The organism is Dysgonomonas hofstadii (assembly GCF_014196915.1).
In the GTDB taxonomy this organism is placed as follows: Bacteria; Bacteroidota; Bacteroidia; order Bacteroidales; family Dysgonomonadaceae; genus Dysgonomonas; species Dysgonomonas hofstadii.
On the sequence record NZ_JACIEP010000002.1, the window covers coordinates 57,672 to 115,342 of the forward strand.

General features: G+C 39.1%; 52 protein-coding genes (2 of these 52 cut by a window edge). 7 read left to right on the forward strand and 45 right to left on the reverse strand.

Features of this window, described 5'->3' with window-relative positions; all coding sequences use genetic code 11:
* The 7 genes from coaD to GGR21_RS02240 all read right to left on the reverse strand — a co-directional run.
* On the reverse strand, window positions 1-372 hold the 5' portion of the coding sequence (gene coaD / locus GGR21_RS02210; protein ID WP_183305547.1) for a pantetheine-phosphate adenylyltransferase. The gene continues 102 nt to the left of window position 1, outside the view; 372 of the gene's 474 nt are visible here — the first part of the coding sequence; the start codon lies at window positions 370-372; its stop codon lies beyond the left edge, outside the window.
* Between the two features lie 3 nt (window positions 373-375).
* Window positions 376-2,571, reverse strand: coding sequence for a DNA helicase RecQ (gene recQ / locus GGR21_RS02215; RefSeq protein WP_183305548.1), 2,196 nt, complete (start codon window positions 2,569-2,571; stop codon window positions 376-378).
* A 94-nt stretch (window positions 2,572-2,665) separates the two neighbouring features.
* Window positions 2,666-3,907 carry an ATP-dependent Clp protease ATP-binding subunit ClpX gene (gene clpX, locus GGR21_RS02220; protein ID WP_183305549.1) on the reverse strand — a complete coding sequence of 414 codons (1,242 nt, stop codon included), beginning with the start codon at window positions 3,905-3,907 and terminating at the stop codon, window positions 2,666-2,668.
* Window positions 3,908-4,030: 123 nt separating this feature from the next.
* Entirely contained in the window at window positions 4,031-4,699 is a 669-nt protein-coding gene (gene clpP / locus GGR21_RS02225; RefSeq protein WP_183305550.1) for an ATP-dependent Clp endopeptidase proteolytic subunit ClpP, read from the reverse strand.
* A 188-nt stretch (window positions 4,700-4,887) separates the two neighbouring features.
* A complete protein-coding gene (gene tig, locus GGR21_RS02230) occupies window positions 4,888-6,282 on the reverse strand; it encodes a trigger factor (protein ID WP_183305551.1) in 1,395 nt (464 codons plus the stop codon).
* A 196-nt stretch (window positions 6,283-6,478) separates the two neighbouring features.
* Entirely contained in the window at window positions 6,479-7,360 is an 882-nt protein-coding gene (locus tag GGR21_RS02235; protein WP_183305552.1) for a carboxypeptidase-like regulatory domain-containing protein, read from the reverse strand.
* 21 nt (window positions 7,361-7,381) lie between these two features.
* Complete coding sequence (locus tag GGR21_RS02240; RefSeq protein WP_183305553.1) at window positions 7,382-9,613, reverse strand: S41 family peptidase; 2,232 nt, start codon at window positions 9,611-9,613, stop codon at window positions 7,382-7,384.
* Window positions 9,614-9,809: 196 nt separating this feature from the next.
* Between GGR21_RS02240 and GGR21_RS02245 the strand changes: the two genes are divergently transcribed.
* Window positions 9,810-10,511 carry a Crp/Fnr family transcriptional regulator gene (locus GGR21_RS02245; protein WP_183305554.1) on the forward strand — a complete coding sequence of 234 codons (702 nt, stop codon included), beginning with the start codon at window positions 9,810-9,812 and terminating at the stop codon, window positions 10,509-10,511.
* A complete protein-coding gene (locus GGR21_RS02250) occupies window positions 10,508-12,019 on the forward strand; it encodes a GH3 auxin-responsive promoter family protein (RefSeq protein ID WP_183305555.1) in 1,512 nt (503 codons plus the stop codon). The genes GGR21_RS02245 and GGR21_RS02250 overlap by 4 nt, the downstream gene beginning before the upstream one ends.
* A gap of 2 nt (window positions 12,020-12,021) precedes the next feature.
* On the opposite strand, the gene GGR21_RS02255 is transcribed toward GGR21_RS02250, so the two are convergent.
* From GGR21_RS02255 to rpsF, 9 genes are all read right to left on the reverse strand, one after another.
* Window positions 12,022-12,939, reverse strand: coding sequence for a hypothetical protein (locus tag GGR21_RS02255; protein WP_183305556.1), 918 nt, complete (start codon window positions 12,937-12,939; stop codon window positions 12,022-12,024).
* Between the two features lie 35 nt (window positions 12,940-12,974).
* Window positions 12,975-14,015 (reverse strand): EFR1 family ferrodoxin, encoded by a 1,041-nt coding sequence (locus tag GGR21_RS02260; RefSeq protein WP_183305557.1) that lies wholly within the window; start codon window positions 14,013-14,015, stop codon window positions 12,975-12,977.
* A 100-nt stretch (window positions 14,016-14,115) separates the two neighbouring features.
* The gene (gene pgl / locus GGR21_RS02265; RefSeq protein ID WP_246347969.1) at window positions 14,116-14,847 is read right to left on the reverse strand and encodes a 6-phosphogluconolactonase; all 732 of its coding nucleotides are present in this window, start codon (window positions 14,845-14,847) and stop codon (window positions 14,116-14,118) included.
* Window positions 14,844-16,379: a glucose-6-phosphate dehydrogenase gene (gene zwf / locus GGR21_RS02270; protein ID WP_246347970.1), complete on the reverse strand. Its 1,536-nt coding sequence runs from the start codon at window positions 16,377-16,379 to the stop codon at window positions 14,844-14,846. The genes pgl and zwf overlap by 4 nt, the downstream gene beginning before the upstream one ends.
* Window positions 16,380-16,469: 90 nt before the next feature.
* Entirely contained in the window at window positions 16,470-17,366 is an 897-nt protein-coding gene (gene gnd / locus GGR21_RS02275) for a phosphogluconate dehydrogenase (NAD(+)-dependent, decarboxylating) (protein ID WP_183305559.1), read from the reverse strand.
* Window positions 17,367-17,666: 300 nt separating this feature from the next.
* Window positions 17,667-18,074: a hypothetical protein gene (locus GGR21_RS02280; protein WP_183305560.1), complete on the reverse strand. Its 408-nt coding sequence runs from the start codon at window positions 18,072-18,074 to the stop codon at window positions 17,667-17,669.
* Window positions 18,075-18,203: 129 nt separating this feature from the next.
* Entirely contained in the window at window positions 18,204-18,647 is a 444-nt protein-coding gene (gene rplI, locus GGR21_RS02285) for a 50S ribosomal protein L9 (protein WP_183305561.1), read from the reverse strand.
* A gap of 20 nt (window positions 18,648-18,667) precedes the next feature.
* Window positions 18,668-18,937, reverse strand: a complete 270-nt coding sequence (gene rpsR, locus GGR21_RS02290; protein ID WP_183305946.1) for a 30S ribosomal protein S18 — start codon at window positions 18,935-18,937, stop codon at window positions 18,668-18,670.
* A complete protein-coding gene (gene rpsF, locus GGR21_RS02295; protein WP_183305562.1) occupies window positions 18,938-19,294 on the reverse strand; it encodes a 30S ribosomal protein S6 in 357 nt (118 codons plus the stop codon).
* A gap of 157 nt (window positions 19,295-19,451) precedes the next feature.
* Here rpsF and GGR21_RS02300 point away from each other — a divergent pair, with 157 nt between their 5' ends.
* Entirely contained in the window at window positions 19,452-19,925 is a 474-nt protein-coding gene (locus tag GGR21_RS02300; protein ID WP_183305563.1) for a MarR family winged helix-turn-helix transcriptional regulator, read from the forward strand.
* A 111-nt stretch (window positions 19,926-20,036) separates the two neighbouring features.
* On the opposite strand, the gene GGR21_RS02305 is transcribed toward GGR21_RS02300, so the two are convergent.
* From GGR21_RS02305 to GGR21_RS02315, 3 genes are read right to left on the reverse strand one after another with little or no spacing between them, the layout of a single operon-like run.
* Window positions 20,037-21,086, reverse strand: a complete 1,050-nt coding sequence (locus GGR21_RS02305; RefSeq protein WP_221232882.1) for an endonuclease/exonuclease/phosphatase family protein — start codon at window positions 21,084-21,086, stop codon at window positions 20,037-20,039.
* A complete protein-coding gene (locus tag GGR21_RS02310; RefSeq protein WP_246347971.1) occupies window positions 21,070-22,464 on the reverse strand; it encodes a choice-of-anchor Q domain-containing protein in 1,395 nt (464 codons plus the stop codon). The genes GGR21_RS02305 and GGR21_RS02310 overlap by 17 nt, the downstream gene beginning before the upstream one ends.
* A 17-nt stretch (window positions 22,465-22,481) precedes the next feature.
* Window positions 22,482-23,198 (reverse strand): DsbA family oxidoreductase, encoded by a 717-nt coding sequence (locus GGR21_RS02315; RefSeq protein ID WP_246347972.1) that lies wholly within the window; start codon window positions 23,196-23,198, stop codon window positions 22,482-22,484.
* A gap of 515 nt (window positions 23,199-23,713) precedes the next feature.
* On the opposite strand from GGR21_RS02315, the gene GGR21_RS02320 reads away from it, so the two are divergent.
* Window positions 23,714-25,102 carry a DUF3329 domain-containing protein gene (locus GGR21_RS02320; RefSeq protein WP_183305565.1) on the forward strand — a complete coding sequence of 463 codons (1,389 nt, stop codon included), beginning with the start codon at window positions 23,714-23,716 and terminating at the stop codon, window positions 25,100-25,102.
* A gap of 5 nt (window positions 25,103-25,107) precedes the next feature.
* On the opposite strand, the gene GGR21_RS02325 is transcribed toward GGR21_RS02320, so the two are convergent.
* The 5 genes from GGR21_RS02325 to GGR21_RS02345 all read right to left on the reverse strand — a co-directional run bounded on the left by GGR21_RS02325 (window position 25,108) and on the right by GGR21_RS02345 (window position 31,426).
* Window positions 25,108-25,755: a LysE family translocator gene (locus GGR21_RS02325; RefSeq protein WP_183305566.1), complete on the reverse strand. Its 648-nt coding sequence runs from the start codon at window positions 25,753-25,755 to the stop codon at window positions 25,108-25,110.
* A gap of 167 nt (window positions 25,756-25,922) precedes the next feature.
* Window positions 25,923-28,211, reverse strand: a complete 2,289-nt coding sequence (locus GGR21_RS02330) for a TonB-dependent receptor (protein WP_183305567.1) — start codon at window positions 28,209-28,211, stop codon at window positions 25,923-25,925.
* Between the two features lie 534 nt (window positions 28,212-28,745).
* On the reverse strand, window positions 28,746-29,126 hold the full coding sequence (locus tag GGR21_RS02335) for a hypothetical protein (RefSeq protein ID WP_183305568.1): 381 nt from the start codon (window positions 29,124-29,126) through the stop codon (window positions 28,746-28,748).
* A gap of 11 nt (window positions 29,127-29,137) precedes the next feature.
* Window positions 29,138-30,523 carry a DUF4270 domain-containing protein gene (locus GGR21_RS02340; protein WP_183305569.1) on the reverse strand — a complete coding sequence of 462 codons (1,386 nt, stop codon included), beginning with the start codon at window positions 30,521-30,523 and terminating at the stop codon, window positions 29,138-29,140.
* Between the two features lie 96 nt (window positions 30,524-30,619).
* Entirely contained in the window at window positions 30,620-31,426 is an 807-nt protein-coding gene (locus GGR21_RS02345; RefSeq protein ID WP_183305570.1) for a glycogen/starch synthase, read from the reverse strand.
* A gap of 230 nt (window positions 31,427-31,656) precedes the next feature.
* Here GGR21_RS02345 and panC point away from each other — a divergent pair, with 230 nt between their 5' ends.
* From panC to GGR21_RS02360, 3 genes are all read left to right on the forward strand, one after another.
* Window positions 31,657-32,508, forward strand: coding sequence for a pantoate--beta-alanine ligase (panC, locus tag GGR21_RS02350; RefSeq protein WP_183305571.1), 852 nt, complete (start codon window positions 31,657-31,659; stop codon window positions 32,506-32,508).
* A gap of 19 nt (window positions 32,509-32,527) precedes the next feature.
* The gene (gene panD, locus GGR21_RS02355) at window positions 32,528-32,881 is read left to right on the forward strand and encodes an aspartate 1-decarboxylase (RefSeq protein WP_183305572.1); all 354 of its coding nucleotides are present in this window, start codon (window positions 32,528-32,530) and stop codon (window positions 32,879-32,881) included.
* 72 nt (window positions 32,882-32,953) lie between these two features.
* A complete protein-coding gene (locus GGR21_RS02360; RefSeq protein ID WP_183305573.1) occupies window positions 32,954-34,285 on the forward strand; it encodes an MATE family efflux transporter in 1,332 nt (443 codons plus the stop codon).
* 62 nt (window positions 34,286-34,347) lie between these two features.
* Here GGR21_RS02360 and asnS read toward each other — a convergent pair whose 3' ends face one another.
* From asnS to GGR21_RS02465, 21 genes are all read right to left on the reverse strand, one after another.
* Entirely contained in the window at window positions 34,348-35,745 is a 1,398-nt protein-coding gene (asnS, locus tag GGR21_RS02365; RefSeq protein WP_183305574.1) for an asparagine--tRNA ligase, read from the reverse strand.
* 203 nt (window positions 35,746-35,948) lie between these two features.
* Window positions 35,949-37,307, reverse strand: coding sequence for a pseudouridine synthase (locus GGR21_RS02370; protein ID WP_183305575.1), 1,359 nt, complete (start codon window positions 37,305-37,307; stop codon window positions 35,949-35,951).
* A gap of 73 nt (window positions 37,308-37,380) precedes the next feature.
* Entirely contained in the window at window positions 37,381-38,724 is a 1,344-nt protein-coding gene (purB, locus tag GGR21_RS02375; protein ID WP_183305576.1) for an adenylosuccinate lyase, read from the reverse strand.
* Between the two features lie 144 nt (window positions 38,725-38,868).
* Window positions 38,869-39,972, reverse strand: a complete 1,104-nt coding sequence (locus GGR21_RS02380; RefSeq protein ID WP_183305577.1) for a DegT/DnrJ/EryC1/StrS family aminotransferase — start codon at window positions 39,970-39,972, stop codon at window positions 38,869-38,871.
* A gap of 4 nt (window positions 39,973-39,976) precedes the next feature.
* Window positions 39,977-40,765 (reverse strand): PhzF family phenazine biosynthesis protein, encoded by a 789-nt coding sequence (locus GGR21_RS02385; protein ID WP_183305578.1) that lies wholly within the window; start codon window positions 40,763-40,765, stop codon window positions 39,977-39,979.
* Window positions 40,766-40,778: 13 nt separating this feature from the next.
* Entirely contained in the window at window positions 40,779-42,440 is a 1,662-nt protein-coding gene (gene recN / locus GGR21_RS02390; protein WP_183305579.1) for a DNA repair protein RecN, read from the reverse strand.
* A gap of 112 nt (window positions 42,441-42,552) precedes the next feature.
* Window positions 42,553-43,749 (reverse strand): metallophosphoesterase, encoded by a 1,197-nt coding sequence (locus GGR21_RS02395; protein ID WP_183305580.1) that lies wholly within the window; start codon window positions 43,747-43,749, stop codon window positions 42,553-42,555.
* A complete protein-coding gene (locus GGR21_RS02400; RefSeq protein ID WP_246347973.1) occupies window positions 43,750-44,880 on the reverse strand; it encodes a metallophosphoesterase in 1,131 nt (376 codons plus the stop codon).
* Window positions 44,881-45,006: 126 nt separating this feature from the next.
* Window positions 45,007-45,690, reverse strand: coding sequence for a zinc metallopeptidase (locus GGR21_RS02405; protein ID WP_183305582.1), 684 nt, complete (start codon window positions 45,688-45,690; stop codon window positions 45,007-45,009).
* 93 nt (window positions 45,691-45,783) lie between these two features.
* Entirely contained in the window at window positions 45,784-47,049 is a 1,266-nt protein-coding gene (locus tag GGR21_RS02410) for an adenylosuccinate synthase (RefSeq protein WP_183305583.1), read from the reverse strand.
* Window positions 47,046-47,555, reverse strand: a complete 510-nt coding sequence (locus GGR21_RS02415) for a Fur family transcriptional regulator (RefSeq protein ID WP_183305584.1) — start codon at window positions 47,553-47,555, stop codon at window positions 47,046-47,048. The genes GGR21_RS02410 and GGR21_RS02415 overlap by 4 nt, the downstream gene beginning before the upstream one ends.
* 139 nt (window positions 47,556-47,694) lie before the next feature.
* The gene (locus GGR21_RS02420; RefSeq protein WP_183305585.1) at window positions 47,695-48,444 is read right to left on the reverse strand and encodes a NigD1/NigD2 family lipoprotein; all 750 of its coding nucleotides are present in this window, start codon (window positions 48,442-48,444) and stop codon (window positions 47,695-47,697) included.
* 130 nt (window positions 48,445-48,574) lie between these two features.
* Window positions 48,575-49,021 carry a nucleoside deaminase gene (locus tag GGR21_RS02425; protein WP_221232884.1) on the reverse strand — a complete coding sequence of 149 codons (447 nt, stop codon included), beginning with the start codon at window positions 49,019-49,021 and terminating at the stop codon, window positions 48,575-48,577.
* A complete protein-coding gene (locus tag GGR21_RS02430; protein ID WP_183305586.1) occupies window positions 49,018-49,233 on the reverse strand; it encodes a hypothetical protein in 216 nt (71 codons plus the stop codon). The genes GGR21_RS02425 and GGR21_RS02430 overlap by 4 nt, the downstream gene beginning before the upstream one ends.
* A gap of 54 nt (window positions 49,234-49,287) precedes the next feature.
* On the reverse strand, window positions 49,288-50,379 hold the full coding sequence (dinB, locus tag GGR21_RS02435; protein WP_183305587.1) for a DNA polymerase IV: 1,092 nt from the start codon (window positions 50,377-50,379) through the stop codon (window positions 49,288-49,290).
* A gap of 123 nt (window positions 50,380-50,502) precedes the next feature.
* Window positions 50,503-51,330 (reverse strand): glutamate racemase, encoded by an 828-nt coding sequence (murI, locus tag GGR21_RS02440; RefSeq protein ID WP_183305588.1) that lies wholly within the window; start codon window positions 51,328-51,330, stop codon window positions 50,503-50,505.
* A 72-nt stretch (window positions 51,331-51,402) separates the two neighbouring features.
* Complete coding sequence (locus GGR21_RS02445) at window positions 51,403-51,924, reverse strand: OmpH family outer membrane protein (RefSeq protein ID WP_183305589.1); 522 nt, start codon at window positions 51,922-51,924, stop codon at window positions 51,403-51,405.
* Between the two features lie 201 nt (window positions 51,925-52,125).
* Window positions 52,126-55,014: a translation initiation factor IF-2 gene (infB, locus tag GGR21_RS02450; RefSeq protein WP_183305590.1), complete on the reverse strand. Its 2,889-nt coding sequence runs from the start codon at window positions 55,012-55,014 to the stop codon at window positions 52,126-52,128.
* Window positions 55,015-55,143: 129 nt separating this feature from the next.
* Window positions 55,144-56,400 carry a transcription termination factor NusA gene (gene nusA, locus GGR21_RS02455; RefSeq protein WP_183305591.1) on the reverse strand — a complete coding sequence of 419 codons (1,257 nt, stop codon included), beginning with the start codon at window positions 56,398-56,400 and terminating at the stop codon, window positions 55,144-55,146.
* A 5-nt stretch (window positions 56,401-56,405) separates the two neighbouring features.
* Window positions 56,406-56,873, reverse strand: a complete 468-nt coding sequence (gene rimP, locus GGR21_RS02460) for a ribosome assembly cofactor RimP (protein WP_183305950.1) — start codon at window positions 56,871-56,873, stop codon at window positions 56,406-56,408.
* Window positions 56,874-57,011: 138 nt separating this feature from the next.
* Window positions 57,012-57,671, reverse strand: the final stretch of a protein-coding gene (locus GGR21_RS02465) for a RelA/SpoT family protein (RefSeq protein WP_183305592.1). It continues 1,581 nt past the right edge of the window; 660 of the gene's 2,241 nt are visible here — the last part of the coding sequence; the start codon falls outside the window, past its right edge; the stop codon is at window positions 57,012-57,014.

A 57,671-nucleotide genomic window follows, 5' to 3' on the forward strand; every position in this document is an offset into this window, starting at 1 on the left:
TGTAAGTTCGGGTTCTGTAAACAGAACAAGCGTCTCTATTCCGGATATCTTGCGATTCATATCCGCAATTGTCTTTTCATATTCGAAATCGTTGACTGAACGTATTCCCCGTATAATAAAGTCTGCATCTACAGATTTTGCAAAATCGACGGTCAGGTTATCGTAAGTACCGACAGAGACACGAGGATCGCCTTCATACAAATCCTTGATCATCCCCACACGGTTTTCGAGCGAAAAGTAACTTTTCTTGGCATCATTCTTACCAATGGCAATAACGATCTCATCCACTAATGCGAGAGATCGTTTTACCAATGAATGATGTCCTATTGTAAAGGGATCGAATGTCCCCGGAAAAATTGCTTTTTTGCTCATTTGTTAGTTCGCCATATCAGAAATAAATTTGATTCTGACTAAGCGTATTTCATTTTCAGTATATTCTCCCAATTCATTAATAGCTTCTTCAAGATCGTCTGATTCTGCTTCTTGGAAATACATAAATATATCGTCTATATGATCCTCATCTATGACTTCCTGAAGGAAGTAGTCAATATTTATTTTTGTTCCTGAGTATACAATAGCTTCCACTTCGGTCAGCAGCTCTTCGAACTCAATACCTTTCGATTCGGCCAGATCGTCCAGAGCTACTTTACGGTCTATCGCCTGTACAATAGCCACTTTTAGCTTCGACTTATTGGCTACTGTCTTTACACGTAGATCTTCAGGACGTTCTATTTCATTCTCTTCTACGTGCTTTTTTATTATTTGCAGGAACTCTGTTCCATATCGTTTTGCTTTTCCTGCCCCTACTCCCGGAATGTTTTGCAGCTCTTCCATCGTAATAGGGTAAATGGTAGCCATAGCCTCTAATGAAGGGTCCTGAAATATAACATATGGCGGCACATTATTGTTTTTTGCCATTTTTTTTCGCAGGTCTTTCATTATAGAGAACAAGACGGGATCGACAGCCGAACCGCCGCCACCGCCTTTTACTACTACATCATCTATATTTTCATCATCAGCCATATCATCTTCATCGGCTGTTGTGATTTTGAACGACACCGGTTTCTTCAGGAAGTCTTTTCCTTTCTTGGTAACTTTCAGTAGTCCGTAGTTTTCTATATCCTTATCAAAATATCCGGCGATCAACGCCTGTCTGATGACTGCATTCCATGTATCTTCATCGGCATCCGATCCTGAACCGAATACTTCGAGGTCCTGATGTTCGTATGTTTCTATCTCAGATGTTTCCTTACCTCTCAATACATTGATGACATAGTCTGATTTGAATTTTTCTTTCAACGCAATTACAGCTTCTATGGCTGTCAGTAATAATTCTTTGGCTTCCACTTGTTTTTTAGGGTTTACACAATTGTCACAGTTTCCACAATTTCTTTCTTTATATTCTTCTCCGAAATAATGGAGAAGCACTTTTTTCCGGCAAAGCGCTGTTTCTGCATATGCAGCCGTTTCCAAGAGGAGTTGTTTTCCTATTTCCTGTTCGGCTACAGGCTTTCCCTGCATAAATTTTTCCAGTTTTTGTAAGTCTTTAAAGGAATAGAAAGCGATACATTTACCTTCACCGCCGTCGCGGCCGGCACGGCCTGTTTCCTGATAGTATCCTTCAAGGCTTTTTGGCATATCGTAATGGATCACATACCTCACATCGGGTTTGTCTATTCCCATTCCGAATGCGATTGTGGCCACAATGACATCAACCTGTTCCATCAGGAAAGCATCCTGATTGGCCGAGCGTGTATTGGCATCCAGTCCCGCATGATATGGCAGGGCATTGATTCCGTTAGCCTGGAGTATTTCGGCGAACTCTTCTACCTTTTTGCGGCTCAGGCAATATATAATACCCGACTTATGCCCATGCGATTTGATATATTTAATAATATCCTTATCTACATTATTCGTCTTCGACCGGACTTCGTAATAAAGATTTTCCCTATTGAAAGACGATTTGAAGACATCGGCATCTATCATACCGAGGTTTTTCTGTATATCGAGCTGTACCTTTGGCGTAGCTGTTGCTGTAAGAGCAATGATAGGATGTTTACCTATTTCGGTCACAATAGGCCGTATACGCCTGTATTCGGGACGGAAATCGTGCCCCCATTCCGATATACAATGAGCTTCGTCTATGGCATAGAACGAAATCTTTATATTACTAAGAAACTCAATATTTTCTTCCTTTGTCAAAGATTCAGGAGCGACATACAGCAATTTTGTTTTGCCCGAAAGTATATCAGTTTTTACCTGTTCTATTGCCGCCTTGTTCAAGGAAGAATTCATAAAATGAGCAACTCCGTCTTCCTCACTGAATGTACGCATTGCATCTACCTGGTTCTTCATCAACGCAATCAACGGGGATATGATGACTGCTGTGCCTTCCATCAAAATAGCAGGCAACTGATAGCAAAGAGATTTACCTCCACCTGTTGGCATCAGGACAAAAGAATCTCTTCCGTCCAAAACGTTTTGGATGATCGCTGCCTGATTGCCTTTGAATTTATCGAATCCAAAGTGTTTCTTCAGGGCCGTGATTAGTATATCTTCTTTGTGTGGCATATTAGAAAAATAAGCTGATCTTCTATACGAAGATAAATTCCATAATTTAAATCTCCAACATAAAATAGCCTATTTTTTATCAAAAAAGCAAACTTTATAGGGAATTTTTTAGTTTAATCATTTGTGAGTTCTCCAGTTGCTCGATAGCATAGTCTTTTGTGATATGCAATTTATCCTGTCGGGCAGAAGGTATATTGAACATCGCGTCCATCATTATATTTTCCACAATAGACCGTAATCCCCTGGCTCCCAGCTTATATTCTATAGCTTTATCTACAATGTATTCATATACATCTTCATCAAATGACAAATCTACATTGTCCATCTTGAACAGTTTCACATACTGCTTTATTATAGAATTCTTCGGTTCGGTCAATATACGGCGCAGGGCACTTCTGTCAAGGCTATCGAGGTACGTCAAAATCGGCAGACGTCCTATAATTTCAGGGATCAATCCGAATGACTTTAAATCCTGCGGTGCTACATATTGCAACAGATTGTCCCTATCTACCTGTGCATTACTTTTGGACGAAGCATATCCGACAACCATTGTATTCAATCGTTGTGCTATTTTCCGTTCTATACCGTCGAACGCCCCTCCGCAGATAAATAATATATTTTTAGTATCCACTGCAATCATCTTTTGCTCGGGATGTTTACGTCCTCCCTGTGGCGGCACGTTTACAATAGAGCCTTCGAGCAACTTCAACAATCCCTGCTGGACACCTTCTCCGCTTACATCACGTGTGATGGACGGATTATCGCTCTTGCGGGCTATTTTGTCTATTTCGTCGATAAAGACAATTCCTCTTTCGGCAGAAGCCACGTCATAGTCAGATGCCTGCAATAGTCGGGTAAGAATACTTTCTATATCTTCTCCCACATATCCGGCTTCGGTCAGTACGGTCGCATCTACTATGGCGAAAGGTACTTTCAGTAATTTTGCTATTGTACGCGCGAGCAAGGTTTTTCCTGTCCCGGTAGGACCAACAAGAATAATATTCGATTTTTCGATCTCTATATCGTCATTCTTTTCCTGCAACAACCGTTTGTAATGATTATAAACAGCTACAGCCAGATAACGCTTTGCAGCATCCTGTCCGATGATATATCCGTCAAGGTATTCTTTTATTTGTTTCGGGTCGGGTAATTGATTTCTATCAATTCCTAAATCCGACTTCTTTTTTGCCTCAAAGCTTTCTTTTACAATCTGGTATGCCTGCTCGGCGCAACTATCACAAATATCGGCCGACAGACCTGATATAAGCATATTTACTTCTTTATCGCTTCTTCCGCAAAAGCTGCATTGATTTATATTTCCTTCTTTTTTCGCCATTTATCCTCCTTAATGAGAAATGTATATGTCTTAAATAATTTTAGCCAAAAATACTTTTGGCTAAAATCATCTGGTAGTGTTATTTTTTAGCCCCTGTTTCAGGGGGCAAATATATATAAATTTTTATTTATTTCTCATCAAAACATCATCTATCATTCCATAATCTTTTGCTTCGGCGGATGTCATCCAGTAATCACGGTCTGAATCTGCCTCCACTTTATCGAAAGGTTGCCCCGAATGATCGGATATGATAGTGTAAAGTTCTTTCTTGATCTTACCTATCTCACGCGCAGTAATCTCGATGTCAGAAGCTTGCCCCTGAGCACCTCCTAATGGCTGGTGAATCATCACGCGAGAATGTTTCAAAGCAAAACGTTTTCCTTTTTCTCCGGCAACAAGCAATACGGCTGCCATAGAGGCTGCTATACCAGTACAGATAGTAGATACATTGCTGTTGATAAACTGCATAGTGTCATAAATTCCGTATCCTGCATATACCGATCCTCCGGGAGAATTGATATAGATAGATATATCTTTGCCTGAATCGGCAGAGTCGAGATACAGCAATTGCGCCTGTATTACATTGGCAGTATAATCATCGACCTGTGTTCCGAGGAAGATAATCCTGTCCATCATCAAACGGGAGAACACGTCCATCTGTGCCACGTTCAGCTGGCGTTCTTCTATAATAGTGGGTGATATATAACTACTGGTGATATCTATATATTTATCTAGTGCCAGGCCGTTCATTCCTAAATGCTTGGTAGCATATTTCTTAAAATCATTATTCATATTGTTTCCTTTTTTAGTTTTAAAACTGTTATTGTCACTCTAAATATATCAACAATTATCGTGCCATACAGCTGACAGGATTAACAAAGTTAAAAATAAAAACAGATACACCATAAAACCAATTACATTTTATAAAAAACGGGCAGGATATTAAAAATATCCTGCCCGCCCTTTATATTAGAAACAAATTATTCGTTTTCTTCTTTTACCTCTTCTTTGGTTTCTTCTGTTTCAAAGAATTTACGGAACTCATCAAGACTGATTTCTTTTTCTGTCAGTCCTAGTTTCGTTTTCAAAGCATCGATGATCTTATTTTCCATTGCCCTGTCGAGTAGGTTGCGAGCGTTATCTTTATTTTTCAGCATATCATTCGCATAGTTCTCCACCATTTCATCAGGCAGATTCATCATGCCATACTGGGCAAACTGTGCTCTGGCAGCCTGCATAGCAATAGTCTTCATATCTTCGTTTTCGATCTTTATTTCATAATCTTTAGCTATTTGCTCTTTTATAAGATGGAATTTCAGATCGGATATAATTTTAGGGAAGTCCTGATCAAGCGATTCGGCAGTTCTTTCTTCGCCTGTAGTCATCAGCCATCTCTTAAGGAAAGCTTCGGGGAACTCAAGATCGCCAACTTTCTTTTCCAGCAACTCTTTTGCATCGAGAAGGAATTTATAGTCGCTGTCAGGGGCAAATTGCTCAGAGATAATATCTTTTACCTTTGCCTTAAATTCTTCGGCATCCTTTACTGTTCCTGCGCCAAACACTTTATCGAATAAGTCCTGATCAAGATCAGCTTCTTTGTAACGGGTAACTTCTGTCACTTCAAAATTGAACTCGGCTGCAATCGCCTCTACTTCATCTTTTTGTATGTGTAATAAAGATGATATTTCAGTCTCATTTCCTTCATAAGCTTTTCCGGGATTGAATTTGATCACATCACCGGTTTTTGCACCTACAAATTTAGCCTGCTCTTCAGCATCTTTCATATATGATGGCATAACAACTCCGGCTTCTACTTTTATACCGCCTTCTTTCACGTTACCATCTTCGAGCTCGCTGATCACACCTCTTATCAGGTCTGTTTCTTTAGCACCTTCTTCTACTTTATCATATTTGCCATAATTGGCTTTGTATGATTCTATTTGTTTGTCGACATGCTCTTCGTCAACAGTTATTTTGTAGTAATTAAGTTTATCTTTCTTTGTTAAAGACAATTTGATCTCCGGAGCAAGTGCTATATCAAAGAAAAATTCATAATCGCCTTCCGTTGCAAAATCTATTGGCTGTTGCTTTTCTTCGTTTGGCAGAGGTTCACCCAATACATTCAGTTTGTTTTCCTGTATATATTTATAAAGGTTTTCTCCGACCAGTTTATTGATCTCTTCGGCCATTATTGATTTTCCATACATTTTTTTCACCATACCTACAGGCACGGTTCCCGGACGGAATCCCGGTATATTTGCTTTTTTGCGGAAAGTTTTAAGTGCATCGTTCAGTTTTTCCTGATAATCATCTTTTGCGACACTGATCTGTAAAATAGCATTTACACTGTCAACATTTGTGAGAGATACGTTCATCTTAACGGATTTATATTAATATTCTATTCTTCAAAGATTTATTCAAAAAAAGAAAAGCACCGAGATGCTTCTCATTTTTGGTGGTGCAAAAATACTCTTATTCTTGTAATATTCAAAGAGAAATGAGAAAAGAATATATGTTTAATTTATTTAAAAGACAGATAGTCCGATCATTCTACGATACTACATAATTAAATTATTTTGATCGTGGAATCGTAAAATTTATCCCTAATGCAAGAAAATCAAATCTATTTATTCTGTCATAGGATAATCTTAAGCCCCACTTATTACTATAAATAAAACTTTGAGCATATACAGAATATATCCAATAGTCGCCATAATATCCGGCTGAAAGGCCTGAATAAAGTTTATTGTAAAGCAAAACTTTTTGAATACCGAAACTTACTCCTAAATTGTCATGTTCGTTTAAGGATTGAAAACCTGCTCTTAAAATAATATCAGAGTTTATAAATCCCAGATATTTCACTCCTGTGATACTTATATTCCGATATTTAAATCGATCTTTCCCGGAATAATGAACCTGATCATATTCCAATGTGATTTTATCAATATGTCTTGTGGGATATAACCAACCGATAGCGCCACCAAAACCATAATCTTTATTGAATCCTGTTCGAAATGACGCTTTATAAATAAACCTGTCGGGAAAATCTTCGAAATGAATCAATGGCTGTTCATCATAACCATTACTGAACCGTACTCCGAATTTTGAGTTAATAAAGTCGTAATCTGCCCCAACGGTTATCCACTTTGAAGTATAGTCATAATAACCTAATCTTACAATTTGCTCTATATCGCTTGTGATCTTAAAAGACTGACATTCAAAGCCAAGCATGGAAATAATCAAGACACATGTGTCTTTTAATGTTACAATTTCAAATTTCCCATCTATATCCGAAAACACATGATTGCCTGTTCCTTCTTCCTGTATTTGTGCTCCTATAATTAACTCTTCATTATTATTCTTATCCACAACTGTCCCTGATATTTTTCTTTGAGAAAAAGCTACAGTTGAGTAAAGAAATAATATAAGTAAAACAAGATGCTTTTCTCTCATTGTTCCCCAATTAATCAGCAATCATTTCATGGCATTTTTTATTATATCCATGGCCTTTTCCAGTACCTCATCTTCCCCTTTTTTAATACCGTTTATTGTAGGTCTTACTACCACATCGGGCACAATACCGACCCGTTGTGTATCTGTGCCATCGGGATAGAAGATTCCTATACCAGAGATCATTGTACGTAAACCTCCCGGTAAAACTATGCCAGAAACATTGCCATCTGCTCCGGCTGTTGTACTGCCTGCAATAGTTGTATTCTTCCCGGCACGGAATGCCATAGTCGTATATTCAGCCTGACTTTGGCTAAATTCATTTACCAATACAACCAGTTTTCCCTGATAAGTTTCTTTGCCTTTTGGTATTTTATTGGGTCCTCTGAAAATAAATTCTCCGGGATTATTTACATTCCCTTGTGTGAATTTTACAAATGGCACAGTATCTGCCACAAAATAAGAACCCAGCGCAAACGGCACGAACGTGGATGGATAATTGCGGATATCTATAATAATCCCTTTTGTATCTTTAAATACTTCTTTAATTTCAGGAATGTCGTTGTTAGTAATAGAAGCTAATGTCACATAACCGATATTACCATCCAGAAGTTTGTAACATTTTTCTTCTTTATTCACCTTATACCAATGATACATTTTTAACTTGTTCCTATCATATAGAGGTAGGTCTTTTTGCTTTTTCAGTCCGGCAGATTCATATTTTATATTTACAGACTCTTTGTTTGAACGTAATATATCACCTGAAATATCCCTGAGCATCGCAGCATCGTTTGAAGCAGGGTAATAAATGCGCAGGCTATCTACTATCGATCCTACAGCTTTTCTTTCTATATGGGTGATTATATCTCCCACCTGCAATCCGGCATCTTCCGAATATTCGGGATTATAATAGTCAGTTACAACGAGCTTATTCTCTATAAACTGAACTCTGAAAGGAGCATATTTATTTCCTCGTAGTTCTGCAATTTTATTTCCCCCACCCCACAAGTTTGCGTGCGTATCCTGTATATCACCGATAAGGCGCAATGCGGCCAACTCATATTCCAATTCGTTTTGCGCCGAAATGAATATTGGAATATATTCTCTGAGAACTTTATTCCAATCCTTATCGGTCAGATATTTAGCAGGAAAAAAATAGTGTATCATATTCCAGTACCGAAATAACGATAACAATCTGAATCCGGCATCAGGATATGGCATATTTGAGTATGAATTTTCATTCTTAAATTCCGGATTACCTACATTAGGAAACATTCCAATATAGAAATGTTCGCCTTGATGACGGTTTTCATATAAATATCTTATTTTATTAATTAAATCAGGACTTATACTTTTACTATCTACCCACGACAAATCGGGTTTTATAAAAGCACTGTCAGGTGTTTGTTTACACTCTGTGCAAGGGGATACTTTCCCATATTTATCTATCCATGAAACAAGTAGTTTATTCCTTTCGGTTACGTTATTAACTTTTAGATATTCAGGTAAAAACCGGAACAATTCGTAATCCCAATTGTAATTTCCTTTTCCTACTTCGGGATGATGATATTTTATAAAACCCCATAGCTTACCTAACAGTTCTAAATTATTAATTAGTTGTTCATTCAGTTCCGGAAATGTTATATTGGAACCATTGTAAAATTCCTCATCTTTCTCCGCAGGCAATAATGGTTTCTGATAAATAGGCGCATCATAAATATCTTTTCCATCAATCGTGACATGCAAATCATCAAGCCACATTTTACCCTTTCCCACCAATAAGCCACCTATGACTATTTGCTTCGTTTTGCGCGGATTCATAGTCAAAGTAACCTCATATCTTGTCCAGTCGGTGGTACCTTCAACTCCCCTGCTGTGCATATTATCAAATGCAACCTCCGGATCTATTCTCATCCATAGTCCGGCATATCCATCAGAAACGTTTTCGGTCTTTATATATCCTGATAGTGTAATCAGCTTCCCTTCATAATTGTGCGGAAGAGCAAAAGACAAAGCTTTATAATCCGTCGCTTTCCCATCCTGATGTTCAATTACGGCAGAATATTTTCCTGCATGCGATGTCGTTGAGTCCGGATATATCAAATAATCCGAACTACCAAAGAAATGCCAATTCGCAGGATATTTACCTTTATATTCTTCAAAACTGAAATTATAATCAGCCTCATCATTTTTTGTTTGTGAGCATGCACATAAAGCTATAGAAGCTATTAAAATGGTAAATATTATTTTTTTCATCTTATATCAGGTATTAAAGGTTTTGCGATATAATCGGGCTGTTATTTCGGAAATAGACGTATCAATGTTCTCTAAAAGTATAGAATATCTTTGACATTTCGTTAAATATATGTTGCAAAACATATTTCTAATAAAAAAATATTAACTTTGTTATGTGATTAACCTAAGAACCTGACTTATATCATTGAGCTTTTTTATGGTGAAAGATAGTAGTAATGTTGTAAGCATATCCGAATGTATCCCTGAAATCTGGAAACTGCTGAGTAGCAAAGAAAGGGATTTAATATCTTCTAGTGCAAGAATCGTCGACTTTAAGAAGAATGAGATAATCTACCGTGAGGAGGAAACCCCTCAGGATTTGATGTGTCTTTGCCGTGGTAAAGTGAAGATATATAAAGACGGTGTTGGCGGCAGAAGCCAGATAATAAGAATGATACGCACTACGCAGTATTTCGGTTACCGCGCCTATTTTGCAAAAGAACCATATGTGACCGCAGCGTCGGCTTTCGAAGCTTCCACCATTTGCTTTATTCCCATGCAAATAATCGAGGATATAGTATTTGCCAACTCTAAACTGGGCATGTTCTTTATAAGGGAACTATCCACTGACCTGGGGATCGCTGACGAACGGGTAGTTAATCTCACACAAAAACATATCAGAGGGCGTCTTGCAGAATCCCTTATTTTCCTAATCGAAAATTACGGACTGGAAGAAGATGGCGCTACCATTAGTATATATCTGTCGAGGGAAGACCTGGCTAATCTATCGAATATGACAACGTCGAATGCGATCCGCACATTATCTACATTTGTCGATGAGCACATCATCGCTTTAGATGGCCGCAAAATTAAGATAATAGACGAAGACAAACTGAGAAAGATAAGCAAAATAGGATGATCACCCGCATTGCTCATAAGTATCTGGATTATAAATACAGGGAAGTTGCCTGTTTTATAGAAAATCCGATCCGGGCGCAAGAAGAAATACTATCCTACCTACTCCGTAACGGAGCACAAACCTATATAGGCCAGCAATTTAAATTTCCGGAAATTAAGAATAAAGATGATTTCAGGTACAATGTACCTGTTTTTCATTACGAAGATTTACGTCCTTATCTGGATAAAATACTGGTCGACAAACGACAGAATGTACTCTGGAACAAGCCTGTAAACTGGTTTGCCATGTCGTCGGGGACTACCGAAGACAAAAGTAAATATATCCCGGTCACAAAAGAATCGCTCACAGGCGGACATTACAAATGTGGGGAACAAATGCTCGCCATATACGGACGGGCAAATCCGGATGCTAAATTCTTTTTTGGAAAGACGCTTGTACTTGGAGGGAGCAAACAGATAAACAGAATAGGAGACGGAGTTTTCACCGGAGATATTTCAGCAATACTCATCAAGAATCTTTACTTCTGGGCGAAACGTAGCCGTACTCCGGAAAGTATTTCATTGCTGCCCGACTGGGAAGTAAAGCTTCAGGCGCTTACAGATTATGCTGTAAAGAATGATGTCAGGGCATTTATGGGTGTTCCGTCGTGGTTGATGGTTCTGCTGAAAAAGATAAAAGCCGACACCGGAAGGGAACTGACCGATATATGGCCCAATCTCGAAGTATTTTTCCATGGCGGTGTTAGTTTCACCCCATTCGAAGAACAATACCGGAAGATCATACAAAAGCCCGATATGTGGTATTGGGAAACATATAATGCTTCGGAAGGATTCTTCGGTGTACAGTTCGAAGCCGGTTCGAAAGAAATGCTTCTGATGTTGGATAGCAATATCTATTACGAATTTATGCCGATGAGCGAATGGGATAAGGAGAATCCTAAAACATTAACTCTCGACGAAGTAAAAACAGGAGAAAATTATGCTATACTGATCTCTACAAACGGCGGGCTTTGGCGCTACATGATAGGAGATACAATCGAGTTCACTTCCACAAATCCATACCTGTTCCATATAACCGGACGTACAAAAAATTTCATCAATGCCTTTGGCGAAGAGATCATAATAGATAATGCAGAAAAAGCACTCTCTGCCGCATGCCTGCTAACAGGTGCACAGATAACTGAATACACGGCTGCTCCGGTTTATTTCGGCGATAATAATACCGGTGCTCACGAATGGCTGATAGAATTTGCCACAGAACCTGATAGCCTTGAAAAATTCACTCTGGCTTTGGATGAGAACCTGAAGAAGGTAAATTCCGATTACGAAGCGAAACGTTCTTACAACCTGTCTTTAGGATTACCAATTGTAAGAAATCTGCCAAAAGGCACTTTTAATGAATGGATGAAATCGATCGGGAAGCTCGGCGGGCAGAATAAAGTACCACGATTGTCGAATAACAGGGATTATATGGACAGGCTTTTGGCTTTCACAAAGAAGAGTCATTAGTTCTAATCGGTCAAACTACATTCTTCAAACACATATCCATTTGTAGCTTTGCTGACTCTACTGATAAACGGATATTTTTTCAAAAGACCGGACACTTCCTCTATATTATTGTTATTGCTTAATAATTGCACATAATAATAGGGAGAGCACGATTCTGCAAATAGATAATCAACGCCCAAAGTATTCACCTGGCTTATAAGAGAGTCCATATTCGTTTTGGCCGGAAAGTAATACAAACGTGATATTTTATTTGTTTTAAAATCTACATACTTTGTTTCATTCGTTGTCGTACGATGAATAAATGAAGTTTCGACAGGCTGAACATAAAATTTAATTTTTTCTTCTATCTCTTTAAACCTTTCTTCCGAGCCATCTAAATTTTCATCATCTGTATAATGTTCGCAATATGTAAGCTTCAATTTAGGGTATTGCTCTTCCTGAAATCCCAGCATAAAAGCATATAAGCCACCTTCTTTCAGGAATTTTATTATCGAATCAGAAGGCATATGGACATCTATCTGCAGATTATAAACGTAATGAGTAGGAGTATCTCTTATCCGTCCGGTCAATCCTCTCATTATAGTTTTAATATCCTCATTATATTTTTCGTATGTATCTGTTTCGGTATTCAGAATCCGGGAATAAAGTAACTCATTCTTTTCATTAAAGAATTGTATCTGGTAGTCATATCCACACTTACACAATTCTTTCAATTCATTGCCGACAAGAAGTTTCTCAAGCCGATCTATTTCTAAAGAATCCGTGATCATTATCGCATTATTATCCGCATCTTCCCAAAAGTAATTATTGGCAAAAACGATATATTGCGTTTTACCTGCCAGAGGTGTATCATTTCCTTTACAGTTTACAAACAACAACAGATTACAGATAACGATTAAAAGAATAATAAACCTTTTCATAATAGCAGATTTTACAATAACTCTCACCCTTTCCTCTACCTCTTCCATTCTTCATCGGGGATTGATCTATATCGTCCCCAGAACTTATAATGAGTCAATGACATCAAAGATATGACTTTTCCTATATATCTATTCTTCAATAATAGATGCTGAATGATATAAAATATCCACAAAAGGATAAAAAAGAACACACTATATAAGATTATCTTAATGAACCCCGGCTCTATAGGAAACGGAAACAGTTTATAAAACAGATAGGAGCCAAAAGTTGAGCAGATAATGCCAATCATCACGAATAACCCATGAGGCGTTTCTACCGCTTTTTTAGGACAATTTGCCATACACCTCATACAGCTCTCACATTTGAACGTCCAGAAAGGACGCTTGTTTACTCCTTTGATAGCCCTCACAGGACATTGTTTTATACACAAACCACAACTGTCGCAATCGACAGAGGCGTAATAAGATTTGGCTAGGTAAAACCGCCCTGCAAAATAATAAACGAATGCTACGGGAGAAATTAATATATCCTGAACAATATCTTTATATGCAGTGAATACCTTTTTCCCTTCAAATATTTCATCAGAGTATCCTTTTGTTCTGGAGTAGTTCTTTCTATGTAAGAACTTAACTGCCTTCTGACTTAGTGCAGGATGGATAGATAACCAGTTGGAAAGCATATCGAAAGGTATCATCCCTACAATATTATAGCCTTTACTTTTCAGTATTGCCGAAGATAGCAGAAAGGCTATACCAGTTAAACCGGGTGTCACAAACTTCCCTATTTTCAGTCCGGCTCTCGTATTCATCAGCATGATACCGTTCCTCCCTTTAGGAAACCGACGTATAAAATCAAGGGTTATTTCCGGATAGTTAAATCCGTGTATGGGAGAGATAATTATGATTAATGTCTGAGGGTTAAGATTAAGATTTTCATTTGTATGGATTTCAGCAATATTTTCCAGTTGACAATCAATATTCTTGTCAGCCGCAAATTCCCGAATCCATAGAGAAACCCTTTTCGCATTTCCCGTTCCTGAAAAATAGAATATTTTTATCCCGTTATATGTAAACATATATACATGAGAGATTGAGAGTTCAAATATACTCAATATACCATAAAAGCAAAAGTCCGCCTGAATAAATCAAACGGACCTTGCCCTATTAAGTATTTTATTAATCAAGTAAACTTGCCGCTTCCTTATCAAGGAACCAGTATATGTATCCTCTTTTCGGATTTACACGTGCAGCCGGATATTTATTCACAAAGTCTTTCCGGTTCTTTACTATATCCCTCACCTTTTCGGCCTTGCTTTTTCCTGTGGCCAGGAATATTACATACTGCGCATTGTTTACTACCCTTCCGGTTATAGTAACACGCTTCATTCCACTTTCAGGGTGTTCACCAACTTCACAGATTTCTTTGCTATCCCATAAATCAATCTGATTGGGAAAAATAGAAACAGTGTGTCCGTCATCACCCAGGCCAAGCATTACAATCTCGAAACATGGAATATCCTGACGTTGCATCAGTTTGTTTCTCAATACCGTTCCATACCATAAGGCCTCTTCTTCAGCCTCGTTCTCGCCATGAATCCGGTAAATGTTATTATTCGGTATTGCGGGAACTTTATCGAAAAGATGGTCTTTTGTCATCCCGAAATTATTCATCACATTTTCGGGTGGCACGCATCTTTCATCACCCCAGAAAAAGAATACCCTTTTCCAGTCGATCTCATCTTTACAATTCTCAGCCCAATAATCAAAGATAACTTTAGGCGTTGTTCCTCCCGACAGTGCGAGATTTACCTGCGGATATACATCCAGCAATTTTTTCAGAAATTCCGTGAAGCCCTTGCTAAGAGCATGCGGGTCATCAAATACTTTTACTTCTTCTTTTATCATCATAATTCACAGTATATGCCGTCATCGGATAAGTTTTTACATGGATAGCGCCATGTGAGGTTTTTCTCTTCTATAAGGTCGTCCGCGTGCTCAGGCCCCCACGATCCGGCCGGATAACCGTGCAAAGGTGCATCGGGATTCTTTTCCCAGAATTCGAGAAGAGGTTGCACAAACTTCCATGTAGCCTCTAAAGCATCGCCCCGTATATACAGGGTAGAGTCACCTATCATGCAATCGAGAAGCAGGCGCTCATATGCCTCAGGGAGGTAGGTATCTTTCAACTGGGAATAATGAAAATCCATATTCACAGTTTTCACCTGATAACCACTTCCTGGAACTTTCATCTTTGTTTTCAATAAGATTCCTTCATCGGGTTGGATGCGAAGAACCAATTGATTTTCATCATCCCTCAAATCAGTGGTTTCCGGGAATAATCTTTGTGGTGCAGGCTTGAAATGAATAACGACTTCCGATACCCGTGTAGGCAGGCGTTTCCCGGTACGCACATAGAAAGGCACATCTCCCCAGCGCCAGTTATCTATAAAAAGCTTCATCGCCACATAGGTCTCAGTCCTCGATTCGGGATCAACACCTTTTTCTTCACGGTAACCTTTTGCATACTTACCTTTTATATTGGCTGCCGTATATTGTCCTCTGATAACATTTTTGAACAGATCGTCGTCGCTCATCGGACGAAGTGCCTGAAAAACTTTAAGTTTCTCGTTGCGGATTGCTTCCGAATCTATCGACATAGGAGGTTCCATAGCAACAAGAGCCACTAGTTGCAACAAGTGATTCTGCACCATATCGCGTAAAGCTCCTGCATTATCGTAGTATCCGCCACGGTTTTCCACACCAATATTTTCGGCGGCGGTTATTTCCACATGATGGATATAATTTCGGTTCCATAGAGGTTCGTAAATACCATTGGCAAAGCGTGTGATCAACAGATTCTGAACAGTTTCTTTTCCCAGATAATGATCGATACGGTATATCTGATCTTCATCGTAATTTTCTTTCAAAGACGCGTTTAGTTCTATCGCGGACTTCAAATCGGTGCCAAAAGGTTTTTCTATAATAATCCGCCTGAAGCCATTATCCTGATTGTTCAATCCCTGTTCTGCAAGAAATTTAGGAACCAAAGGGTATAATGATGGTGGTGTAGAAAGATAGAATATATAGTTCCCTGCTGTATCAGCTTCCTTATCCAGAACTGCTAATCTGTCTTTAAGCTTTGAGTATTCCTTTCCATCATCGGTATTGATAGAAAGATAATGAAGCTTCTGACAGAAAGCATTTAATTCATCCTCGGATGCATCTTTAGCAGTAGCAAACAGCCTGATGCCATCTTTCATTTTTTCACGGAACGTGTCGTCTGTGAAAGAACTGCGCGCAACTCCCAGTACAACAAAATTCTTTGGTAGTGAATCTTGTTTATACAGGTCGAATACCGCAGGTATAAGTTTGCGGTATGTTAAATCACCGGAAGCCCCAAAGATAATCAGGGCCTGGTTCTTTATTTCCTTAGATTTCATAAGCCCCTCCATTCCTCTCCGAGAGGGAGGCTTTTAAATTCATTTTTTTCATTTCTCCAAAATTAAGTCCCCCTTGGGGGATTTAGGGGGCTACCCTTTTTTTATTTCATGACCACCAAACTGATTGCGCATGGCCGCCAGAAGCTTCATTGCATAAGAGGTTTCCTGTCTCGATTCGAAACGGGTGAACAATGATGCTGTAATAACATGGGCAGGCACATCAAAATCCATAGCGGTTTGCACAGTCCAACGACCTTCTCCACTATCGGCTACATAATCCTTTATTCCATCCAGGTTTTCATTGCCTTCAAGTGCATTCCCGATAAGCTCGAGTAACCACGAACGGACAACAGATCCCTGCATCCATACACGGGATACTTTTTCAAGATCTACATTATAGGGAGAATTCTTCATTATTTCGAATCCTTCAGCATAAGCCTGCATCATACCGTATTCGATACCATTGTGTACCATTTTCACCATATGTCCGGCTCCGCTTTCGCCGCAACGCATATACCCGTTTTCGGGCGCAAGGCTCTTAAAGATAGGTTCGGCAAAATCGCAGGCTTCTTTGTCTCCGCCATACATCAGGCAATATCCGTTCTGAAGTCCCCAAACGCCACCGCTGGTTCCACAGTCGAGATAATGTATTCCTTTTTCCTTTATTTTCTTTCCACGTTCTACAGTTTCGCGCCAGTAACTGTTTCCTCCATCTACGATTATATCATCAGGATTTAAAAGGGTAAGAAGTTCGGCAATGTTCTCTTCCACAGGTTTTCCGGCAGGAACCATCAGCCATACCAGCTTCCGGCCTCCCAGTTTACTTACCAGATCTTTAAGATCCGAAGCCGGAACTGCACCTTTTGCTGCGGCTTCGTCCACTTCTTTCTGTGTAAGGTTATATACAACTACTTCATGGCCATGATTCAAAAGGCGTTCTACCATATTACCGCCCATTTTTCCTAATCCTACAAATCCGATTTTCATATTTGTTAATTGTTTATTGATTTCTTCATATAATTAAAACAAGCAAGAGCCTGAAAAGATTTTGATTCCTAGTTATTTAAAACCACACGAAGTTACAATTATTTTACGATTTTAAGTTAAATACGCAATTCGCAATCGTCATTTTCTTTTATATCAATTGTATTTCAGGGAATTAGGCCTATATTATTTTTCATAAATTATATCTATACAAAAACGACACATTATCAAGATTATTTATACAACAAAAAACCGGCTGAATTTCAACCGGTCTTTTGTTATCTCGTAAAGAAGATTATCTTATTATTTATAATCTTCAGGTGTGATTTTGATTTCTCCTAAAAGTTTTTTGTCACTGTCATAATACGCATAAGTATAAGCAACTTCCAGTTCTTTTATTTGTTTAAACTCGGCCAGGCCTTTTAAAGCCTGTATCATTGTAGCCTTGGTTTGATCATTAAACTGAATTGCACCAGCCATTTCTGTTGGAACTGTAAAGTAAGTTTTTAGAATCTTGCTGCCATCTATTTCACATTTATCCATTGTCATTCCATTTCCCATATCCAATGGACATTGTTTGTTGATTTGATCTACCTGAAGCTCCATAAATTTTGTAACGGCCGCATCTTTTGCGTCTTTACATTGAGTGAAAGCTAATGACAAGATTAGCACCATTATGATGCTAAAAGAAGTTTGAGTTAATTTTTTCATAAATTTCGTGTTTTTAATAATTAAGTAGGGCAAAGATAGGATATATTTTAGATGTACCAATACCAAATATAAAAAGAAAAAGAGTTATTCTTGCGAATAACTCTTTTTCCGTTTTATGGTAAAATTTCCTTATTCAGAAACTACTTCGAAAGGAATTTCAACAGATACTTCTTTGTGAAGCTTTGCTGTTGCCTTGTAACTTCCGACTTCTTTTACTGAGTCTTTGATTACAATCACTTTACGGTCTACATTATAGCCTAACTTCTCTAGTGCTTCTGCTATCTGAATATTAGTTACAGAGCCAAAGATAGTACCTGTAGAACTGGTTTTTGCACCAATTGTAAGAGATACTCCGTCAAGTTTAGCTGCAAGGTCCTGAGCATCCTGTTTGATTTTCTCAAGTTTGTGAGCACGTTGTTTCATGTTCTCAGCTAAAACTTTTTTCGCAGATTCCGAAGCGATCACAGCCTTTCCCTGAGGGATAAGGAAGTTACGACCATATCCGTCTTTTACATTAACGATATCGTCTTTATATCCTAAGTTTAGAATGTCTTCTTTTAATATAACTTGCATATCTTTTTTCCTCCTTATTTTTATTTCATTAAGTCTGTTACGTAAGGAAGCAAAGCCAAATGACGAGCTCTTTTAACCGCTTGTGCAACGCGACGTTGGAATTTCAATGATGTACCGGTAATACGACGAGGAAGAATTTTTCCTTGTTCGTTCAGGAACTTTTTCAAAAACTCAGGGTCTTTGTAATCGATATACTTGATACCATTTTTCTTGAAACGGCAGTATTTCTTTTTCTTGACATCAACTGAAGGTGGAGTCAAATATCTGATTTCTGATTGCTGTGCCATAATTTAGTTCTCCTTTACTTCTTCTTTTTTAGATGATTTTAAATTTCTTCTCTTCTGTGCGTATTCGTGAGCAAATTTATCCTGACGGAAAGTCAGGAAACGGATCACTTTTTCGTCGCGACGGAAGTTGATTTCTAATTTTGAGATCACAGACGGATCAGCCTCAAACTCCAGGAATGCATAAAAACCAGTAGATTTTTTCTGGATAGGATACGCAAGCTTGCGAAGCCCCCAGTTTTCTTCATTCACTATTTTTGCACCTTCATTGGTCAAAATAGCCTTGAATTTTTCTACCGCTTCCTTCATCTGAACATCAGACAAAACGGGAGTTAAAATGAAAACGGTTTCGTAATTGTTCATAAATTAATTAGTTATAAATTAAACATTGTCATTTTTACAAATGAGCCGCAAAGATAATGCTTTTTTATCAAAACAACAAATGCTAAACCCTCAAAAAATGTTGGAAAAGCGGTTACGATGTCGTACTTTTGTATATCAAAAATGACACATTGATAAAATGACGCATGAAGATATATTAGATCTTAACCAGGATCAGGACCTGATCTTTCCTATAATAAACGGGAAGGTTTCAATGGCCATTAACCGGATGATGTACCGTAATTTCAGGAAGAAAGGCCTTGATATCACACCCGAGCAATGGACTGTGCTGGCTTTCTTATGGAAAGAGGATGGTGTTACCCAGCAAACATTATGCAATTCTACATTCAAAGATAAACCCAGCATGACACGCCTGATAGATAACCTCACAAAACAAAATCTGGTCTACCGGAACGCTTCGGATAGCGACAGACGCTCAAACCTGGTTTATCTCACCGATGAAGGCAGAGCTATAAAAGACCGTGCAACAATAGCCGTAAACGACACGATGGACGCAGCATTGGCCGGAATTGACGAAAGCGGACTGAGGCAGGTGCGTTTCTTGTTGGCTGCTGTTTTCGGCAATATATCAGATGCATTACAGGATAAATAGAAATATTATAGTAATTAAAGGAATTATCAGTTGCATAGCAACTTAGTAGTCAAGTAGGAAAATAGATTTTTTACGCTTAACTACTCTGACTACTTTAACTACTGATTTGCATTATTCTTTTATAACCATGTCTATGTAAACGGGCAGATGATCGCTGTATCCTCCCAGATATTTCCAGCCCGAATAGGTTCTGAAAGGCTTCATCCCTCCATATTTATCATTATCTTTTTCCAACAGGAAGTCGGATAAATAAACATGAGCTTCTTTATTTTTTATTGAGGTGCGACTTGATGAATCCAAAAGATTTCCACTGACGATAATCTGGTCTATATAATCCCACTTACCTCTGTACTTATATGTTCCGATGGGCTTATTCTTTACAATGGACTTATGGTAGAACATATTATATAAAATACCGGACACAACAGATTCTTCCAGCCCGTTTGCTTCCAATGTTTCTTTCATACTGACATCAGCGGGATAGTCGTTGAAATCACCCATAATAATGATATTCGCATTTCTTCTGATACGGGAAAGGCTATCTGTCTTTTGCCTCAATAACCGGGCACATTCTATCCTGTAAGGTCTTGTCTTGCGAATGCCCTCGCTGCGTGAAGGAAAATGGCATACAAATATATCGAGGACGTCCCCGTTTATAATTTTTCCTGTGACATGCAGAATATCCCTTGTGGTGCGGCCGGGAGCATCTTTAAAATAAGGGGTGTATGATCGTTTGCTTATTATTTTTATCTGATCACGCTGATAAAGCAAGGCTGTATTCGATCCGCGATGATCTTTCGATGTTGTGATTATATATTCATACTTATGCCTGTTCAAGGCAGCCCGTTTAGTCAGATCGAAGAGAACCGAATCATTCTCAACTTCACACAGTCCGATCAAAGCAGGAGGGTAACCTTCCCCCACTGAGATTAACACTTTGCTTATATCATGCAGTTTTTTCCAGTATCTGAAATCAGACCAACGCAGGTTACCTTCGGGTGTAAGGTCATCGTCATTTGTATCGGGGTTATCTTTCGTATCGTAGAGATTTTCTACGTTATAGAATGCAATCCTGAACTTTTCCTGCGCATCCGAAGCTAACGGGAGGAACAGGAAAAGAAAAAGCAGTAAAATATATTTATCTCTACTGCACCCATTCATAGCAGCCTATGTCGGGATAAGTATCGTTCAACCGGGATATACCTTTAATATCGTATGGAAGAGATGCTGAATATATTTTATCAGCTTTATCAATAGCAGATGAACCGTGTGTGAGTTGAAAGTTATAGGAAAATGTCCCGTTGCTTCTCACATCTTTAAACAAGGGATCATTATTCCATACCGTGTTTATATAATGAGCATCTTCCTGATTATTCGATCTTATCACACAATTAACAAAGCTGAAATCAAAAACCTTTCCGGAATTTTCATCAAGCCTTATTTCATTACTCACAGAGCCATAGACAATGGTATTAATAAAATCGCATTTTTCGAGAGTACCATCATACTTATTACTAAGTACCACCGTCTCCTCCGTTCTCGAAGACCATCTGAAATAATTGGCTACCGTACAATGCAGGAATGTATATTTCCCGCCTTGTAAACTGAGTACAGCGCCCCTTGAATTTACAAACAGGCTGTTGGAGGCAGTTATATCGCAATTGGTAGATACGATTCCATATTCCAATGAATTCTGCACAACAGTATTCATCAGAACAGCTTTTTTATATCCTGTTTTCGAAGGGTAGAAAGTCATCCCTCTTGTCGCGTTTTTCACCACCACATTGCTGAGATTATTTTCAAAACTTTCGGGATAGAAATAAATACCGTCCCATTGCCCGGGAACATTATCATACGGGATGTCTCCTTCTATATTATCGAAACGGTCGCCCCTGAATACGACAGATTCTCCCACATCTCCGTCTATATTCAACGATCCGTGTATCCTTACCGAAGCGTTTTCCTTCATAAAGAATTTCACTCCTTTATTTACCGTAAGAGTCGCATTTTCCTTTACAACAAGAGAATCAAATACCAGCAATGGCTTTTCATCTGTTATAATGGAATCCTTCGTTACTATTTCCCCCTCCCAGATATATACATCCTGCCCAACGGCTTCGAGCCGCAGATATTGAATGTTCCCGTTAAAAGTAAACTTTATGGAATCTTTTATCAGAACTGGATTATTTACATTTTGTGGATTAACCGTAACCTCGACAAAACCATACAGACTGTCTTTTTTCAGTATCTCCACATTCGTGAGCCTGGTTCCTTTTTCCCCGTCGATATTCATCCGGAATCCGCTTTCAGAAGGGTTAACCAGTTCTATAGATTCTATCTGTATCGACTTACTGTTACGGTTGTATATTTTAAATTGCTTTGTGGCAGAACCAACAGAAGAAAAAACAGTATCGAAACTTATCTTATCGGACGAAAAACTAAGTTTCAGATTTTGGTCAGTAGAAAAACTGTCATCATTATTGCAGGCAAAAAATGACAACAAACAGAATAACAGGATTAAATTACTCAGTTTCTTCATCTGTAATTATAGTTCCTTTAGCTACAAACCCCGTCGATAGAGCACGATTGTCCGCTTATAATTTCACCCTCTCCGGAAGACACCCCTCCTTTTTCCCATTCAGCGTATGATTCTTCCAGAACTTCCAGGTATTTTTCGATAGCGATAGAACCTTCTACCCGTTGCTTATTATTGAATACATAAAATGGGATATACTCCAGATTCAGTTGATCTTCACTATATGCTATATCTTCTTTTATTTCATCCAGGTATTTATCGCTGTCGAGCATTGTCATTATATTCTCTTTTTTCAGGCCTATACCCTCACCCAACTCAATAAGAGTTTGCTTGTCGCTTATGTTCTTTCCTCTGACAAAATAAGCATCGAAAAGAGTTTCTTCGGCTTCAGTTGCCAAACTATATTCTTTCGCTAATTTTACCAGGCGGAGAGCATCAGAAGTATTTGCGACAATAAGATTATCGAAATCATAATTCAAGCCTACCTCTCTGGCGATTGCAGCAACTTTACCCTGAGTCTCCCGGGCTTCCGCTTCACTCATACCGTACTTTTTAGCAAAGTATGAATAAATGGATATATCCAAAGCTTTCTTAGGCAATGCAGGATCGAGTTCGTAGCTATGCCATACCAGTTCGACATTATCCTTATAAGGAAATTTATCTAAGGCTTTTTCCAGTTTCTTTTTTCCTATATAACAATATGGGCAGGCAATATCCGACCATATCTCTATTTTCATTTTGTCCATGTTTGTATTGTAATTAATATTATACAAAGATACTATTTTCAGTTGAGAATTAACCCGTCAACGGGAATTTGAAAACTTTATCTATGTGTAAATAGTAGTTGGTAGACAGTAGTTGGTAGTGGCAGAAAGCGATCTTTGAAAAATAATGTAAGGTTTGTCAGTTTAAGTTAATAAGCTTATAGCTATTGGCTAACAGCTAAAGGCTAAAAATCTGTCAGGTTTGTCAGGTTTTCAAATAACACCTGATTTATAACATTTATATTATAGAAAAATGGAAATAAAAACTATATGAAAATATATTATCTTTGTTACACTTATGCAGACAAATCCGGTGAATGCTACACTTCTATAACAAGGTGTAAAATCTGTCAGGTTTGTCAGGTTTTAGTTAGTATACTAGAAAAAAGTATACTAGTTTACTAGAAGGAATATTAATAAATGGAACTAGCAAGCTAGTAAACTTAGAACTAGTAAACTAAAAAAAGTGTCAGGTTTTAACAATTTAGATGAATACACATAAAGCAGATATATTCGATAAGGGACTGGCATTATTAAAAAATGCATATCATAAAGCAGACCGGGTGTCAATGTCTATGACTGAAAATAAAGCCAGATATACTATATGTTGGATTATAGTAATCGTGTCAGTTTTTGGAGCCATATTGTTCCTGAACATACTTACACCTCTGATTTCCGACGACTTTGCTTATCTGTTCATCTATGGAGAACAGGTACGCGCACAGACATTAAGCGATATCGTTCAGTCCCAGGTCAATCACTATTATATGTGGGGTGGACGGAGTGTGGTGCATTTTATAGCACAGGTGTTGCTCTTACTTCCCGCCTTCGTTGCCGACCTGCTGAACACTTTGATTTATATGGGATATATTTTTCTTATCTATCTCCATATAAAAGGCCGGGGTAAGCACAGCTTGTCCTTGTTCATACTTATCAATCTGGCAGTATGGTTCTTTCAACCCGTCATCGGTGATACCATCTTCTGGATAACAGGTGCTGCAAATTATTTATGGGGGACTTTCTTTATCCTTCTTTTTCTGTTACCATACCGGATGTATAAAGGTAAAGCGGTTCCACCAGTCACAAATCTTCTGGCTTCGGCCGGTATGCTCATACTTGGAGTACTGGCCGGGTGGACAAACGAAAATACAGCTGGAGCTATGATTCTGATAGCTATCTTATTCATCTTTTACTATCATTCTCAAAAGTGGAAGTTTCCTGTCTGGGCATTGGTAGGCTTAGCAGGAGGGATAGCCGGATTTCTGATAATGATACTTGCTCCGGGAAACTTTGAGAGAGCAGGTGAAGCCGGGCCGATGACTCTATTCCTTTTGGGATATCGTCTATTTAATTCCACTTTTACCTATTTCTATTATTGCGGGCCACTTATCCTGGTTTGCCTTGCAATGATAATATTGTATCGCCACAATCACAGGTCGGCAGTTGAACAAAAGATGGTATTTAGCTATACTCTCATCTATTACATTGCAGCTATTGCCGGAGTGTATGCAATGATATTATCCCCAACCTTTCCACGCAGGGCTTTGTTCGGGGTGGTTACTTTTATGATAACAGGAGCAGGGATTTTATGGTATAATATCAATTACAGTTTATCTTTCGCCAAGCAACTGAGACTGTCAGTTCTATTTATTGGATTATTAGGCTTTGGTTTCACGTTTTATCTGGCCACAAAGCAAATAGATGAATACCGAAAGATTGTGACAGAGAGGGAGGTTGTTATCCGGCAAGCGAAGAATGAAGGTCGTCCTGCCTGTGAATTCACCAGATATGATGGTAGTATATATATTCATGGAGAAGATCCCTTCTCGGCAGTGCTAATGAGCAGATATTACGGAATAAAGATAGAATTTAAATAACAGGATTAAAAGATATCCACTTTCATCAGCGATCCTGTAATAATACCAGCTATACCCAATCCGATAAGCACGAGCCCGATAATCTTGTTGAAAATTTTCAGACCTCTGGGGTTGAATCTGGTACGAAGTTTTCCTACCACATAAGTAACCAGTAGCCACCATAGAAAAGCTCCTATCCCAATAAAAAATATCGTGAGCAGATCATAACCGAAAGGCTTTGTAGCATCGATTACGTTGAAACGGGCAAACAGTGCTATGTAAAGGAATAAAGTAGCGATGTTGGATATAGTAAGTATTAGGGACGAAACGAAGACTTTCCAGTAAGATGCTGCCTTTTCTTTAAGCTTGGTAAGGTTCTTGGCTGGGTTCTTGTTAAAGATTATATAGCCGAATACAATAAGTACGATACTGCCAACTACCTTTATAGGGCCTTCGTGCTGTTGTATAAATGCAGTATTGAAACCCATCCCCAAAGCAGCAACAATGGCCAGCAGTGCGATGAGCATATCCCCGACTACAGCTCCCAATCCTGTTACTAATCCATGACCTTTCCCTTCGTTCAAGGTACGTTGTACACATAACATACCTACCGGTCCCATAGGAGCAGAAGACAAGAAGCCGATAAACAATCCTTTTATAATGATATAAACCATCAACCCATTTTTAAAGGCAGAACATCTAAAGACACACAGTCCAAAGTTTGTGAGATGTACTGCTTCTAATTGCAAAGATACTATCAAATTATCTAAAATCGGCATACTTAATACTAAAAGCAGAAGAGCTGTTAATGATTTTTAATCTAACAGCTCTTCTTTGTTAATTATATAGAGCTGATTTTTAAGCCTATAAAATAAGTTCTCGGCAAAGATGGCCCATAGATATATTCCGAATCCCTGTTAGGCCCTTTATCATAATCCTTTTGTATCTGGTTGAACATATTCTGTACACCCCCGTTAATCTCTATTCTATTCGTCGAGTTTACAGTGAAAGAGTATGACAATTTCAGGGTTGTATCAAAGAAGCTTTTTGTCTTCACTGTTTCATCCCTTGTTACTCCTTCTGCCCCTGCAAAATGCGGAGTAAGCATTGAACCAGTGTATACACCCGACAGCGATATAGAATAGTTACTCTTAGGAGTGGCAGTAGCAGATATAAACCCATAAGTATCAGGAGACCGCAGCATCTTCTTTACGGGTTCAACATATTCCTCTAATGACCATCTCACAGGTTCTGTATACCGGCTCTTCTGCCATGTAAAGCCGCCTTGTACTTCCAGCCAGTTTACAGGCTGGATTGTAGTTTCCAGATTCACTCCATACACATATGCTGCATCACCGTTCTTCCTGGTCATAATAACATTTCCTTGTGCGTCTTCCCCTGTTTCTTCCAGGATGAATACCCTGTTGATCTTCGTATAAAATCCTTCTACCAGAAAATAAGAATACACCTTACTATTATACAGGCTAAAATCGATCCCTCCATTCACAGCATTTGAATATTCCCTTTTGAGATCATCCCCCAGTCGGGTAATTGTGGCACTACCACCTATAACAGGAATATCCAGATCGGAAGCAATGATCTCGGGGGCCCTATACCCCATCGAATACGCAGCTCTTAAATTAGTATTTTCACCTATCCGGTATCGTATGCTTCCACGAGGTATAATATTAATATTATTCAGCTTATTATGCTTGTCGCCCCTAAGCCCGACAATCAGAGACAGATTATCATCGCGCCACTCATTCTGCAGATAAAGGCTGCTTATGTTTATTATCTGTTTTATATTACGGCTATGGATTGTGTCGTGCAGATTAGTATATTCCTGAGTGAATCCTGCCGTAAACTTCGCCGGCATAAAGAGCAGTTTATCTATATTCAGTTCATACCTTACGGTTCCGGTCAATGCCAGTTCGGATGTGTTACCATAACCATCGGGATCGTAACCTCCTCCATAATAACTATCCCGTCCGGTTTTCTGAACAGATATATTTGTAGTTAGCTTTTGTTTATTGTCTTTGCTGAAATGAATATAACCGATCCCTCCCGAATGTATTCTGTAATCAGTGGTTTCTGCAATCAGAGCTTCGTGTGGCGGGCGGCTCAGATTATCTCCACCTCTCCTGTATTCGGATATATAGTGATACTCTAAAGTAATTTTATCATGCAGGCTTGGTTTAGAGTAAGAACGAAAACCGATCGATGAAGCTCTGTTTTTCCCTATCTCCGAAAAACCGTCGCCATTTGCATCCCAAGGATTGCGGTTCCTCATATTAGCAAAAATAGATATACCTGATTTTTTAGACCTGTCTATAAATGATGAGTTCAGGGATAATATATTATCCACCGATTTTCCATCGATAAGCGATAAATTATATTTCGCCTGATATGAATTCTTTTCCGGTTCCTTCGTTATTATATCGATAACGCCTCCTATCGCGTTTGCTCCATACAATACCGATCCTCCCCCCCGTACAACATCAACTTGTTCTATCATATTGGTCGGGAGTTGTTCCAATCCATACATTTTGGATAAAGAACTGAAAACTGGCTGTCCGTCTATTAATATCTGTGAATATTGCCCTTCAAGGCCATTGATCCTCACTTCCTGGGTGCCGCAGTTCTGGCAATTGGTTTCTACCCTGAGCCCTGGCATATAATTAAGCCCCTGCGACAGTGAATTAGAGTTAGTCGCTTCAAACGTTTTTGTAGTCAACTGATTTACCACTACCGGAGACATTTGCCTGTTCAATGCTCTTGCCGATGCAGTGACAGACACTTCGCCCAGCAACTGGCTCTCGGGCTTGATGTATAAACTGACATTTCTGGCAGAACTCCTGCTTATAACCACTTCTTGTTTAAGTGGGGCATACCCTATATATTGAGTCATTATTATGTATGTGCCTTCGGGTATATTATCCATTGAGAAATGTCCCGTCTCATCCGTAATTACGGCAAATTGAGTGTTTTCGATAAATACTGTGACACCAGGAAGATGTTCCTCGGTATCAATATCAAGGACATGTCCTTTCAGTGATGATAAATTCCGTTGTTGCGCCGCTAAATTAGCAAAACACAGTATGTAGAATGATAAGAATATAATCTTTTTCATATTTTAATTTCTTTTTAAGCACTATAGAATCACAATACATGCAAATCTGTGATTGAAAGCTTATCTTCCTGCAGCCAGCATTTGTTAGCAAAAAACTGACATATCAGTCAACAGTGATCAGTTAACAAACTTGTAATTGCCCATAAGGCGAAGAAATAACATTGCCGAAGCGAAGGCGAGACAAACTTGTAACCGTTTCGAAAAACCTGACAAACCTGACAATTTTCGCAATAAAAAGATACTTGCAAATTATTTCCCCCCCGCGGGGTTTCACAAACTCTTATCTTATTGATAAAGATTTTCGGGAAAAATGCAAGTTGTAACAACTAATCTGCATATCATAATATACATTTATAGGAAATTAATCTTATATATCCGATGATTGGGATAGATAAACTAAATCTCTCTATGAATTCTATAGCGGTCAATTTATAATACAGATAATTATAAACCGATCGTAATGGATATAAATAATTAAATAGAAAGGCCAGAATAAGCCCGTCTGAGAAGTTTTATCTTGTATAGATAAGTGATTTATGAAAAGAAAGGTGGAGCCCTGAGATTAAAACCGGTTACTACAGGCTTAGACACCTCATTACATAGAAGTCTTTTATATTTTATAACACAGAATGTATCCGGAGCAGTATCCAGAAGATTCCATTCTATAGCCTCAAAAGAAGTTATATTCGAAATCTGGTTGAATGTAAAAAATCCGGCGGAGGTGTGATGATGTGTTTCGAAAGGGAGCTGCTTGTCCTCATTAGCATTCTTTGCCCATTTATTGTATGGATGCGAATGAACATAGACTACCCCGTTGTAAACATGTGTATGTACAAAATAAGATATACAGCTAAAATACCCTATATATAACAGGAGCAGTATTCTGGCTGTATATCTTATTTGTTTAGAAGACATTTTATGTCTGTTTATTCTCTGTTATTATTGTATTTACTATATACAATACTCATTTTCATGTTATCTGGATCAGTCCTTAATATAGCTGAAGTGGGACTCATCAGATTGTATATATTCGTTACCTGCGTACTTCCGGTCGAAGAACTGGTCGTTGTAGATATCGATATAGGTATCATAAGATATTTCAGATCAGGTATTACAGCTTCATTTTTATAATAATCCGCATAATGGTTCACTGCGGCCGCTATATTACCGAAGTCATATGAATTATAAACACCAGACGAGGTAGACGAGTTCCAGCTCATAATAAAACTGGTGACATTATCGTGTAACTTTCTTTTATAGAAGAAATTCTCTAACGAGTCTTTGTTTATAAGAAGGATTGTATTCGGACGTTGTGTATCCAGCTTATCTTCTTCCTCGGTAAATCCTTTCATCACAAAGTTTACAGCATTAAGTGTTTTATCTTTGCCTATTTTATCCAGAATCTCACCAAGAGGAATTGTCAGTTCAGTATAAAGTCCGGCCGGAGTCTTCATATAAGTTTTCTCATTATTATAATCCGTATCCTCCATATTAGAGAAATCATTCTTTATACGATTCATCTGTATCACTTCCGGAGTAACACTGAGCCTTAAAAGAGTCGACCGTATAGAATCGGCGGTATCATCCGAATTCCGTCCCGTATAAGTATAATGGACATCCATTTCGGTAAACTCGGTTTGTATCAAACTTCCCGAACCGAATGTAGTGGTAATATATACTCCTTTAAAAAATTCTTTAAATGCTTCGGGACTCTCAAATGTCTCTTTTTTGGTTAGCCATTCGTTATAAATCCTGTCACCAAGAGATAAATCAAGTCTTGTCTTCAAAGTTTTATATCCCGAATCGATTGTGTCAGGAACATTCTGTATTGTAAAAATACTTTGTCCCAGCACTTTGGTCATATCACAATACTTTGCAGGATCTATACTTGTGAAAAAGAACGGAACCAAAGGGGACGTTATTTCATAGACTGATACCCCCATAGGAGATACAGAGTCTCCATAAAAAGTAATAAATCCGGTATTAAGAAATACGGAATCTATCGACAGGACATTATCTAAAAACGGTTTTACTGTATCTTTAGGATAAAAGAATTCACATAAATAATCCGATTTAATCTTTCCGAAAACAGGATCCACATACTCGCCAAGCATCCCCCGTGTAGTACGGGCATATATAGAATCTTTAAAAGAAACTGTTTTGGCTTTTACATAGACTGTATCCCCTCCTGCCATGATATCGTCACCGTCGGGCTGTATGTTACCACCAAGCGAACTTAAGTTGTCATCACACGAAATAGAAACAACTGCAAATAAAGCTACTGCAAGGCTTAAAAGTGTTTTAATTTTCATTCAAATAATGTTAAATCGAATTTGGGACTCAAATATCTTAAAAAATGCTGTTTACAAAAAATAAAACAGCATTTTTCTAGATTTATTTTACATACTTTAAAGATTCTCGTAAAAATTATTGATGGCGTCCACTGATTCTTCTAAATTACCCTGATAGGAAAGGAAGTTTTTTCCTGAATTTATAGCGTAATCAAGTATATTCTGATTAACTCCTCCCTCACTTTGAATAACTCCATCGGCATATTTAATAGCGAAATTCGATAAGGCCTCATAATCTACTGCGCCGTCCAGTCCTTCCAGTTGTTTATCTTTTATTCCGTCAAATTTCAGTTTATCAAGGAAGTGCCCGTTAAAAGATTCTTTAAAATCATCATTATATAACGAATAAACAACTTTCGAGTTTTTGAAACAAGGATCGTCAGCATATGCGGTTTTTATATACAAACCGGTCAAGGCGGTCATCCATCCGTGACAGTCGATCACATCAGGTATCCAACGTAATTTTTTTATAGTTTCCAGTACACCCCTTACATAGAATATACTTCGTTCGTCATTATCTTTAAATTCTGTACCGGCATCGTCGGCTACAGTATGTTTGCGTTTAAAGTAATCATCGTTATCGATAAAGTATATCTGCATCCGGGCAGCCTGTATAGATGCCACTTTTATGATAAGAGGGTGATCTGTATCGTCGATTATAAGGTTCATCCCCGAAAGGCGTATAACCTCATGTAATTGATTGCGTCGCTCATTAATACTACCAAATTTTGGCATAAAAGTCCTGATTTCCTGACCTTTTTCCTGTATAGCTTGTGGCAAGTATCTGCAATTTGTGGCAATTGGTGATTCCGGTAAATAAGGAGTGATCTCCTGCGTAATGTATAAAACTTTTTTTGTACTCATTTATTCTTCCTCTATTGTTCCTCTACATTTGAGTGTACAAAGATAATAAAAAAAAATCTTCTTTTTTGCAAACTTTACCTCTCAAAATTTGATATTTACTGGTTTTTAGTACTTTGCTTAATTTTTTATCACATATATAGGTTCGTTAAAAAACGGAACAAAAAGAACCGATTATTTCGAGATTTCATAAATATTTACTTGCTTTGTATCCGTTTTCATTATATAGATAAATGAGGATTGTAAAAACAACAAAAGAGCTGGGAAATTTGCTTGAAACCCTGCGTTCCGAAAGGAAGTCGATCGGCTTGGTCCCTACTATGGGAGCTTTGCATCAGGGACATTTATCCTTGGTAGGAAAGTGTGTGGCAGACAACGATGTATGTGTGGTCAGTATATTTGTTAATCCCACACAGTTCAACAACAAAGAAGATCTGGAAAAATATCCTCGCACATTAGAGCGCGATGGTCAATTGTTGGAAAAAGCAGGTGTTGATATTATTTTTGCCCCTTCCGAAGCAGAAATATATCCCGAGCCTGATACACGCCGATTCGATTTCGGTCAGCTCGACAAAGTAATGGAAGGAGTTCACCGCCCGGGACATTTCAACGGAGTAGCTCAGGTTGTAAGCCGTTTATTTGATATAGTAAAACCTGTGAGAGCTTATTTTGGAGAAAAAGATTTCCAACAGCTGGCAATTATCCGGGAAATGGTGAAACAACTGAATCTTCCGGCTCAGATAATCCCGATGCCAATAATCAGGGAACCCAGCGGACTGGCAATGAGCAGCCGCAACGAAAGGCTCTCTCAGGAACAGAGGAATATTGCGGTTAACATATCGAGAATATTGTTTGAAAGCAAGGAATGGATGAAAAATATTCCGGTGAAGGAAACGGCCGGCAAAGTCGTAAATAGCATTAATTCTATTAAAGAGCTCGATGTTGAATATTACGAGATTGTGGATGGCTATACTTTACAGCCGGTTGCGGGTTGGAAAGATAGTAATTATATAGTAGGATGCATTGCTGTCTTTTGCGGCGATGTTCGTTTAATAGATAACATTGTATATAAAGCGGAAAGCTAAATTTGAAAGAAACACGGATATGTTGATAGAAGTAATAAAATCGAAGCTACATCGTGTTACTGTGACCGAAGCCAATTTGAATTATATAGGTAGCATCACCATAGACGAAGACCTGATGGATGCCGTAAATCTGATAGAAGGGGAAAAAGTCCAGATAGTCAACAATAACAACGGCGAACGTCTCGAAACTTATGTAATAAAAGGCGTACGCGGTTCGGGAGCTATCTGCCTTAATGGTGCTGCAGCCCGAAGAGTTCAGCCCGGTGATATAGTCATCATTATGTCGTACGCTCAAATGGATTTTGAAGAAGCAAAGACATTTAAGCCATGGGTGGCTTTTCCCGACACAAAAACCAACAAACTAATTAAATAGCCAATAGTCAAGTCATTTTACTAACATTTACTAAAGGCTATAAGCTATAACAGCTAATAGCACAAGATCATCATGCAATCATATTCATATAAAGATATATGGCGGGTGAGCATTCCCATCATGCTGGGATTACTCGCGCAAAATGTAGTACAATTAACCGACACCTTTTTCCTTGGCTATGTGGGAGGCATAGAACAGAGCGCGTCGGGACTGGCAGGTATATACTACGTGGCCATTTTTACCATCTGTTTCGGTTTCAGTATAGGCGGACAGATCATTATCAGCCGTCGCAATGGGGAACAGAACTACGATAAGATAGGAAGTATTGTCATACAGGGTGCTATATTTTTACAGATGTTTGCCCTGATACTGTTTTTCCTTTCGCAGTTCCTGCTCGAGAACGTACTGGCTAACTTCCTGAAATCGCCGGAGGTATATGCAGCCACCGAACAATATCTCTCGTGGCGTATATACGGCTTTTTCTTTGCAGTTATTAATGTCATGTTCAGGGCTTTTTACGTGGGGATTGCCCGAACCAAGGTGCTTACTTACAACGCTATCGCAATGGCTGTTGCCAATATTATTGGAGACTATGTATTGATATTTGGAAAATTCGGCTTTCCTGAGATGGGTATCGAAGGCGCTGCTATTGCTTCGGTCCTGTCAGAGATAGTCTCGGTACTGTTCTTTTTTATATATACATTTATCACGGTAGATTTTAAGAAATATGGCTTTGTAAAGATGAAATTCAGGATGAGCATCATCAAAAGCATACTGAATATATCATCGTTCACCATGGTGCAATACCTGATTTCCATGTCCACCTGGTTTATATTCTTCGTGGCCATAGAACAACATTCCGAAGACGCCCTGAAGATAACAAACCTGGTACGTAGCTTTTATATGGTTTTCTTCATCCCGATGAATGCGCTGGCTACTACAGCTAATACACTTGTCGGCAATACTATTGGCATGGGTAACCAAAAAGGCGTACTCCCCCTCATAAAGAAAATTTGCCTGCTCAATTTGGGCATTATTATCTTTATGATAGCATTTACCCTGATAGCTCCTGAATTCTGGATATCTTTCATTGCGCCCAAAGATCAGGCGTCATTGATCGGCCAAACTGTAACTCCATTAATCGTACTAATGTTTTCACTCCCTATATCGGCAATTGGCACTGTGGTTTTCAATTCTATTTCGGGAACAGGAAATACCAAGATTGCCTTAATACTTGAATGCATCACCATGGTAATATATGTAGGTGCCATGTTCTGGATAGTGATTTACAAACAGATGTCGGTAGCGGCATGTTGGGCGGTAGAATACTTCTATTGGGTACCTTTGGCTATTTTCTCTATTATATACCTGACCAAAGCCAAATGGCAAAACAAGAGTGTATAAATAAAAAAAACAAAGGGCAGCAAAACTATTTTGCTGCCCTTTCTATGTTTGCTTTCTGTTAATCAAAACTCTGCGTTGTTTGGCGTACGGGGGAACGGTATCACATCACGGATATTAGCCATTCCTGTGATAAACAGTATCAACCGTTCAAAACCCAGACCGAATCCGGCATGTGGAGCAGTTCCAAAACGGCGTGTCTCCAGGTACCACCAGATAGGATCGGTATTCATATTCAATTCTTTGGTACGCTGAATTAATTTATCATAATCGGCTTCACGTTCCGAACCACCGATAATCTCCCCGATCTTAGGGAAGAGTACATCCATTCCACGGACAGTTTTTCCATCTTCGTTCTGCTTCATATAGAACGACTTGATTTCTTTCGGATAATCGGTCAGGATAACAGGACGTTTGAAATGTTTCTCTACCAGATAACGTTCATGCTCCGATTGCAGATCAGCTCCCCAATATACAGGGAATTCGAATTTATGTCCACTCTTTTCCAAAATTTCAACACCTTCGGTATAAGTCAGGCGGACAAAATCATTCGCGATCACAAAATTCAGACGGTCTATCAACTCCTTATCGAAATGCTCAGCAAGGAATTCAAGGTCGTCTTTGCAATGTTCCAAAGCATAACGAATCAGGTATTTGAGGAAATCCTCAGCCAGATCCATATTATCATTAATATCATAAAAAGCAACTTCCGGCTCTATCATCCAGAATTCGGCTAAGTGCCGTGGTGTATTCGAATTCTCGGCACGGAAAGTCGGCCCGAATGTATAAATAGCGCCCAAGGCCATCGCCCCAAGCTCTCCTTCGAGCTGCCCGGAAACCGTAAGATTTGTCGGACGGCCAAAAAAGTCTTCGGAATAATCCACTTGTCCGTCTTCTGCACGAGGAATATTGTTGAAATCCAATGTTGTCACCTGAAACATAGAACCTGCACCCTCAGCATCCGAGGCTGTAACTATCGGCGTATGAAAATAGAAGAATCCGTTATCGTTGAAATATTTATGAATGGCATAAGACATATGATGACGAATGCGGAATATAGCGCCAAATGTATTTGTACGTGGACGCAAATAGGCTATTTCACGAAGAAACTCCAGTGAATGTCCTTTCTTCTGCAAAGGATAAGTCTGAGGATCTGCCGTACCATATATTTCAATGGAATTGGCCTGTATTTCAGCATTCTGCCCTTTTCCCTGCGATTCCACAAGTTTTCCCACCACATGTATACATGCTCCTGTAGTAACTGGTTTGAAAAACTCTTCTCCGAATTTCTCCATATCTGCCACAATCTGCAGATTATGTATTGTAGAACCGTCATTAATGTGAATAAAACTCACGTATTTATTACCACGGATAGTGCGTACCCATCCTTTTACATCTACTGTCTCTCCAAACTTGGGAGATTTAAAAACATCTACAATTTTTGTTCTACGAATACTTTCCATTTTAGTAAGTATATGAATTTTTATAAAGCACACAAAGTTAATAAAAGTAGTCTTTCTCAGCTAATCTTTATCATGTTACTTTATTACTTCCTCCTATTTTCTTATATCCAGTTTACTATAAATACTTTTTAGTTTCTTATTAATATCTGCTGTAAAAAATATAAGCGCAAGATTCATCTCACGCTTATACCTATATAATAATTTTATTCAAAAGCTCCCATTCGAAGCATATTCACCTCGGTTTCTGACAGATAACGCCATTTGCCTCTCGGCACATTCTTTTTCGTCAATCCGGCAAAATAAACACGATCCAGTTTCATCACCTGATAACCGAGTTTTTCGAATATACGGCGGACAACACGGTTACGTCCCGAATGAATTTCTATACCTACTACATTCAGCATATCTTCAGCCTGATATGCAATAGAATCTGCATGGATCTCTCCATCTTCCAGTTCTACACCATCAGCAATTGCCTGCATGTCTTCTATAGCTACATCACGATCAAGCGTAACCTGATATATTTTTTTCTTCTTAAACTTAGGATGCATAAGTTTTGATGCCAAATCTCCATCATTAGTAAGAAGCAATACTCCTGTTGTATTTCTGTCAAGACGTCCTACCGGGTAAATACGCTCTGGACAAGCATTTTTCACCAGGTCCATTACAGTTAAACGATTTTGAGGATCGTCTGAAGTTGTCACACAATTTTTCGGTTTATTCAAAAGTACATATACTTTGCTTTCCAGACGTACCGGTTGATCCTGGAACATAACCAAATCACCACGGGTAACTTTTGCACCCAGCTGATCTACCACTTCTCCGTTTACTTTTACAACTCCGGATGTAATATATGCATCAGCCTCACGACGTGAGCATACTCCCGCATTAGCCAGATATTTATTAAGCCGGATAGGAGTAGTCGGATCAATATTTTCTTTATATTTTACAGGTTTTACCAACCGTTTTACACCGTCAAAGGAACGGCCTCCACCGCCCTGACCTTGTCGCTGATACCCTCCACCTGAAGGACGACGATTATCATAACCACCTCCTCCACCGCGATTATTACCATATGAAGGGCGGCCACCTCCGGACGAATATCCGCCACCACCACGATTTCCACCGCCACTGCGGTTTCCTCCACGGTTGTCAGAGTAACCTCCACGATTGTCGGAATAGCCTCCACGATTATCAGAATAACCTCCACGATTGTCAGAATAACCTCCTCTATTATCAGAGTATCCCCCGCGATTGTCGGAATACCCCCCACGGTTTCCCTGTTGGCGGTTCTGACCGCCTCCACTATACGAACGGCGCTCTCCTCCATCATAATTACCTCGTGAAGGACGATCCGGGTTGTTATATGAACTTTGCCTGTTATCGTTATTTCTATAAGGATTCCTTTCTCTTCCCTGTTCAGGATTCACATCATAAGCCTGTTTGCGCAGGTCGCCGACACGGGCTCTTTTCTTCTTTGCAGGTTCATTTCCGTTTGCTTTGTTTTCCGATGAAGAAAAGCCATCCCGGCTTTCTCTTTCATTTCCATTGTCTGTCACCATTTTTTTCTCTTTGTTTTTTAAAGTAAAAGTTTACAAATGCTTGTTTTAAAATAACCTCACGGTTATCCATCATTTATACACCAGTATAAGAATGAGGTGTAATTTTTCTCAATTCATTTTTCACGGATTCACTTACGTTCAGACCATCAATGAACTCAGCGATCGAAGCCGCCGTTATTGCCTGATTTGTACGGGTAAGTGCTTTTAAAGCTTCATATGGTTTAGGATAGCCTTCACGGCGCAGTATGGTTTGAATACCTTCTGCTACAACCGCCCAGCAATTATCCAGATCGTTATATAAAGCATCCTTGTTTAACAATAATTTATCTAACCCTTTTAATGTACTTTGTATTGCTATAACTATGTGTCCCATAGGTACACCTACATTCCGCAATACAGTAGAATCGGTAAGATCCCGTTGCAACCTCGACACAGGCAGTTTCGATGCCAGGTGCTCAAGGATTGCATTGGCAATTCCCAGATTACCCTCTGCATTTTCGAAATCGATAGGATTTACCTTATGAGGCATAGCTGATGAGCCTATTTCTCCCTCTTTTATCTTTTGTTTAAAATACTCCATTGATATGTACTGCCAAATATCGCGGTTCAGATCGATCATTATCGTATCGATACGTTTAAGTCCGTCGAATATCGCAGCCAAATTGTCATAATTCGATATCTGTGTTGTCCACTCTTCTCTTATTAACCCCAGTTTCTCAGAAACAAATTTATTTCCAAAAGTTTTCCAGTCATAAGTGGGATATGCCACATTATGAGCATTATAATTGCCCGTAGCTCCTCCGAATTTCGCTGACATCGGTATTGACCTGAGCAAAGTCAGCTGATTTTCCATCCGATTGACAAAAACCATTATTTCTTTTCCCAAACGTGTAGGGGAAGCCGGTTGCCCGTGTGTTTTCGCCAGCATAGGGATATCTGCCCATTCTTCAGCCTGGCTTCTAAGTTTAGCTATAAGCTCTTCCAACATCGGATAATAAACTTCATCCAAAGCTTCTTTTATAGAAAGAGGTATTGAAGTATTATTAATATCCTGAGAAGTCAGCCCGAAATGGATAAATTCTTTATACTCTTGCAGACCCAGTTCATCAAACTTTTCTTTAATGAAATATTCAACGGCCTTTACATCATGATTTGTTATTTTTTCGGTGTCCTTGATACGCAACGCATCCTGTTCTGAAAAATTTTCTACAATTTTCTTCAGATCTTTAAAAACTGCTTTATTTATATTCTTCAATTGAGGAAGAGGTAACTCACACAGAGAAATAAAATACTCTATCTCAACCAATACACGATATTTTATCAATGCATATTCAGAAAAATAATCAGCTAGTTTTTCGGTTTTATTACGATAACGTCCATCTATCGGTGAAATGGAAGTTAAGGGTGTTAGTGTCATTTAATGCAAGAAATTTTGTGTTTTTAATATTCCTGAAAATTTCGATATCCCTATTTACTTGATTTATCATACAAAGATATAACAAATATAACATCCAGTGTGTTTTTAATAGGGGGAAAATACAAATATTTTAAGTTTTTTACATTATTTTTTCCAATCATTTAAGGCAGAAGCGATTTTCTCCTGTTCCTCCTCTGTTAATGAGGGATAAGCCGGCAGACTTAACACTTCATTCTGAAGTCTTTCTGACACCGGAAGGTTCAATCCCGACATTTCGGTATAGGCTTTTTGTTTATGGATAGCTACCGGATAATGAACTTGTGCTTGAATCTCCTCTTTTAATAAATATTCTTGTAATTTACCCCGTTGTGGACAACGTATTACATATTGATGGAAGACATGACTTTTTGTATTATCTAGCAACGGAAGTATGATATCCTTATTCTTGACATTCTCTGAATAAAAACCGGCGATCTCTTTTCGTTTTAAATTGTCTTTATCCAGATATTTCAATTTTACGGATAATATGGCTGCCTGTATTTCATCAAGGCGTGAATTCAATCCCTTATATTTATTAATATATTTAGATTCACAACCATAATTAGATAGCTGGCCCATCACTCTTGCCAGTTCTTTATCATTTGTTGTCACTGCTCCTGCATCGCCCAGTGCCCCTAAATTCTTTACAGGATAGAAACTAAAAGCTGCCGCATCGGCTAAACTCCCAGCTCTTTTATTTCCATATATCGCACCATGAGCCTGAGCCGCGTCTTCTATCAACAGTAGATCGTGTTGCTTTGCGATTTCAGTCAGTATACTCATGGAAGCCACCTGCCCATAGAGATGAACAGCTATTACTGCTTTTGTTTTACCCGTTATTTTCACTTTTACCGAAACAGGATCTATATTATATGTATCGATATCACAATCTGCCAAAACAGGTATTAACCCACATTGTGATACAGCTAAAGCAGTAGCAACAAAAGTATTGGCAGGTAGAATAATTTCATCACCGATCTGAATCCGACCCAACTCCATATACCCCATAAGGATAAGCCGGAGTGCATCCAAACCATTCCCCACACCCACACAATGAGACACACCACAATAAGCAGCAAATTCCTGTTCGAACCGTTCTTTTTCTTCTCCCAGAATATACCATCCCGAATCAACAACCCGGTTTATAGCCTCCTTTATTTCAGAAGCATAGGGCTCAGTCTCTCGTTTCAAGTCCAGGAATGGAATCATCTGATCATATATAAATTTCTCCGGTGAGATATAGTTTACATTGCCCGCTGATCTCCACACGTTCGCCTAAATACTTACATGAAAGATAGCCTTTTCGTGAGGACAGCTGTATTGCTGATAATTCTTCCTTATTCAATCTTTCAGACCAGAACGGAGTTAACGTAGTATGTGCCGACCCGGTTACCGGGTCTTCATTTACATTTACCTGTGGAGCAAAAAAACGTGATACAAAATCGGCATTATCTCCTTTGGCTGTAACAATAATTCCCCGGGCTTCTATCTTAGAAATTAAATTAAAATCGGGAACGATATTCAATATTTCATCTTCGTTTTTATAAACAAGCATATAATCGGTCTTTCCCCGATAAGCTGCATCAGGTTTAATATTGAGACCAGCAGTAAGTTCTTCGGTAAGCTCGACCTCACTAAATACATCAGATGGAAAATTCAAAGTCAAATAATCACCGCCTTTTGCAACTGTCAGTTTTCCACTCCTGGGCGAATATAGATGAACGATATCTTCACTCACCCCTTCATAGTTGAACAACACATATGCTGTAGCTAAAGTTGCATGACCACAAAGATCGACTTCTGCAGCCGGAGTAAACCATCTGATCTGGAAACTGCCATCTTTTTCTTTTACATAAAAAGCTGTTTCCGCCAGATTATTTTCCATGGCGATCTTTTGCATCAATTCGTCCGGCAACCAACTGTCTAACGGGCAAACAGCCGCCGGATTACCTGTAAACAGCTGTTGGGCAAAGGCATCAACCTGATATATTTTTTGTCTCATTTTGTTATATTTTTTATTTCTGATTAAGCATTACTTTCGCGTTTTGTATGGCAGCTTCTGTTACAGTAGAACCACTGAGCATACGTGCTATTTCTTCCAAACGCTCGGCATCTGAAAGCTGTACCAGATGTGTCACAGTAGATTCTTCATTATCCGTTTTATACACTTTATAATGCACTTTGCCCTTAGCTGCGATCTGCGGCAAATGAGTAATAGCTATTACCTGCATATTCTTACCGAAATCACGCATTATCTCACCCATTTTATCAGCTATCTCGCCCGACACCCCTGTGTCTATCTCGTCAAAGATAATGGTAGGCAGAGCGGTAGCTCCTGCTATCATTGACTTGAGACAAAGCATCAAACGTGAAATCTCGCCACCCGAAGCAATGTTCGCAACAGGTTGCAATGGCACATTCTTATTCGCCGAGAATAAGAACAGCAAGCTGTCTTCTCCATACATATTCAGATTATCTCCGGCTACAACCTGGCATTCGAAGCGGATATTTGGCATTCCCAGATAAGCAATCTTTTGCATCAGTTCTTTTTCAAAAGAGGGAATAACAGATATTCTCCGGTCTGTCAGTTTTTCCGCTTTTGCTAATGCAGCTTCATATTTCGACGCGACTTCCTTTTCCAAAAGTCTGAGTTGCTCGTCCGATGAATCTATATTCTTAATTTTTTCTTCCAGTTGCGAGAAGATAGCTAATAATTCCACATTGGAAGAAACATGGTGTTTTCTCTGTAGCGAATAGAACTGATCCAAGCGGGATTCGATAAAGGACAATCTTTCAGGATTGAATTCGACATCCTCTGCCGATCGTCCTACTTCCGATGACAAATCCTTTAAATCTATATAAGAAGTCTCTATACGTTGCAATATTTCCTCTGCCTTTGCATATACTTTGATTAACGAATTGGATGTATTCAGGCTTTCCTTCAATTTTGAGACAATACCCCTTTCGTCATCAGCCAATAAGGCATGAATTTTATATAAAGCAGTCTTTATATCTTCAGCATGGGTTAGCATCTCCATTTCAGATTCGAGGTCTTCCTGCTCTCCTTCCTGTAAAGCTGCTTCTTGCAAAGAATTGTATTGAAACCGGAAATAATCTTCTTCCTCCTTACTCTTTTGTATGGCTATTCTTAGTTCTTCCAGTTCTTTTTCGACCTGTTGATAAGCCCGGAATGCTCTCTGATAATCCTTTAACAGATCATTATTACCGGCCAGAGCATCTACAACCTGCATCTGGAAACGGCTATCGCTCAACATCAGATTCTGATGCTGGGAATGGATATCAATAAGGCGTCCACCAAGCTCTTTCAGGTCGTTTAGACTGACAGGCGAATCATTTATAAAGGCCCTGGACTTTCCTGACGAAAGAACCTCGCGCCGGAAAATATAACTATCCGGATCGTACTCTATATCTTTTTCTTCACAAAAGGCTTTCAGGTCATAAGCCGAAACATCGAAAGATCCTTCAATAATGCATTTGCTCTCTCCTTGCTTAATAGCTTTGATATCGGCACGTTGCCCCAGAATGAGAGACAGAGCCCCGAGTATGATGGACTTACCCGCACCTGTTTCGCCTGTAATGACAGAAAAACCCGATTCGAAGTCTATCTCGAGACTATCTATCAGTGCATAGTTTTTTATGTATAGAGATTTTAGCATAGTTTCAATTTACGCATGCTAAGATAGATATTTTTGAATGAAGAACGAAGAATTAAAATTGAAGAATTCGAAGAATCGACCTAGTCAATTATGATTAAGTAACTTCAATGTTTCATTTGAAAGAGACATTTAGCACTACTATTTCCGAAATCGTACCTATACGAAACTGCGGGCCTGCGAGTCCAAGACCGGAAGATACATAAATATGGGTATCGCCCTTCTTCTTATAGCCGTAAGGCAGTTCATACATAAATTTTGGTTTCTTATCTTTTGGAATGATACCCGCATTGTAAATTTTTGAATTTAGAGCCATGAACACATTATTGGGAAAAAACTGTCCGTTATGAGTATGCCCATACAATGCGATATCCGCACCAGCCTCTACCTCCTGATCGAGATAGTGAGGTTCATGGTTCATCACAATGACTGGCAAATCTTTATCCACTCCCTGCATAATTTCGGGCAGCGATTTACGATTTTCCGCAAGATCATCTTCACGGCCAACCAGATAAAAAGAGTTGGCAATCAGTATTGTCGTATCACGAAGGACTGTCAGTCCGGCTTTTTCACTTAACCATAATATTTTTTCATCCTTCTTTTCCCCTATATCAATATATTCATGATTCCCCGTGGAAGCATATACTCCATAAGGAGCTTTCAACCTGAAGAACTCTGTTTCCATCCGTTGCTCATATAATGACTTAGCATCGTAATCAATAATGTCTCCTACCAGCAATATAATATCAGGCTTCTGGGCCATGATCTTATCTACGTACATTGATATTATATCCTTATCGATAAGATATCCGGCATGTATATCCGTTGCGACAACAATACGCAGATTCTTTACATTAGGAGAATGTTTATCGACAGTCAGATTCATTTCGGTAACCACAGGATTCCAGAACTTATAATTACCATGAACCATTACTCCGATAACCAAAAGTAAGGAGGCACAAAAATATATAAGACGGTTTTTCTTAGCCTTCAGGTCAAGAGTTCCGGACAAGAATTTCCATTTATAATTTATATATCTTACAAGATCGTATATCAACAGAAGCACTGTCATATAAATAGCAAAGATCATCCATGTAGTGCCGACCCATGCCAGATCGTGCAATGCATCGAAGGGCAAAAGCCCTGAACCCGAAGTAAAAAAACCAATAAAATAAATGATCAATTCAATTATAAAAACAGTGGCATAAGGGATCTTGATATACTTCTTATCGGGCAGAGCGCGCCAACCCCACCAGTATATATAAATACTGAGTACTACCTGAACTATTATTGCATTGAAAAATACTCTCATTTATTCCTTATTGATGTCTATTACAACATATTCCGATTGTGTGCCGATGCGGAATTTTCCACCCCAGATACCGATACCCGAACTTACATATATATTCGCATTTCCCTTTTTCAGATAACCGTGATCTTTTTCATATATAGCCTTTGTTATCATTGAAATCGGCCATACCTGCCCCTGGTGTGTATGTCCCGATATTTGCAGGTCAATGCCATTTTCTTCCGCTTCTTCCAGATGGTATGGTTGATGGTCGAGCATAATTACCGGTTTGGCTTTATCCAGATTGGCGACTAAATCTTTCACTGATTTGCGGTTTTCATTCATCCGGTCGTCACGCCCAATCACATAAAAAGAGCTATCGATCAGCGCAACAGAATCACGTAACAGATGCACCCCTGTTTTTTCTATAAAAGCAGTGCTTTCTTTCATTCCGCTTATATACTCATGGTTTCCGGCACAGGCGTAAATTCCCATCGGAGCCTTTATTTTATGGAAGCTTTCGGCAAAATTTTCATCATTGAGGGGACGCACACTATTATCTATTATATCTCCGGCGATAAGTACGATATCCGGCTTTTCGGCATTTATAACATCCACCCACTTTTCAAATTCACTTTTTCCGATACCATATCCTAAGTGCAGGTCACTGATAGCGACTATACGCAAAGGGCCAAAAGCTGTGGAATCATTAATGGGTTTATCTATTGTTAGCGGTAGTTCCACCCGCAACTTCCAGTTATATTTAAGATAGCCGCAGATCATAACCAAAGCTATGAACCCGATCATAAATCCCAATCCTACCCAGTTCTCCTTTGTATAGCGGGTAATAGCATCGCTGGGCATAAAATGGAACAGCTTATTTGTAAGACCGAATAAGTCCTTGACAGCCATCACTATGAAGAAGTATAATAAGATAAAGAACCATGCTGTCCCTATCTTGTACAGAGTGGAAGCCATCCACACAGGCATGGAATCACCAAGTAGGAAAGACAGGAAAAAAGACAATACAGCGATCACAGCAAATGAGATAAGACAAGTCCGCCCTACTGTTGTGGGGGGCATAGCTATCCATACATGGCGAAATACATAGTAATTTACAAGTAAGTAGACTATAAAAATAATTACAAACATCATAGATTTCATTCGGTGTTACCTAATGGTTTTATTTTCGGGAAAGGCACAAAGATAAAGATTATTAACTCATTATAAAAAAAGAGCAGCCTCAAAAGCTACTCTTCCTCTTATTCTTTCGTTCTTTTATCAATTACGTCTGCCACTCAGTGCAATCATTATATAATAGATAAGAGTTACCAGTGAACTTATTGCTGCTATTACATATGTATAGGCTGCCCATTTTAATGCGTCCTTGGCCATATCATGGTTGTTTACACTGGTAATACCTGCAGTATTCAGCCATACCAATGCTCTCTGGCTGGCATTGATCTCTACCGGAAGGGTTATAAAACTAAATATAGTGGTCAGGGCAAATAGTCCTATACCAATCCATATCAGTGCAGGAAATTGATTTATCATAAATATTCCAGCCAACAGAACCCACATTACCCATTGTGAAGCGAAGCTAACAACCGGAACCAGTGTCGAACGCATCTTTAACGGGCCATATGCATATGCATGCTGTACGGCATGCCCGCATTCGTGGGCAGCTACAGCAGCTGCGGCCACACTATTACTTGCATAAACACCCTCACTCAGGTTTACTGTTTTGTTTGCAGGATTGTAATGGTCTGTCAGCATTCCGGCCGTAGATATTACTTTCACGTCATATATTCCGTTATCATGAAGCATTTTTTCGGCGACATCGCGGCCAGTCATCCCGCTATCGAGAGGAATTCTCGAATATTTATTAAACTTACTTTTCAGCATCTGCTGAACTATAAATCCGGCAACTGCGATAAGTATCAACAAAATCCAACCTATAAACATATTTCTTATTTTAAAAGTTTATCTTAATAGCTAATCAACAAATAATATGCCAATTAAGTTTTAAACCTTTATTTCTATTCACAAAAAAGCTTTTTATTTCCTAATTATGGTCTGCTCTCTGTCAGGCCCGATTGACACAATACTGATAGGTACATTCAATTCCCTTTCAAGAAAAGCGACATATTCATTGAACTCCTGAGGGAATTCTTCTTCTTTGCGCATTCTTGTCATATCTGCCTGCCATCCTTTCATGCTTACATAGACAGGCTTCACATTATTATCAATGTCGTACGGGAAGTCAATTGTCTGCTCTCCGTTTATCTCATAAGCCACACATACCTTTATGGTGTCGAAAGTATCGAGGACATCACTTTTCATCATAATAAGTTGAGTTACGCCGTCTACCATAATAGCATAGCGAAGCGCTACCAGGTCGATCCAACCACAACGACGAGGACGACCAGTCACCGAACCGAATTCGAATCCGAATTTACGAAGTTTATCTCCTGTTTCATCAAACAACTCGGTAGGGAAAGGCCCGCTACCTACACGGGTACAATATGCCTTAAAAATACCATACACCTCTCCTATCTCGCGGGGGGCGATACCTAAACCTGTACAAGCTCCGGCCGTAACGGTATTGGAGGAAGTTACAAACGGATAAGAACCGAAATCGATATCAAGCATTGTGCCCTGCGCTCCTTCGGCCAGAATTTTTTTATTGGCAGTTATCGCATTGTTGATATAGTGTTCGCTGTCGATAAAGGTAAATTCCCTGAGTTTTTCAACACCCGAGAACCAATCTTCTTCTATTTCATCCAATGCCGAGATATCGAAATTATACTGATTAAGTATACGAAGATGTTTTTTCTTGGCAATCTCATATTTTTCATCAAAGTTATGCAACAGATCTCCCACACGAAGTCCGTTACGACCAATTTTGTCAGTATATGTAGGGCCGATGCCTTTTCCTGTTGTTCCTATCTTAGACTCGCCTTTGGCCGCTTCGTAGCAGGCATCAAGTAACCGGTGAGTCGGCAAAATAAGATGGGCTTTCTTTGATATAAGCAAACGTCGCTTCAAATCGTGCCCCGAAGCCTCCAAAGACTCTATTTCTCCTCTGAACAGAGCAGGATCGAGCACTACCCCGTTTCCTATAATATTTATTTTATCTCCCTGAAAAATACCGGACGGAACCGATCTGAGGACATATTTCTTTCCTTCAAATTCGAGTGTGTGTCCTGCATTTGGCCCACCCTGAAAACGGGCTACAACTTCATATTGGGGAGTAAGTACGTCTACAATCTTTCCTTTTCCTTCGTCACCCCATTGCAACCCTAACAATACGTCTACTTTCATTTCTTTTTAATGCGTGTGTTTTTATTTTCTACAATTTTATTTTTTTTCTCTTCGGCTCTCTTCGCCCGCATACATTTATTACAAACTCCATAAATATACATGCTGTAATAGCTAACCTTGAAACGCTGTAACTTTTTTTGCTGCGCAGGAGTAAACAGATTACCGTTTTTATGCTCTTTTACCTCGCCGCAATTCAGGCATATCAGATGGTCATGGTTTTCGTTTCCGTATGCCCTTTCATACTGAGACACATTGGCTCCAAACTGATGCCTGACAACCAGCCCGCAATCCAATAATAATTCGATAGTATTGTAAAGTGTAGCACGGCTAACCCTGAAACTGGAATCCATCATGGAATTGTACAACGAATCCATGTCAAAATGTCCTTTGGTTGAATAAATATGCTCCAGTATGGCATATCTTTCAGGAGTTTTGCGATGCTTATGCAGGTTCAGGTATTCTGTAAATTCACTTTTTACCTGATCCTTTAGTTTTAAATTATCCATGTATATATTAATATAATAGGGTATGAGCAAAAATACATCTTTTTTAAAGAATATATGACAGTATATCGTAAGAATTTCCTAAAAAAGAAAAAGAGAACTCTCCCGAGCTCTCTTTTCCGAAAGGAAATCAAAAAGAATATTAATAAATATTCAGGTTAGTATTTTCTGTTGTTTCTTCTACGTCTGGTTGAGTTTCTCCTCCACTCAATTTATATTCTATCGTCTTGGTTTTCTTTTCACCGTTAAAGTCAGTCCAGGATATTTCAAAAATCACTTCTTCTTTTCCTGCTTCTTTATACGGAGAAAGGTCGAAACTCACATAACCGTCAGCCTTGTAGTATTCAGGATCACCGTTCTTGTTATGACGGAATTCCAGTTTCACCACATCATCATTCAGGCCTAAATCTTCTTTATCCGAGAGAAGGTTAAGCATGTGCGCAGCCTTTTCCCCTACATTATACCCGAAACGGATATTCAGATAGCCTCCGCCTTCCCACATGGAATGCACCTTGATATAATCATTGCCGATACTGTCCTGTTTTACTTCATCATCGGAAGCAATATAAACCGGCTCCTTAGTTAGTATCTCAGAATAACGGTTCAATCGTATATAGTGATCATACCCGTCCTTTTCGTCCGACAGTATAGTGTAATTTATGATTGCCCTACTATATTTAGGGTTCAGGTTCAATCCTGCCGGCGCAGCTATCCACAATTTATCACCGTTATCTAAAGTAAAATCGTATGTATTATCTCCTATTTTATTGACAGTAGCAATGCTTACCCAATATTTGTCCAATGAATAATCATCGTCGGAACACGAAATATATCCCAAAGCTAAAATTGAAGACAATATCAATACTGAAAATAGTTTTATATACTTTTTCATTTCATTATTAATTTAATAAATCTGTTGATTTGATAGTCTACATATATAAGATGCACAATTTACGTGCCATGTTGCATAGACGAATCAAAATAAATGTTAACGAAGCAAATATAGTCTATATATCAGAAACTTACCTCTTGTTGTGAAAGAATTGTTTTAATAAAGCAGCGCTTTCTTCTGCTAAAATACCGGAGATAATCTGCGTTTTTACATGGAGTATCGACGGTGAATAGATAGAGTATCCTCGTTTTTCATCCTTTGCACCATATACGATCTTTGGAATCTGCGACCACAACAAGCCTCCTGCACACATTGGACATGGTTCTACAGTGACATACAAAGTACAGTTTTCAAGATATTTGCCGCCTAATACATTAGCAGCGGCGGTTATAGCCTGCATCTCGGCATGTGCTGTCACATCGTTAAGGGTTTCTGTAAGATTATGTGCACGGGCAATGATCCTCCCCCTGCAAACTACGACAGCCCCTATGGGAACTTCATCTTTGTCGAATGCAATACGGGCTTCATTAAGCGCCTGACGCATGTAGTATTCGTCATTGAGTATCGTACCGATCATCGGCGCATTTCATTTTCACCAAAAAGCGTGGGGTAATCCTGATCGAGATTCTTCAATATATGAGCTATAAGAGTCTCTCTGCACCAGCGGGAACGGTTCGCGATCTTATATTTTTTCATATACGAAGATATAAGGGCATATTCTTCCTCGTTGAGAGAAAAAAGAAGATGTTTCGTCCTGTTGCCGTGTATCCCTTTCTTTTTTGGTTTCATTTTTGCAAAAGTACGCACTTATCCTAATATCTGAAAGGATTTTGCATAGAATATTCACTCACGGGCTTCCGGTTCGTTTTCTTCAAAATTAATTCTCAGCTGGATAGCTCCGCTCCAATTAGTTTCTTCTTCATTATTTTTAAGACCGAGGCCTATCAGTCTCACTTTTGGAGAAAGGTCTACATTCTGAAGCAGTTCAAATCCAGCTTTGTAAAAATCCGGATATTCCGTTACCGGATCGGGAAAAGTCCTACTGCGTGTAATAATTTTGAAATCTGCATATTTTATTTTCAGGGTGATCGTCCTTCCTTTAAAACTCTTTTTCTTTATATCTTCAAATGCATCGCGCGCTACAATATCCAATTCGAGGGCTAATTCATCAAGATCATCAATATCCCTGTCGAATGTAGTTTCGGAACTTATAGATTTACGTATGCGGTACGATTCCACAGGACGGTCGTCTATCGCCCTTGCATTTTGATAATAAATATGGCCTGCTTTACCAAAATGAGCGACTAACTCCTGCTCGGTACGCTGTTTCAGATCCCATCCTGTTTTTATGCCCAATTCATGCATGTGTGTTGCAGTAACCTTCCCTACCCCAAAAAATCTTTCGATTGGTAGTGACTCTACAAATTTTTCGGCTATTTTTGGCTTTACTACAAACAATCCATTGGGTTTGTTTTGATCAGATGCTATTTTGGCCAGGAATTTATTGAATGACACCCCGGCAGAAGCTGTAAGGTGAGTTGCTTCATATATTTTTTGTTTGATCTCCTGTGCTATTTGCGTAGCAGAAGGAATGTCTTTATGATTTTCGGTGACATCAAGGAAAGCTTCATCCAGCGACAAAGGTTCTACCAGATCGGTGTACTCATAAAAGATACTCATTATCTGCCGTGAGACAGACTTGTACACATCGAAACGTGCCGGTACAAATATAAGGTGCGGACATTTACGTAAAGCGGTCTTTGAAGCCATAGCCGAGCGCACCCCATAGCGCCGCGACTCATAACTGGCTGCAGCCACAACACCCCTTGGCCCCGAATATCCTACAGCCAGAGGCTTTCCCCTGTACTGTGGATTATCACGTTGCTCGATAGATGCATAGAAAGCATCCATATCTATATGGATTATTTTGCGCATGGTTCAAAGCCCTTGAATATACAAAAGAAAGAAAAAAAACGGAGTTTTACACTTTTAATCTTTCACAGAGCAAGACTAAGGTAAATAATAATTCACCTCATATTATTGATAAATAAGCTTATCTTATTCTAGTGTAATCCGTTCTACATCTATTTTTTTATTTAAAAAAATGGTAGCTGTCTCAGAGAATTTTTGTGGAGATTCTGTGGTATAGTATTTCACTGTTCCGCCTTTCGTACACACCTTTTCCATTTCGGAATGACGTGAAAGATAATCCTGCAAGCTTCTTGCCACGTATTCACCTTGTGGTAGAGCCCTTACTTCTGGCGGAAGATATGAATTTATCTTATCCAACAGTAACGGATAGTGAGTGCAGCCAAGAATAAGAGTATCGATTAGCGGATCTGCAGATAATATGTGGCCGAGATACTTTTTTACAAAATAATCTGCCCCTTCGCCTTCAAACTCATTGTTCTCGACAAGGGGAACCCACATCGGGCAGGCCTGGCCTGTCACTTGTATATCCGGATGGAGCTTATTTATTTCTATGGGGTACGATTCGGATTGTATTGTACCCGCTGTACCCAATATCCCGATATGACGCGTTTTGGTAATATCACCTATAATTTCGGCAGTAGGGCGTATGACTCCCAAAACTCTTTTATCGGGATGTATTTTGGGCAAATCATTTTGCTGTATAGTACGCAAGGCTTTCGCCGAGGCTGTATTACAGGCAAGAATAACAAGATTACATCCTTTATCGAAAAGAGCCAGTACTGCTTGTTTTGTAAATTCATAAACAATGTCGAACGATCGGGAACCATACGGAGCACGGGAATTATCGCCAAGATAGAAATAATCGTACTCAGGCATAAGAGCCTGAAACTGCGAAAGGATAGTCAACCCTCCATAGCCCGAATCAAAAACGCCTATAGGTCCTGGTTTTAACATCGATTTTATTTCTTTATACAAAAAATGCTTCTGTAGAAAGAAGCATTTATATTTTTGTTATACTGATTCCTGTTATCTCACTTCAAGCTTCTTCTTTACCAGATCTGTCGCATTCGTTGCATCCGGTGTAACAAAAGCTATTGCTGGATTTGCCAGGTCATAGATACAAACAAAGCCCTGTTCAATTCCAACCTGATAAATGGCATCTTTCACCTTTTTGCGTAAAGGCACTATCAGTTGTTGTTCCTGAAGATTGATATCTTCCTGAGCGACTTTCATAAAATTGTTTATCTGACGTTCCAGTTCATATAGTTCCTGCATACGGCGAAGACGTACATTATCGGCCATAGAATTCTGATATGAAATAAAATCAGAATATTTCTTATTATAATCGTTTTGCATTACCTGCAATTCGTCTTTATACTTCTGATTCAGATCATTGATAAATTTTGTAGCTTCTACTTTCTCAGGAATGGCTTCTAATAGCTCATTCGAATTAATAAAAGCTATTTGCATAGCACTCTGCGCAACTATACTCTCAGCATAAAATACCGAAAATGTAAGAAATATTGAAAAGATAATTTTTTTCATCATGACTATTGCTATTTGTAGAGTGGCAATTTATTAAATCAGACGAAGAATTCGAGTTAACCTTTAAAACCTGTTGATAGTTGTGTGTTTCGGTGGTATGGTTAGTACCACCGACTTTCAAGGCAAGATTGCTTGTCAACAACTATCAATTGGTTTTTCTTTAGGTTATTCTTTAATGATGCAAAGATAAGTAATATTTTTTTATTACAACGTTTTCTTTACCTCTATTTCTTCAAATGGTTCAATTACATCACCAATTTTTATATCATTATAGTTATGTATATTCAAACCGCACTCATATCCGGCAGCGACTTCTTTCACATCATCTTTGAAACGCTTCAGTGATCCAAGTTCACCCGAATAGATAACTATACCATCTCGAATAAGGCGTATCTTATTGGCTCTCTTAAGCTTACCCTCCTTAACCATACATCCGGCAACTGTACCCACTTTGGTAATCTTGAAGACTTCACGTACTTCAACATACCCGGTTTGCACTTCCTTAATTTCAGGAGAAAGCATACCTTCCATCGCCGATTTCACTTCTTCTATAGCATCGTAAATAATTGAATACAGACGTATTTCCACTCCGTCTTTCTCGGCAGCTCTTCTTGCAGCCTGAGACGGACGTACCTGGAACCCTATTATAATGGCATCAGATGCTGCAGCCAGTGTTATATCTGATTCTGATATCTGACCTACTGCTTTATGAATAACATTCACCTGTATTTCTTCCGTAGACAGTCGGATCAATGAGTCGGAAAGTGCTTCTACCGAACCGTCCACATCACCTTTCACTATGACATTCAACTGCTGGAAGTTTCCGATCGCAATACGACGGCCTATATCATCAAGTGTAAGTATCTTTTGTGTACGCAGACCTTGTTCGCGTTGCAACTGTTCACGTTTGGTTGCTATTTCACGGGCTTCCTGTTCTGTTTCCAGCACATGGAAGATGTCTCCGGCCTGTGGTGCACCATTTAACCCGAGAATTAACGCAGGTGCAGCAGGTGCGGCAGCCTCAATATTCTGGTTTCGTTCATTGAACATAGCCTTCACACGCCCAAAGTAAGTCCCCGCAAGAACTATATCTCCTTTTTTCAAAGTCCCGTTCTCTACCAGAATTGTAGAAAGATATCCACGCCCTTTATCCAGTGACGATTCTATTACAGAACCTGTTGCACGACGGTTCGGATTTGCTTTCAGGTCTAGCAATTCTGCTTCCAGCAATACTTTTTCGAGTAGTTCATCTACCCCAAGCCCTTGCTTTGCAGAAATATCCTGCGACTGGTATTTACCACCCCATGACTCCACAAGGTAGTTCATATTAGCCAGAGTTTCTTTTATTTTTTCAGGATTTGCTCCCGGTTTATCAATTTTATTGATCGCAAACACAATAGGTACACCTGCTGCAGAAGCATGGTTGATAGCTTCCACTGTTTGCGGCATGACGTTATCGTCGGCTGCGACAATGATTATCGCAATATCCGTAACCTTGGCTCCACGTGCACGCATCGCAGTAAATGCTTCGTGTCCGGGAGTATCGAGGAATGTTATACGTCGACCTGATTTTAACTTCACATTATAAGCTCCGATATGCTGTGTGATACCTCCGGCCTCTCCGGCGATCACATTTGTCTGACGTATAGTGTCAAGGAGCGAAGTCTTACCGTGGTCTACGTGTCCCATTACGGTAACGATAGGCGCACGAGGTTCCAAATCTTCTTCATTGTCCTCCTCTTCATTTATAGCTTCAACTACTTCAGCACTTACATATTCGGTCTTAAATCCGAATTCTTCGGCAACTATATTTATTGTTTCCGCATCGAGGCGTTGGTTGATAGACACCATGATGCCTATGCTCATACAGGTAGATATTACCTGAACAACCGGCACATTCATCATATTGGCAAGGTCGTTTGCAGTAACAAATTCTGTTATCTTCAACACCTTACTTTCCTGTTCCTGTTGCTCCAGTTCCTCCTGTTGTCTTTGAGAAATTGCATCACGCTTCTCTTTCCTGTATTTAGATCCTTTGCTCTTTCCTCCTTTACTAGTTAGCCGGGCAAGGGTTTCCTTTATTTGTTTCTGAACGTCTTCTTCATTGACTACATGTTTAACAATAGGCTTACGGAGACTATGTTTCGATTTGTCTCCCTGACGCTGTACACCTGCGCCGCCACCTTGTGGAACACCTTTTTCAATGTCAACTTTACCTTTCTTTATACGATTACGTTTTTTCTTCGCGTTATCGTCATTATCTTCGTTTGCCTTGCGTTTTTTAGCCTCTTCATCAGTTTCTTTTTTCAGCAAACGCACTGTAGTATCCTTTACTTTCTTCTGATCCTGTTGTTCTTTTTCAAGTCGTTCTTTCCGTTTTTCAGCTTTGGTCTTTTTCGCCGGACGGGTTTTGTCATTGATCGAACTCAGGTCAATTGAACCTTTAACTACGATATTAGACTTAATTGTGGCTTTATTCAGTCTGAATACTTCATTCGAAGGTTCTTTTTCCTCCTCTGCCGGCTCAACTTCAACTGTCTCTTCTATGACAACAGATGCAGGAATCTCTTCTTCCGGGGCTTCCTCTATTATCTCAACCTTCTCTTCTATCACTTGCTCTACTTCTTTTTCGGGAAGTGGCTCTGGTTGCACTTTTATCTCTTCAACGACTTCTTCTATTACAGGCATTTCTTCTGGCTCAACAACAACTTCCTCTCTCCGTAGTTCAACTTTCTTTGGCCGGTTTAATGCATCCAGATCAATTTTGTCTACAACCTGCACATGAGGTTTGATCGATTCCGGAATTTCTGTTTTTATTTCGGTCTGAACAGGTTCTTCCTTCACCGGTTCAGGCTCAGGCTTCACCTCTTCTTTCGGAACTTCTTTTGCTCTTTCTTTTTCTTTTTTGTAGTCAAAGAAAGCTCTTAGATCTTCCGAGTCGCCAAATTCCCTTATCAGAAGTTCTTGTTGCCCACTGTCAATTTTAGTATTTGGGTTTGACTCTACATCAAAACCTTTTTTGTGCAGAAATTCAACTAAGCTGCTGATTCCTACATTCAGATCTTTTGATATTTTTATTAATCTTATAGACATATATTTTTTTTAATTCTAAAAATGAACAGCGGACTTATACGTTTTTCTTGATGTTGTCGTTTCTAAAACTTTGCAGATCCTGTTCGGGATACAAAAGTATTAAGAAATAAGCTAATAACCAAATTAAGATTACTCCTCATCAGTAAATTCTGCCCTCAAAATATCGAGGATTTCATCCACTGTACCTTCTTCTAAATCTGCCTCCTGAATTAGCTTATCTCTGTCGGCAGCCAAAACGTTCTTCGCTGTCACACAGCCGATACGCTTCAACTGATCTATTACCCAGCCATCTATTTCGTCACGGAATTCATCCAGATAGATATCTTCCTCGTCGAAATCGTCTATATCGCGATACACATCGATAGTATAGCCTGTAAGCATACTGGCCAGCTTGATATTGAATCCGCCTTTACCGATAGCTAATGAAACTTCCTCAGGGCGCAACAATACTTCGGCACGCTTTTCCTCTTCATTTATTTTTACAGAGGTAATTTTAGCCGGACTCAGCGCACGCTGAATATAAAGGCTGGTATTCGGCGTATAATTGATAATATCGATATTTTCGTTACGCAATTCACGCACAATGCCATGTATACGCGATCCTTTCATCCCCACGCAGGCTCCTACCGGATCGATACGTTCATCATACGATTCCACTGCAACTTTCGCTCTTTCGCCTGGTATGCGTGCTATATTTTTTATTGTGATCAGCCCGTCATTGATCTCAGGCACTTCCAGCTCGAGTAATCTTTCCAGGAATACAGGAGATGTACGCGACAATATGATCTTCGGATTATTATTTTTATTATCAACCCTTTCCACTACAGCACGGACATGCTCACCTTTGCGGAAAAAGTCGCTTGGTATCTGCTCTGTTTTAGGAAGTAGTAATTCTTCTTTCTCATCATCGAGCAGCAATATTTCTTTTTTCCATATCTGATATACTTCTCCCGAAACTATTTCGCCGATCTTCTCTTTATAGCGGGCATAAAGTCCTTCTTTCTGAAGTTCCAGTATTTTTGAGGTAAGGGTCTGACGAAGATTTAAGATAGCACGACGACCGAAGTCTTCAAAGAATACTTCATCGGTAACTTCCTCTCCCACCTCAAAGTCCTCATCGATTTTCTGTGCTTCGGTAAGTGATATTTCGGTATTGGGATCTTCCAGCTGATCATCTTCCACGATAGTGCGGTTGCGCCAGATTTCGAGGTCTCCTTTATCGGGATTGATAATAACATCATAATTATCATTGGTTCCGAACAGTTTCGCGATTACGTTGCGAAACGATTCTTCAAGTACACTGATCATTGTCATTCTGTCGATATTTTTCAGTTCTTTAAATTCTGAAAACGTATCGATCATACTAATAACTTCTTTTTTAGCCATAACAGTTATTTAAATCGTATTAAGTATTTTGTATATTTTACATCATCATAGGCAAAAGGAAGTTCTTCTTCCATTGCCACCTTCTTTTTAGCTCCTTCGGGTTTTACCATTTTTGTTACAACTACCACAAAGCCTGCTTCGTCCGAAGATTTTAATATTCCTGAAAGTTTTTGTCCGTTTTTGGTCAAAACCTCCACCTCATTTCCGATATTCTTTTGATATTGACGTGGAATCTTGAATGGTGAAGTAATACCCGCCGAACCAACTTCCAACTCGAAGTCTTCAACATCCCTATCCAGCTGTGACTCAATATTACGGCTAAGAGAGATACAATCATCGATGCTCACCCCTTCCTCGCTATCTACCTCAACTACGATTACGTTACCCGGCCTCACAGATACATCTACCAAGAACATACCAGTATCCCCGATGAACGCTTCCGCAATATTTTTTATCTGATCTTTTTCTATCATTTCTTTCAGGAACAAGAAAGAGGAAGCCACGGCCTCCTCTCCCTCTATTTTATTTTTCAGATGCAAAAGTAATAAAAATATTTTCCTGCTCCAAAATTTTAATCATTATTATGCAATACTTCGACATCTGTAATCCTTTTATTTTCTGTTTACGGCTTTTACTCCTTTTATTTTTGCTATCCGCGAACATAAAGCCTGCAGATCATTCACATCGTGCACATAGATATTTATCTTCCCTTCAAAGACACCGTCATTGGTCTCCACATTCAATCCTTTTATATTGAGCGACCCAGCAGTGATCACCTTGGTTATTTCGTTTAATATTCCCATGCGGTCTATCCCTGAGACTGTAATTGTCGTATGGAACGGAAATTGAGTATAACTCCCCCATTCCAGATTTATAATGCGATCTCCCTGGCTGGCTTTCAGTTTTAGCCCCACAGGACAATGTATGCTATGCACTTCGACCTCATTATCATCGGTCAGGTATCCGAACACTTTGTCGCCCGGAATAGGATTGCAACAGGTAGGTATCTTGAAGTTTTTATTGAAAGAGTCTTCTTCGAGAATATATGTTTTCTTTGGATCTATATGCTCATATTCAACCGGCTTTTCACCTTTTTCCTTATCCCCTTTTTTTACTACATGGAACGCCTGTTTCATATATTTAAGAAGCAGGTTATCCGGATTTTGCTTTTTAAGGCTTAATATTTTATCAATGCGCTGAGGCAGTGCGATATCATTATTCCCGATCGCATAAAACAGTTCTTCTTTGTTTACCTTTTGATAGTAATCCAT

What these genes read in the sequence shown, in the direction of transcription:
- nusA (WP_183305591.1), bottom strand. Translation starts at nt 56,400, where the DNA reads ATGGCTAAAAAAGAAGTTATTAGTATGATCGATACGTTTTCAGAATTT.
- GGR21_RS02415 (WP_183305584.1), bottom strand. Translation starts at nt 47,555, where the DNA reads ATGGATAATTTAAAACTAAAGGATCAGGTAAAAAGTGAATTTACAGAA.
- recN (WP_183305579.1), bottom strand. Translation starts at nt 42,440, where the DNA reads ATGCTAAAATCTCTATACATAAAAAACTATGCACTGATAGATAGTCTC.
- clpP (WP_183305550.1), bottom strand. Translation starts at nt 4,699, where the DNA reads ATGAATAATGATTTTAAGAAATATGCTACCAAGCATTTAGGAATGAAC.
- GGR21_RS02410 (WP_183305583.1), bottom strand. Translation starts at nt 47,049, where the DNA reads ATGAAAGTAGACGTATTGTTAGGGTTGCAATGGGGTGACGAAGGAAAA.
- GGR21_RS02310 (WP_246347971.1), bottom strand. Translation starts at nt 22,464, where the DNA reads ATGAAGAAACTGAGTAATTTAATCCTGTTATTCTGTTTGTTGTCATTT.
- rpsF (WP_183305562.1), bottom strand. Translation starts at nt 19,294, where the DNA reads ATGAACAATTACGAAACCGTTTTCATTTTAACTCCCGTTTTGTCTGAT.
- gnd (WP_183305559.1), bottom strand. Translation starts at nt 17,366, where the DNA reads ATGAAAATCGGATTTGTAGGATTAGGAAAAATGGGCGGTAATATGGTA.
- purB (WP_183305576.1), bottom strand. Translation starts at nt 38,724, where the DNA reads ATGACACTAACACCCTTAACTTCCATTTCACCGATAGATGGACGTTAT.
- GGR21_RS02445 (WP_183305589.1), bottom strand. Translation starts at nt 51,924, where the DNA reads ATGATGAAAAAAATTATCTTTTCAATATTTCTTACATTTTCGGTATTT.
- GGR21_RS02320 (WP_183305565.1), top strand. Translation starts at nt 23,714, where the DNA reads ATGAATACACATAAAGCAGATATATTCGATAAGGGACTGGCATTATTA.
- murI (WP_183305588.1), bottom strand. Translation starts at nt 51,330, where the DNA reads ATGTTAAAACCAGGACCTATAGGCGTTTTTGATTCGGGCTATGGAGGG.
- recQ (WP_183305548.1), bottom strand. Translation starts at nt 2,571, where the DNA reads ATGCCACACAAAGAAGATATACTAATCACGGCCCTGAAGAAACACTTT.
- GGR21_RS02405 (WP_183305582.1), bottom strand. Translation starts at nt 45,690, where the DNA reads ATGTTTATAGGTTGGATTTTGTTGATACTTATCGCAGTTGCCGGATTT.
- GGR21_RS02280 (WP_183305560.1), bottom strand. Translation starts at nt 18,074, where the DNA reads ATGAAAAAATTAACTCAAACTTCTTTTAGCATCATAATGGTGCTAATC.
- GGR21_RS02235 (WP_183305552.1), bottom strand. Translation starts at nt 7,360, where the DNA reads ATGAGAGAAAAGCATCTTGTTTTACTTATATTATTTCTTTACTCAACT.
- GGR21_RS02430 (WP_183305586.1), bottom strand. Translation starts at nt 49,233, where the DNA reads ATGAAACCAAAAAAGAAAGGGATACACGGCAACAGGACGAAACATCTT.
- GGR21_RS02305 (WP_221232882.1), bottom strand. Translation starts at nt 21,086, where the DNA reads ATGAATGGGTGCAGTAGAGATAAATATATTTTACTGCTTTTTCTTTTC.
- GGR21_RS02425 (WP_221232884.1), bottom strand. Translation starts at nt 49,021, where the DNA reads ATGATCGGTACGATACTCAATGACGAATACTACATGCGTCAGGCGCTT.
- GGR21_RS02260 (WP_183305557.1), bottom strand. Translation starts at nt 14,015, where the DNA reads ATGTTTACATATAACGGGATAAAAATATTCTATTTTTCAGGAACGGGA.
- GGR21_RS02345 (WP_183305570.1), bottom strand. Translation starts at nt 31,426, where the DNA reads ATGAGTACAAAAAAAGTTTTATACATTACGCAGGAGATCACTCCTTAT.
- GGR21_RS02245 (WP_183305554.1), top strand. Translation starts at nt 9,810, where the DNA reads ATGGTGAAAGATAGTAGTAATGTTGTAAGCATATCCGAATGTATCCCT.
- GGR21_RS02335 (WP_183305568.1), bottom strand. Translation starts at nt 29,126, where the DNA reads ATGTCTTCTAAACAAATAAGATATACAGCCAGAATACTGCTCCTGTTA.
- GGR21_RS02330 (WP_183305567.1), bottom strand. Translation starts at nt 28,211, where the DNA reads ATGAAAAAGATTATATTCTTATCATTCTACATACTGTGTTTTGCTAAT.
- GGR21_RS02420 (WP_183305585.1), bottom strand. Translation starts at nt 48,444, where the DNA reads ATGAAAAAGTATATAAAACTATTTTCAGTATTGATATTGTCTTCAATT.
- GGR21_RS02395 (WP_183305580.1), bottom strand. Translation starts at nt 43,749, where the DNA reads ATGAGAGTATTTTTCAATGCAATAATAGTTCAGGTAGTACTCAGTATT.
- dinB (WP_183305587.1), bottom strand. Translation starts at nt 50,379, where the DNA reads ATGCGCAAAATAATCCATATAGATATGGATGCTTTCTATGCATCTATC.
- GGR21_RS02385 (WP_183305578.1), bottom strand. Translation starts at nt 40,765, where the DNA reads ATGAGACAAAAAATATATCAGGTTGATGCCTTTGCCCAACAGCTGTTT.
- GGR21_RS02370 (WP_183305575.1), bottom strand. Translation starts at nt 37,307, where the DNA reads ATGGTGACAGACAATGGAAATGAAAGAGAAAGCCGGGATGGCTTTTCT.
- infB (WP_183305590.1), bottom strand. Translation starts at nt 55,014, where the DNA reads ATGTCTATAAGATTAATAAAAATATCAAAAGATCTGAATGTAGGAATC.
- clpX (WP_183305549.1), bottom strand. Translation starts at nt 3,907, where the DNA reads ATGGCGAAAAAAGAAGGAAATATAAATCAATGCAGCTTTTGCGGAAGA.
- zwf (WP_246347970.1), bottom strand. Translation starts at nt 16,379, where the DNA reads ATGAAATCTAAGGAAATAAAGAACCAGGCCCTGATTATCTTTGGGGCT.
- GGR21_RS02360 (WP_183305573.1), top strand. Translation starts at nt 32,954, where the DNA reads ATGCAATCATATTCATATAAAGATATATGGCGGGTGAGCATTCCCATC.
- GGR21_RS02240 (WP_183305553.1), bottom strand. Translation starts at nt 9,613, where the DNA reads ATGAAAAAAATAATATTTACCATTTTAATAGCTTCTATAGCTTTATGT.
- GGR21_RS02300 (WP_183305563.1), top strand. Translation starts at nt 19,452, where the DNA reads ATGACGCATGAAGATATATTAGATCTTAACCAGGATCAGGACCTGATC.
- GGR21_RS02255 (WP_183305556.1), bottom strand. Translation starts at nt 12,939, where the DNA reads ATGAAAAGGTTTATTATTCTTTTAATCGTTATCTGTAATCTGTTGTTG.
- GGR21_RS02325 (WP_183305566.1), bottom strand. Translation starts at nt 25,755, where the DNA reads ATGGTTTATATCATTATAAAAGGATTGTTTATCGGCTTCTTGTCTTCT.
- panD (WP_183305572.1), top strand. Translation starts at nt 32,528, where the DNA reads ATGTTGATAGAAGTAATAAAATCGAAGCTACATCGTGTTACTGTGACC.
- rimP (WP_183305950.1), bottom strand. Translation starts at nt 56,873, where the DNA reads ATGATAGAAAAAGATCAGATAAAAAATATTGCGGAAGCGTTCATCGGG.
- asnS (WP_183305574.1), bottom strand. Translation starts at nt 35,745, where the DNA reads ATGGAAAGTATTCGTAGAACAAAAATTGTAGATGTTTTTAAATCTCCC.
- GGR21_RS02400 (WP_246347973.1), bottom strand. Translation starts at nt 44,880, where the DNA reads ATGATGTTTGTAATTATTTTTATAGTCTACTTACTTGTAAATTACTAT.
- GGR21_RS02380 (WP_183305577.1), bottom strand. Translation starts at nt 39,972, where the DNA reads ATGATTCCATTCCTGGACTTGAAACGAGAGACTGAGCCCTATGCTTCT.
- tig (WP_183305551.1), bottom strand. Translation starts at nt 6,282, where the DNA reads ATGAACGTATCTCTCACAAATGTTGACAGTGTAAATGCTATTTTACAG.
- panC (WP_183305571.1), top strand. Translation starts at nt 31,657, where the DNA reads ATGAGGATTGTAAAAACAACAAAAGAGCTGGGAAATTTGCTTGAAACC.
- GGR21_RS02340 (WP_183305569.1), bottom strand. Translation starts at nt 30,523, where the DNA reads ATGAAAATTAAAACACTTTTAAGCCTTGCAGTAGCTTTATTTGCAGTT.
- GGR21_RS02315 (WP_246347972.1), bottom strand. Translation starts at nt 23,198, where the DNA reads ATGAAAATAGAGATATGGTCGGATATTGCCTGCCCATATTGTTATATA.
- GGR21_RS02250 (WP_183305555.1), top strand. Translation starts at nt 10,508, where the DNA reads ATGATCACCCGCATTGCTCATAAGTATCTGGATTATAAATACAGGGAA.
- pgl (WP_246347969.1), bottom strand. Translation starts at nt 14,847, where the DNA reads ATGATGATAAAAGAAGAAGTAAAAGTATTTGATGACCCGCATGCTCTT.
- rplI (WP_183305561.1), bottom strand. Translation starts at nt 18,647, where the DNA reads ATGCAAGTTATATTAAAAGAAGACATTCTAAACTTAGGATATAAAGAC.